This is a genomic window from Aminobacter sp. MET-1, assembly GCF_026521175.1.
Lineage (GTDB): Bacteria > Pseudomonadota > Alphaproteobacteria > Rhizobiales > Rhizobiaceae > Aminobacter.
The window spans coordinates 1-56611 of the sequence record NZ_JAMSHL010000021.1; the positions used below are offsets into that span (position 1 = coordinate 1).

Below are 56611 nucleotides of genomic sequence, written 5' to 3' on the forward strand. Positions count from 1 at the left end.
CGGGCGACGGCCCAGCATTTGTCAAAATTCGCCGGAACTCATGCGATGAAATATTCGATCTTCTCACTCGCCAAGGCGGCACTGTCAGGCCACAAGGGCTGGGACAGGGCCTGGCGCGATCCGGCACCCAAAAGCCACTACGACGTGGTCATCATCGGCGGCGGCGGCCACGGGCTGGCGACGGCCTATTTTCTCGCCAGCGAATACGGCATCCGCAATGTCGCGGTGCTGGAAAAGGGCTGGATCGGCTCCGGCAATGCCGGCCGCAACACCACCATCATCCGCTCCAATTATGGGCTTCCCGGCAATACCGGCTTCTACGAGCTGTCGATGAAGCTGTGGGAGAGCATGGAGCAGGACCTGAACTACAACGCGATGGTCAGCCAGCGCGGCATCATCAACCTCTACCATTCAGATGCCCAGCGCGACGCTTTTGCCCGCCGCGGCAACACCATGCGCATCAACGGCATTGATGCCGAGCTGCTGGATGCCGTGCAGATCCGCAAGGAACTGCCGTTCCTCAATTACGACAATGCGCGCTTCCCGATCATGGGCGGCCTGCTGCAGCGCCGCGCCGGCACTGCCCGACACGATGCCGTGGTGTGGGGCTACGCCCGCGCCGCCGACCAGCGTGGCGTCGATATCATCCAGAATTGCGAGGTCACTGGCTTCGTTCGCGACCAGAACGGCAAGGTCACCGGCGTGGAAACCACACGCGGCAGGATCGGCGCTGGCAAGGTCGGCATGGCGGTCGCCGGCAGCACTTCGAAGGTTGCGGCCATGGCCGGCATGAAGCTGCCGATCGAGAGCCACGTGCTGCAGGCCTTCGTCTCCGAGGCGATCAAGCCGCTGATCCCTGGTGTCATCACCTTCGGCGCTGGCCACTTCTACATCAGCCAGTCCGACAAGGGCGGCCTCGTCTTCGGCGGCGACCTCGACGGCTACAATTCCTACGCCCAGCGCGGCAACATGCCTGTCGTCGAAGACGTCTGCGAAGGCGGGATGGCGGTGATGCCGATGATCGGCCGCGTGCGCATGCTGCGCCAGTGGGGCGGCATCATGGACATGTCGATGGACGGCACGCCGATCATCGACAAGACACCTGTCGACGGCCTCTATCTCAATGCCGGCTGGTGTTATGGCGGCTTCAAGGCGACGCCGGCGTCCGGCCTGGTCTTTGCCCATCTGCTTGCCCGCGACGAGCCGCACCATGAGGCGGCACGCTTCCGGCTCGACCGGTTCCGCCGCGGCGCGATGATCGACGAAAAGGGCCAGGGCGCCCAGCCAAACCTGCACTGAAAGCGAGACTACAGGAAATGCGTATTGCATGTCCCTTCTGCGGCGAGCGTGAAAACGGCGAGTTCACCTATCTCGGCGACGCCTCTCCCAAGCGCCCCAACTTCGCAATCGACGGCGGCGAAGGCCCCGAACTCGTCGAGGACGCCTTCTACGATTACGTCTATCTGCGCGATAACGTTGCCGGCGTGATGCGCGAATATTGGTACCATGGCGGCGGCTGCCGCTCCTGGCTGGTCGCCGAGCGCAACACGGTCACCCACGAATTCATTTCGGTGAAGGCAGCGCCAGGTGCTGGCGCCGCCAAGCCGGCGCAGGCAGGAGAGTGACCATGTCGGGCTATTCCCAATCCGAGCCGCTCGGCAGGACAGTGGCTGCCGACGGCGCTACCAGCGCCCGCAGCCAGGCCGCTGCGGCCAGCCAGTCGCACCGCCTGCGCAGCGGTGGCCTGATCGACCGTAAGGTGCCGATGCAGTTCACCTTCGACGGTGCCACCATGACCGGCTTTGCCGGCGACACGCTGGCCTCCGCACTCGTTGCCAACGGCGTCAAGCTGGTGGCGCGTTCGTTCAAGTATCACCGCCCGCGCGGCATCATCACCGCTGGCTCGGAAGAGCCGAGCGCGCTGGTTGAAATGCGCACCGGCGCCCGCAAGGAGCCCAACACACGCGCCACCACGCAGGAGCTTTATGACGGGCTGATCGCCCAGAGCCAGAACCGCTGGCCGTCGCTGCGCCGCGACTTCATGTCGATCAACCAGCTGGCCGCGCCGATCTTCGTCGCCGGCTTCTACTACAAGACCTTCATGTGGCCGGCGAAGTTCTGGGAGAAGATCTACGAGCCGATGATCCGTCGCGCTGCCGGCCTCGGCAAGAGCGCCGAGCTGCCGGATCCCGATCACTACGACAAGGCCTGGGCGCATTGCGATGTGCTGGTTGTCGGCGCCGGTCCTGCCGGTCTTTCGGCAGCCCTTGCCGCCGGCGGTGCCGGCTCGCGTGTCATCCTGGTCGAAGAGGACAGCCAGGTCGGCGGCCGCCTGCTCAGCGATGGCGGCGAGATCGACGGCATGCATGCCGAGGAGTGGGTGCGCCGGACGAGCGCCGAGCTCGACGCTATGGCAAATGTCCGCGTCATGACCCGCACGGCGCTGTTCGGCGTCTATGACGGCGGCGTCCACGCCGCGCTCGAGCGCGTCAACGACCATGTGCCGATGCCCGGCCCACATCAGGTGCGGCAGCGCGTCTGGCGCATCGTCGCCAAGCGCTCGGTGGTCACTGCAGGCGCCATCGAGCGGCCGATCGTGTTCCCGGACAATGATCGCCCGGGCGTCATGATGGCGTCCGCCGTGCGCACCTATGTCAATCGCTTTGCGGCCATGCCTGGCCGCAAGGTGGCGCTGTTCACCAACAATGACGATGGCTGGCGCACTGTCGAGGCGATCCAGCAAGCCGGCGGCGACATTGCTGCCGTCATCGATCCGCGCGGCCGCGTGCCGTCGGAGTATCAGGCGGTGGCCGAGCTTTCCGACCTGCGCGTGCTCTCGGGCGGCGTCAGCGGCGTCAAGGGCGGCGTTGACGGCGTGCGTGGCGTCGTTGTCACCGACCGTGACGGCCGCACCCAGCAGATCGACGCCGATTGCCTCGCCGTTTCGGGCGGCTGGAATCCCAATGTCGGCCTGTCCTGCTTCCATCGCGGCAGGCCGGTCTGGCGCGACGACATCGCCGCCTTCGTGCCGGGTGACGCGCCCAAGGGCATGGTCACGGCCGGGGCCGCCAACGGTGAGTTCTCGCTCGGTGCTTGCCTGCGCGACGGCCATTCAGCGGGTGCAGCAGCTGCCGCCGAATGCGGTGCCTCGGGCAATGCCGGCGAAGCTTCGGAAGCAGGCGACGAAACCTATGCGATCTCGCCGCTGTGGCAGGTCAAGGCCAAGGGCAAGGCTTTCGTCGACTTCCAGCACGATGTGACTGCATCCGACGTGACGCTGGCGCAGCGCGAAGGCTTCGAAAGCGTCGAGCATCTCAAGCGCTACACCACGCTCGGCATGGCCACCGACCAGGGCAAGACCTCCAACATCAACGGTCTCGCCATCATGGCCGCTGCCACCGGCAGGACCATCCCGGAGACGGGCACGACGATCTATCGTCCGCCCTATGCGCCGGTTGCCATCGGCGCGCTCGCCGGCCATCACCGCGACGAGAATTTCCACGCCTGGCGGCTGACGCCGTCGCACCACTGGGCTGCCGCCCGCGGTGCCACGTTCGTCGACACCGGACTGTGGAAACGCGCGCAGTGGTATCCTGTAACGGGCGAAAAGGACTGGCTGGAGTCGGTCACCCGCGAAGTGCTCGCCGTTCGTAACGGCGTCGGCTTCTGCGACGTGTCGACGCTCGGCAAGGTCGACGTGCGCGGTGCCGACGCGGGCACCTTCCTCGACCGCGTCTACATCAATGCCTTCTCGGCGCTCGGTGTCGGCAAGGCTCGTTACGGACTGATGCTACGCGAGGACGGCATCGTGATGGACGACGGCACGACGTCGCGTCTCGCCGAGGACCACTACTTCCTGACCACGACGACGGCCAAGGCCGGCCCTGTCATGGCGCATCTCGAATTCTGCCGCCAGGTGCTGTGGCCCGAACTCGACGTGCAACTGTCCAGCGCGACCGACCAATGGGCGCAGTTCTCTATCGCCGGACCGAACACGCGCAAGCTTCTGCAGGCGCTGGTCGACCCGAGCGAAGACCTGTCCAACGAGGGCTTCCCCTTCATGGGCGCCCGTGAGGTCAAGCTGCGCGGCGGCGTGACAGCCCGCCTGTTCCGCATCTCGTTCTCGGGTGAAATGGCGTTCGAAATCTCGGTGCCGGCGCGTTATGGCGCGGCGATGGCAGAGAACCTGATGATCGCCGGCAAACCCTATGGCGTGGTGCCCTACGGTACGGAGGCGCTGGGCGTGATGCGCATCGAAAAGGGCCATGTCGCCGGTCCCGAGCTCAACGGCACGACGACCGCCGACGACCTCGGCCTCGGCAAGATGATGTCCAAGAAGAAGGACTTCATCGGCCGTGTCATGGCCGGTCGACCCGGACTGACCGCACCCGACCGTCAGGTCGTGGTCGGACTCAAGCCTGTCGACACCAAGCGCAGGCTGCGCTCGGGCGCGCATGTCATCCCCAAGGGTGCCATTCCCGGTCCTGCAACCGACCAGGGCTATGTCACTTCGGTCTGTTACTCGCCGATGATGCAGCAGTGGATCGGCCTCGGCCTGGTCGAGCGCGGACGCGAGCGTACCGGCGAGATCGTGCGCATCCACGATCCGCTGCGGAGCGAGGATTACGACGCCGAGATCTGCAGCCCTGTCTTCTACGATCCCGAGGGAGTGCGCCAGCGTGGCTGATTTTTCCTGGACCACCCAATCGCCGCTGAAAAAGGCACTCGTTCCCGGCCGCCATGGCGCGGCTGGCGCTACGGCCGGCGTGACCCTCACCGAGATGCGCGATATCGTGCTGATGCAGGTCATGGCGCGCCGCGGCAAGGCTGCCGAAACCGCCAAGGCGGCAAAGAAGCTGTTTGGCGTGGAGCCGCCGGTATCGCCCAAGGCCGTCAGCGGCAAGGGTGCGACGCTCGTCTGGTCGGGCCCCGACCAGTTCACGGTCTTTGCTCCGCGCAGCGACGAAGCAGCCCAGCTGGAAGCGATGACCAAGGCGTTTGCCGGCTCGGCGTCTCTGTCGGATCAGTGCGACGGCCGCTGCTTGATCCGCGTTTCGGGCCCGCGTGCCCGTGATGCTATTGCCAAGTTCTCGTCGCTGGACCTGCACGACAGCGTCTTTCCGGTTGGCAGCTCCGCAAACACGTCGGTCGATCACACCGCCGTCAACTTCTGGCGCGAGGCCAATGGTGCCGACGGCACCCCCGTCTACAGCATGCTGGTCTTTACCAGCTTCGCAGACAGCCTGTGGCATGTGATCCTGGACTCGTCGCTGGAATATGGCGTCGAAGCCTCGAGTGCCCGCGCGGCCTGAGCCAGCCTGACACGAAATGCAGAAAGCCCCGTCCATCTGGCGGGGCTTTTTCATTGACTTCGATTTTGGAGAAGATTGCTGTTGCCGGTCCCGTGTCGCGGGTAAGGCAAAGCCGCCGCGCAGGGCGCGGCGGTCCGCAGATTGGTCACTATGCTCAGGCGTCGACGCAGGACTTGCGCAGCTGGATCACCGAGGCGCTGGGACGCAGCAGCGACAGCGTCATGCGCTCGACGCAGATCGGCATCACCAGCTTGGCGCCGTCGGCATAAAGCGAACCGCCCGAAGCGCGGAAAGAACCCTTGTCGACGATGGTTTCGAGCACATCGCGGGTCCGCAGCGGCAGGAGATCAGTACAGGCGCTCATTCGCGCAAAGACGTGGCTGATGGGGACGTTGTAGCCGTCAACGGCTACAAGAGGCTCTTCATTGCCTTCCTTCCATTCCTCAAGCGCTTCGAGCGCATCGTGGAAGGCATTGTGGAGCGTGATGGGCGCATGGCCCTCGTAAAGTTCCGGCAGCACTTTATGCATGTTCGTTCTCCTCAACGGCCTTCGGCTCGTGCTGCGGCGTTCTGTATCGCGGTATAGGACCCCACTTTCATGTGCCTCCCGTATTTGCATAACAGGCAAGATAGTTGCACATGAGTTAAGTTGCGTCCACTGGAAAACAGACGAAATCAGCGTCCCCGCAAACAATCCCTGATGCGTCCGGCACGACAGTCCGAAATGGGCAGGGGATGTCATCATTCGGCCAAGCCGGGCACCACCCGAACGAATGGGAAATCTACCCGTCCGGGCGTTTTCAAAGACAGACAAAGCCTGTCAGCTTCATCTCGGGAAACAGCATTCCGGGATAACGCGGCTCGCCGAAGTCGCATCCGGTCAACACGAGACGAACGGGTGTCGCTGTGGAGGAAAGCAGACCGCTCAGCTTTCGCGAGGATGTCCGCAGCCTGTTGTTCAGGCTGCTGATGTCGGTCGTGAGTGCACGGGAGCCGGGCGTGGCCGACATTCTGACCGGCCGCGTCAGCCTTGATGCGCTTGCCGCGAGCCAGCGCATTCCGGCGCTGCAGGCGACGGGCATCTGGTTCCAGCTTGCGGCCATCGCCAACGAGTTGCTCGCCATGCGCTCGCGCCGCGAGATGGAGCAGATGGGCGGCGCCGACGAAGTGGTCGGTTCCTTCTCCAACGTGGTCGGCGAGATCGCCGCCGCCGGCTACCCGGCCGAGGACATCCAGGCCACCCTCGACGCCCTAAGCGTCGGTCCGACGATGACGGCACATCCGACCGAGGCCAAGCGTGTCACCGTGCTTGAAATCCATCGCCGCATCTATCGCAAGCTGACCGAGCTCGAGCAGCAGCGCTGGTCGCCGCGCGAGCGTGAGCAACTGATAGACGACTTGAAGAGCGAGATCGAGATCCTCTGGATGTCGGGCGAACTCAGACTCGAGCGTCCGTCGGTTGAACGCGAGATCGCCTGGGGCCTGCACTTCTTCCGCGAAGTTATCTTCGAAGCGACACCCAAGCTCTATGACGCAGTTGAGGACGCGCTGGCGCGCCACTATCCCGAATATGACGTCAAGGTCCCGTCCTTCATGCGCTATGCGTCATGGATCGGCGGCGACCGCGACGGCAACCCGAACGTCACCGCGAAGCTCACGGCCTACGCGCTGACCGAATGCCGCCAGGCGATCATCGGCTGGTACGTCAGCCAGGTTCGTCGGCTGCTGACCGTGCTTAGCGTCAGTGCCAATGTCGTCGACATCCCCGAGGATTTTTCAAGGGCGCTGGCGCGTGCGCTGCATCGCACCCATGCCGCTTCCGAGATCGTCGCGCGCAATCCCGACGAACCGCTGCGCCAGTTTGCTGCTGCCATGCTGGAGCGGCTGCTGGCCATGCGCGGTGAAGCTTCGGCCAAGCCCTACACCCGCGCCGAAGCGTTCAAGTCGGACCTGCGCGACCTCGAAAACGTGCTCTGCGCAATCGGCGGCAACCTGGTGTCGCGGCGTTTCGTGCGGCCGCTGCGCCAGCAGGTCGAAAGCTTCGGCTTCCGCACGGTGTCGCTCGACATCAGGCAAAATTCGACGGTCGTGAACCGGGTGCTGGCAGAGCTGTTCAAGACGACGGACGGCCAGGCCGCACCGGCGGAGGGATCGCCCGCCTGGGGCGCGCGCATCCGCGCTGCCCTTCATTCAGGCGAACAGCTTGAGGTCGATCGCCAGAAGCTGTCGGACGAAGCGCGCGAGCTGCTCGATCTTTTCGACGTCATCCGCGACGCCACGACAACCATGAACGGTGGTGCGGTCGGCGCCTTCATCCTGTCGATGACGCGGTCGAGCGACGACCTTCTCGCCGTCTACCTGCTTGCGCAATATGCGGGGCTGGCAACCGCGCTCGATGGCAGCGGCACGATCAACCTGCGCGTCGTGCCGCTCTTCGAGACCATCGCTGATCTGCGCGCCGCGCCCGACATTCTCGACCAGCTTCTGGGTGTCTCGATCGTCCGCCGCTCGGTGCGCGATTTCGGCAACCGCCAGGAGGTGATGCTCGGATACTCCGATAGCAACAAGGATGGCGGTTTCCTCGCTTCCAACTGGGAGCTCAACAAGGCCCAGCGCCGCATCACCGCGCTTGGCACCAAGCGCAAGGTCAGGATCAGTTTCTTCCACGGACGTGGCGGCTCGGTCAGCCGCGGTGGCGCACCGACGGGCAGGGCGATCGCGGCCCAGCCGGCGGGCACCATCGGCGGTGCCATGCGCGTAACCGAGCAGGGCGAGGTCGTGTCGTCCAAATTCGCCAATCGCGGCACCGGCCTCTACCAGCTGGAAATCCTTGCCGCGAGCGTCTTTGCCCATTCGGTCAAGTCGCAGAACGAGGCCGAGCTCAAGGACAATCCGGAGTTCAGCGAGGCGCTGGAAGCGCTGACCGGCATGTCGCAGGCCTCCTATTCGGGCCTCATCAACGAGCCGGGTTTCATCGACTATTTCAACCAGGCGAGCCCGGTTGAGGAGTTGTCGTTGCTCAAGATCGGGTCGCGTCCGGCCCGCCGCTTCGGTGCCCGCGACATCTCCGACCTGCGCGCCATACCCTGGGTCTTCGCCTGGAGCCAGAACCGTCACATCATGACCAACTGGTACGGCATCGGCAGCGCGCTGAATTCCTTCGTCAATGTCCGTGGCGATGCCGGCCTCGACCTTTTGCGCCAGATGTTCGAGCGCTCGCGCTTCTTCCGCCTCGTCGTCGACGAGGTCGACAAGGGGCTCTATCAGACCGACATGGACATTGGCGGGCTCTATGCTGGGCTGGTGCAGGATCGTGAGGTCGGCGAGCGCATCTACCGCAAGATCTCGGCGGAATACGCCCTGACCCGCAGGATGATCTCAGAGGTCAATGGCGGGCTCAAATTGTCCGAGCGCTTCCCGGCCTTCAAGCGCCATTTCGACCGCATCCGTCCGCAGATGGATTCGATCCACCGGCTCCAGGTCCAGCTGTTGCGCGAGGTGCGCACCCAGGACGGCGCGACCGCCAAGCCCAAGCGCGCGGTCAACGCGCTTTTGCTTTCGATCAATTGCATTTCCGCCGGCCTCGGCTGGACCGGATGACCTTCAGGAGGACCGAGATGAACATCCCCGCAAGACCCGGCATTGGCAGCGCCCGTCACTTCTTCCGCACCGGCGTGGCCCAGGCCGACCCCGCCGTCAACGACTCGATCAACCGCGAGCTCAACCGCCAGCGCGACGAGATCGAGCTGATCGCTTCCGAGAACATCGTTTCGAAAGCGGTGCTCGAAGCGCAAGGGTCGGTGCTGACCAACAAATACGCCGAGGGTTATCCCGGCCGCCGCTACTATGGCGGCTGCGCCTATGTCGACGAGATCGAGGATCTGGCGCGCGAGCGCGCCAAGACGATGTTCAACTGCACGTTCGCCAACGTGCAGCCGAATTCCGGCAGCCAGGCCAACCAGTCGGTGTTCATGGCGCTGATGCAGCCGGGCGACACGTTCCTCGGTCTCAACCTCGCGGCCGGCGGTCACCTGACCCATGGCGCCCCGGTCAACCAGTCGGGCAAGTGGTTCAACGTCGTGTCCTACGGCGTCAAGCCCGACACGCATCGCATCGACCTGGACGAGGTGCGCGACCTCGCCAAGAAGCATCAGCCAAAGGTGATCCTGGCCGGCGGCTCGGCCTATCCGCGCATCATCGACTTCAAGGCATTCCGCGAGATCGCCGACGAGGTAGGCGCCAAGCTGTTCGTCGACATGGCGCATTTCGCCGGCCTCGTTGCCGGCGGCGTACACCCCAATCCTCTCGATCATGCCCATGTCGTCACCACCACCACGCACAAGACGCTGCGTGGTCCGCGCGGCGGCATGGTGTTGTCCAACGACGAGGAGATCGGCAAGAAGATCAATTCGGCCGTGTTCCCCGGCCTGCAGGGCGGTCCGCTGATGCACGTCATCGCCGCCAAGGCGGTGGCTTTCGGCGAGGCGCTGACGCCCGAGTTCAAGGTCTATGCCGCCAACGTCGTTTCCAACGCCAAGGTGCTGGCCGAAACGCTGCAGGAGGGTGGGGTCGACATTGTCTCAGGCGGTACCGACACGCATCTGATGCTGGTCGATCTCCGTCGCAAGAACCTGACCGGCAAGGCGGTGGAGGCGGCCCTCGGCCGCGCCTACATCACCTGCAACAAGAACGGCATTCCTTTCGACCCGCAGGGACCGATGGTGACCTCGGGCGTGCGGCTCGGGACGCCGGCCTGTACGACACGCGGCTTCATGGCGGAGGAATTCCGGCAGGTCGGCCGTATGACCATGGCCGTCATCGACGGGCTGGCTGCCAATGGCGAGGCCGGAAACGCCAAGATCGAGGCCGCGGTGCGCGAAGAAACGCACGATCTGGTCGGACGATTCCGAATCTACGACTGATTCCTGTCGCTGGAGAGCGGGCATGGCGAGGTGACATCAGGTTGGATCGGCTCAACTGGAAACGCTGATTTCGGTGGCGAGCCTATGCAGCGAGACAACAAGCTCAGGGTCCTGATTGCCGAGCGCAATCCGCTTGTCATATCGGCCCTGCGCGATCTCATCGGCCGCGACGAACGTTTTGCCTTTGCCGAGGGCGTCCAGACAGGCGACGCCTTCGTGCGGGTGGTGGCCGAGGCCCAGCCTGCTTTCGACATCGCCATCGTCGGCTGGAAACTGGCCGACATGGATGCCGCCGAGGTGCTGATGGAGCTCAACCGCCGCCAGCTCGCGGCGCGGGTTGTCATCTTCTCCAACGACCACGACATCGGCATCCTCAAGCAATGCGTGCGGTTGGGCGCGCAGGGCTTCTGCTACCAGTTCGACGACCCCTGCATCCTGTTCGACACGCTGCTGGCGGTCGCCAATGGCCGAATCTGCATTCCCTATGTCGATGTCGCCAAGATCAACGAAACGCCGCTGTCGCGCCTGACCACACGCGAACTGGAGCTGCTCGGCGTGCTCGCCGACGGTTGGACGAACCTGCAGATCGCCACCCGCACCGGTATCTCCGAAAACACGGTGAAGTACCACCTCAAGAATCTCTACGACAAGCTCGGCGTCCGCAACCGCGCCATGGCTGTGGCGCTCTACGCCAGCGAAAAGAAGCGTGGGCCGCAGGTCTCCGCGAGATAGCTTACTGCCTGGCGAGCGCCGCCTTTTCGTCGGCTTCAGACAGAGGCGCGCCGGCGCCGATCGTCGTCAGGAAGGCGTCGACGGTCTCGGTGGCGCCGGCCGGTTGATAGGCGCCGGTGCTCGCTGCCGGGCCGGCGACAGCAAGGCGCAACGACCATTCCTGGCCGTCGCGGCAGGCGACCGTAACGGTCGCAGTGCCGCTGGCCTGCTTCAGCTCGAACTCGCGGCACAGTGTGCCGCCGCCGTCGCGGAAGCTCGAAACAAGCTTCATCGAACCGTCGGCGATAATTGCCTCGGTGCCCGATGCGGCTGTGTCAAGGGTTCTGACCATCGCCGGATCGGAGATGCCCGCCAGCGATGGTGCCGAGATGCCCGGCGCATTTGCCTGGCCGGCGAGATATCCGCCGACGCCAAAGGCGACGGCGGCGAGCGATGCCGCCAGCGGCATGACCCAGCTCGGGTGCGTAGACCGGCGTGCCGGACGCAGATGCACGACATTTTCCAACTGTGCGGGTTCGCTCTTGGGCTGGCGCGCGGCGGCGACCATCGCCTCTACCGAACGCGTCAGGGCTTCCGGCACCGGCTCGTCGATCAGCGGCTTGAGCTCCGATGCGACGGCGGCGCGGCTTTCGATGAAGGTTGCGAGCCGCATCACCAGTTCGTCGTCGGTCTCCATGGCCGCTTCGACGCGCGCGGTCGTCTCCGCGTCCAGTTCGCCGTCGGCGAAGGCCATCAGTGTCTCGTCGTCGAATTGCTGGCTGCTCATGGATTTCGCCCTTTTGCGGGAGAACGGTCGGCTGCGGAGTTTATTCCAGCGGCCTCCGCGAGATTCTTGCGGGCGCGGGCAAGCCGGCTCATCACGGTGCCGATGGGGATGGCGAGCACCTCCGCCGCCTCCTTGTAGGACAGATCTTCGACACAGACGAGCAGCAGCACCTCGCGATGTTCGTCGGGCAAACCGTCGATGGCGCTGGCCACGCTCTTCAATGTCAGTCGCGCTTCGGCCTCACGCTCGCCGGTGTCGCCTGATATGTCGTGGCGTTCGGCGATGTCCTCGGTCGGCCCCGCGGTCTTGGCTCGGCGAACCTGGTCGATCCACAGATTGCGCAGGATGCGGAACATCCAGGCATCGAAGCGCGTGCCCGGCTCGAAGCTGCCTTGCGCCGCCAGCGCTCGTTCGCATGCCGCCTGCACCAGATCGTCGGCGATATCGCGCGACCGGCATAGCGAGATGGCGAAGCGGCGCAGATTGGGCAGGAAGGCAACCAGCCGGTCGCTCACCTGAACATCGTCACCTTTCATGCGGTTCCTGTCGTGATCGTCGATGGAATAATCGGGACATCCGTCCGTTGGCCCCAAAATGCACAAATGCCGTCGAAATGATATGGGATGTCAGAAGTCTTATGTGGAACGCTAACAGTTGTACTGCCTGCACAGGGACGGATAAGAGGACTGCCATGCCTGTCCAGATTTCGCACCGCCTGACCGTCTTTGCCCTGGCGGCCCTGCTCGCCACCTTTGGCACGCCGCTCGCCGGGCCGTGGCAAGGCCCGGTCATGGGCACGAACCAGGCATTGGCGGATGACGATGACGACGGCGACGATGATGACGATGCCGGTGGCAGCGGCGGTGCCGGTTCGGACAGGTCGCCGTCGGCGCGCGGCGGCGGTTCAGGCGGCCGGCCTCTCGACATTTTCAGGCAGCGGCAGGCGAACCCAAGGCGCACGGCGCCGACGCGAGAACCAGCCACGCATGCACCGCGCGAGATCGTGGCGCTAGGGCTCGACGACGCCGCCCTCGCAACGTTGCTTGCGGAAGGTTATGCCGTGCGCGAGCGTGTTGCCGTCGCGCTCGACGGCGGGTCGGCGCTCGTCAAACTGGGTATCCCACGTGGGGTGACGCTCGAGGCGGCCCTCAGTCGAGCGGTCGAACTCGCCCCCAGGGCCGAGGTCGATTTCAACCACTACTATCGCCCTGATCAGGCAGGCAACGAGCGTTGCGGCGCCAATGTCTGCCTGGCGCGACAGGTCGTCGGCTGGCCGGCGGCGGATACCTTTGCCGGGCGCTGCACGAAGCCGGCGCGGATCGGCCTCATCGACACCGCGGTCAATGCCGATCATCTCGCTTTCGCCGGCGGCCGCATCGAAACCATCCGGCTGGGGCAGGGCGATCTGCCCGCCTCGGGGCGCCAGCACGGCACGGCCGTCGCCGCGCTGCTCATTGGGTCGGCCGAAAGCCGCACGCCGGGGCTCGTTCCTGGTGGAGAGCTGATTGCAGTCGATGCCTTTCATCGCGGCGATGGCAGCGACGACCGTTCTGAAGTCTATGATCTGGTGCGGGCGATCGACCTTCTGGCAGCGCGCGGCGTGCAGGTCATCAATATGAGCCTCACCGGGCCGGCAAATCCTCTGCTGGAAAAGACGGTGGGCAACGCGACCGAAACCGACATCGTTCTGGTGGCGGCCGCGGGCAATGACGGGCCGCGCGCCGCACCGCTCTACCCCGCCGCCTATGACGGCGTGATCGCCGTCACCGCCATAGACCGCGCCAAGAACCCCTATCGCCGTGCCGGATCAGGCGACCATATCGACATCGCCGCACCCGGCGTGCAGGTCTGGACCGCGGCCTCGGTGAAGGGTGCCCAGCCCAAGACCGGCACCTCCTTTGCCGCACCTTTCGTGACCGCCGCTGCGGCCATCCTGAAGGCGTCCAACCCGGCCCTTGGTGCCGGGGAAGTGGAAGCCCTCCTGCGCCAGAGCGCCGAGGATCTGGGCGCTCCCGGCAAGGATCCAGTCTATGGCTGGGGCCTGCTCAACGGCCGCGCCATCTGCCATGGCTGAGGCGCCGCCTGGCGCATTCGGGAAAGTCTTACTGTTTTGCATTTCCGTTTCCCTTGCTGAGGTCGAAAAATAGTTTGCCGGCGACGGAATAGGTTTTGCCAACGCCCGTTCTTCCTGACGTAGCCGCCCTGCGGCGCAGATCAGGAGAACCGAAATGCCAATCCCCAACCTGCCGTATCAGGCGCCACAAAGGCCCGCCGCCGTGAAGGGGAGGGGCCGATGATCGCGCAACTTCTGCAGACGCCATTCGCGGCCGAACTCGTCCGCTTCGGCATCAACCTCACCGGTATGTCGGCGCTGCTGTTCGGCATGTATTACCGCCGCTACCGCGACAAGGAGCTGGTCACCGCGGCGGCCCTGTTCAACATCTTCGTCTTTGCGGTGCTGACCGTGCTGTCGACGGTCCAGTTCGGCGTTGCCGCGGGCTTCGGCCTGTTCGCCATACTGGCGCTGTTCACGCTGCGCTCGGAACCGCTGTCGAAGACCGAGATGACCTATTTCTTCGGCAGCGTGGCGATCGCCGTCATCTGCTCGGTGCAGGGAACGACACTGCCTTTCGTGGCGGTGACCGTTGCCTTCGTGCTCGCCGGTGCCTTTGTCGTCGACCATCCCCGCATGCTGCAATCGGTCAGCGGCACCAAGGTCTCGCTCGACAAGATCAATGTCGCTCTGCTGTCCGACCCGGCAACCACGCGCGCCGAACTGTCCCAGCGTCTGGGCGTCGACGTGTTGTCCTACCAGGTGCTGCAGCTCGACTACATCACGGAAATGGCGAAACTCAATGTCCATTATCGCAAGCACTGATGCGCTCATTTCAAGCGGTTTCGCGCCGATCAGCCTGAAGGCCCTGAACGGTAAGGCCGCCATGTTGGAGCGGCTGGACAACAAATACGTCGTCGACGGCACGGTGTTGATGCAGGCCGCCGGCGATTTCGCAGACGTCTTCGATATGCTGGAAATCGATGGTCGGCGCGCCTTCACCTACGAGACCTGCTATTTCGACGATGTCGAGCGCCGGAGCTACTTCGACCACCATCAAGGCAGGCGGCAGCGGGCCAAGATACGCATCCGCCGCTATGTCGAGGCCGGGCTCTGCTTTCTCGAAGTGAAGCTCAAGGACAAGCGCGGGGTCACGATCAAGAAGCGCCTCGACCGCGATCCCGAGGGCTTCGGCGTGCTTGACGATGTGGCCTTGGCCTTCATCGACAAGGTCTACCGTGCCCAGTACGGCCAGGCCTTTCCGCATCTGTTGTCACGCGTTCTCGACATGCGATACCGCCGCATGACGCTGGTGGCGCGGCAGGGTGGCGAGCGCATGACCATCGACAGCGGGCTCGAGTTCTTCGCTGGTGGCGTGCGACACGCTGTCGATCCCAGCCGGTTCATCCTCGAGACCAAGTCGGCCAATGGCAACGGCGTTGCCGATGGCATCCTGAGGGCACTACACCAGCATCCGACCAAGCGCTGCTCGAAATACTGCGTCGCCACAGCGCTGCTCAACCCCGGAACCAAGCACAACCGCTTCCTGCCGGCGCTGCGCAAGCTCGGCGGAGCTCCCTCACGTCCCGTCCTTCTCCAGCCAAGTTTCCAATAGGAGCGAAAGAGATGATGAAGTACCTCACGGCGGCGCTGCTCGGCGCTTCGACATTCGCGCTCGACGCGCCCGCCATGACACAGCCGCTCGACCTTGCCGTCCTGGACAGCAAACCCGTGCCGGCGATAGGCCCCGGCGGGCAGTCGATCAACGAACTGTCTGGCCTTGCCTGGGACGCCGACGAAAAGCTGCTTTATGCCGTGTCCGACGACGGCGTCCTGCACCATTTCAGCATTGAGGTCGGCGATGGCAAGATCGTCGCGCTTGAGCCCGTCCTTTCGGTGTCGCTCAACACCGGCGCAACGCCGGCAACCGTGAATGCCGAGGGTCTTGCCGCTGTTAACGGCGACAACCGCAAGGCAGGCGACACCGAACTTCTGGTCGCTTTCGAGGACGGACCGGCCATCCACCGCTTGCGGTCTGACGGCGCCTCGCTCGGAGCCGTGCAACTGCCCGAGGCGCTGGCCGATCCGGCCAGATACAACGAGCCGAACAGCAGGTTGGAAGCAGTTGCCGTGACAGCCGGGCAAGGCATCGTCACCGCGCCCGAAGAAGCGATGATGGGTGAACCCGGCGACACCCATACTATCCATGGCCTCGACGGCAAAAGCTGGAGCTTCGCCACCTTCCAGCCCAAGCGCAGCAACCTCAAGGCCATAGAGCCCATGCCCGACGGTCGGCTACTGCTGCTTGAACGCACACGCGAGCAGAAGGGCGGGCCGAGTGTTGGCCGGCTAAGGGTGCTTGATCCCAAGACGTGCGGCGGCGACGCGCCATGCGCCGTTGAAAATCTCGATCCCGGATCGAGCCCGCTGCTGAACGACAATTTCGAGGGCATGGCCAGCCTGGGCGGAGGCCTCTATCTGCTGGTCACCGACAAGACCAGGAAGGAGGCGCCGGGCATGTTCGTCCTCGTGTCGGTCAAGCCTCGGCCCTGAGTTCTGCGCAAATCCCTGCGAGGCTTGACGGTGACCGGCCAATTTGCCGGTCGCCGTCCGGTGTTTTGTCCGATTGGGCAGTCCGCACGACTCTGGTTGGGCGTGCTCCGAAAAAACCATCGCACGGCGCTGATCCTGCCCGTTTGGGCAGTGCCGGTCGCTCGTTTGCGACCTGCTGCGTAAAATTTCCGACAGTCGGCAAACTGGCAAAAGACGAGCCATTTCAACGGCATTGCGCCTCTCGCAGTCTGCCCTGTGCGACATGTGCGCACATAGGTCGCTTGACAGGAAATTAACTTTGCCGGACATTCCTCAGGGGAAATTAATTTCCCGCACAATGAAGCCGAAAACGGCCATCCGGAGGAGGAAATGGAAGCAACTCTCGTTCATCAAAACGCGGAGCCGGGCTACGACCAGCGCATCGAAAAGATGCATAGCCGCGACCGCGCCGGCCTTGTAGCCTTTATCGTGGTGCTTTGGTGCACCATGCTGTTCGCGCTCTTCAGCGTCTGGTCATACATCTCCGTCCCGGCCATCGGCATCATCCTGGCAGTTGCCTGCGGCCTCGTGCTTGCCTTCAACACGGCTGCGATCTTCGCCATGCTGCGTCACTACCACGAAGACAAGCACTTCATTTACGGCCTCGACCTCAAGCATCTCGACGAGATGCGCCAGCGTAAGCGCTAAGGGGCAGCAACATGGCTTACCAACCTCCAAAACAGAGCCTCGCAGGCCAGGTCTTCGACGTCATCACGCTTCTGGTGCTTACAGTCGGCGCGCTCTACATCCCCCTCTATATGGGGCTCGCCGGCGCCGCCAAGGTGCCAAACCCGATCGCCAACCCGACGTGGGAAGCGCTCGGCCAGAACGCCACCGAACAACAGCAATGGGCAGCCCTCGGCATCACCGACCCGGCTGCCGCCAATGACATCATCACCGCCCGCTTCGACTACAGTTTCAGCTGGGGCGCGCTGATCGTCATGGCAGTGCTGGTCATCGGCTACTTCGTCATGGTGGTCCGCCTTTCCGACCGCGAATACCGCGAAGTCATCGAAGAACGCTTCGGCAAGAAGCGGTAGGAGGCGACAATGGATTTCTGGAACGTTCTTGAATACGCCGCCTGGGCCCTGTCGGCGGTGTTCGGCCTGCTGATGCTCGCCGACCTGGTCCGCATCGATACCACCTACGACAACGAGCTTCTGACCTCCTCGCGCGAAGGCGAGATCGAGGCCACGGCCGAACGCCATTCGATCTGAAGGGGAACGGCAATGGCAAACGTGACTTCAACCGCGCCGGAGGGCGAACGCCTCCAGCTGCTGCGCGTGCTGGGCCCCGCCCATGTGTGGGCGCTCGGCGTCGGCATCGTGCTTGTCGGCGAATATATGGGCTGGAACTTCTCCGTTGGCAAAGGCGGCATGATCGCCGGCCTCGTCGCCTGCTGGGTCGCCGGCCTGCTCTACACCTGCGTCGCCATGATCGACTCCGAGGTGACCTCTACTGTCGCCGCGGCCGGCGGCCAGTACGCCCAGGCCAAGCACATCGTCGGCCCGCTCATGGCCTTCAATGTCGGCCTCTTCCTCGTCATGGCCTACACCATGCTGGAAGCGGCCAACGCCATCACCGTCGGCTTCCTGCTCGACACGGTGGCCGGCATGCAGGGCCATTCGGGCCTCAACCAGCAGCCCTTCATCATCCTCGCCATTATGTTCCTGGCGTGGCTCAACTATCGCGGCGTTCTGGCGACGCTGACCTTCAACCTGGTCATTACGGCAATCGCCTTCGTCGCCATCATCACGCTGTTCGTATCGGTGCAGTTCGGCGCCTCGGCCGTGCCGCTCGATTTCTCGGCCATCACGTCCGATCCGCTGCCTTACGGCTGGGTCGGCATCGTGGCGGCGCTGCATTTCGGCCTGTGGTATTACCTTGGCATCGAAGGCACCTGCCAGGCGGCCGAGGAAGTGCGCTCGCCCGCCCGCTCGCTGCCCTACGGCACCATGGCCGGCATCATGACGCTGCTGATTGCGGCGACCATGACCTGGTATGTCTGCTCGGGCCTCGTGCCGTGGGAGTATCTCGGCCAGGCCGGCACGCCGCTGTTCGACGCGGCGCGTGTCACCGGCAGCACCGGGCTGATGGTCCTGCTCTTCGTCGGCACGACCTTTGCCACGCTGGCCTCGGCCAATGGCTGCATCAACGACGCGTCGCGCGCCTGGTTCTCGATGGGTCGCGACCGTTATCTGCCGAGCTGGTTCGGTGCCGTGCATCCGGTCTACCGCACGCCCTATCGTGCCATCGTCTTCCTGGTGCCGATCGCGCTGATTTTCGCGCTCGGTGCACCGCTCGACCAGGTCGTGACCTTCTCGATCCTGTCGGGCCTGCTCGGCTACACCTTCATGACCTTCAACATGGTGATGTTCCGGAACAAGTGGCCGCTCGACACGATCAAGCGCGGCTATGTGCATCCGCTGCATCCGCTGCCGACGATCGTGCTGCTCGTTCTGTGCTCGACCGCCTATTTCGCCGTGTTCCTTGGCTATGGCACGCAGCTCAGCGCCATGATGTGCTTCTACATCGTCGCCTCGCTCTGGTTCCACTTCCGGCGCTATCAGTTCGTGCGCCGCGGTGACCAGTTCACCATGCCCTGGCCCAAGCCGCTGGGTTACTGACAACAACAAAGACGGCGGCGCATCCTGCGCCGCCGTTGTGCTTTTGGGCGCCCTGATGATCACCACGCTCGCCTTCTCAGCTTTTGTCACCGCATCGCTCGCCTGGATGGGCGTTCGCGCCATCGGCGACCATCGTGCCGCCCTTGCGCAGCGCGAGGGGTTGCTCAACGAAGCGGCGACGCTTCTTCAAGGTGCCCGCATCGGCCTGTCGTCGGACCGGTTTCCGGTGCTGACCGGACGGCTCCAAGACGGCAGGCAGGCGAAGGTCGAACTCATCGCCGACACCATGGTGACGCGGCGGCTGCCGCAGCTGTGGCTGCGGGTGACGATCAGCGAAAAGACCGAATGCGCGCGTCCGACCATCGGCGCGCTGGCCCGCCCGACAGGCGCCGAATATTACTCGCTCGTCCATGACATGCCGGTGTGGATGACGCCGCCTGACACCAATGCTTCACTGCTGATGCGCGGCGATGGCAGTGCCACATCCGGGCAGGCGGCACAGGTCGCAACGCTTTTCCGTTCGCTGTTTACCGACCCCGAGGTCAAGGAGGCGGTGATCACGCCACGCGGCACGCGTCTCATCCGCCAGGCCGCACAGGGCGACCGTGGCTCGCATATGCTGCTGCGCCAGGCGCGTTTCCCGCTGACGGCGATCCCTTCTGGACTGGTGCGCCAGGCGCTGAAGGAGGCGGAGGCCCTGAGCATGGTACTGGCCGAAGACGAGCTGGTCAGTCCGGTCTACGAGGCCGCGTGAGGACAATAATGGCCAAGCCGATCAATCCCTATCTGGTGCTGGCGCTGGCGATCGTGCTGCCGGGCGCTGGACATGTGGCGGTGCGCGACCCCAAGCGCGGACTCGCCTTCGCCTTCTTCGTTCTGTTCTTCGCCATGGTCACCTACATGACGACGACGCCCGAGACCTCGTTCATTGGGCGTCATGCCGGCGGGCTGTTCGTCTGGGCGCTGTCGATACCCGATGCCTATCGCCGGGCACGAATGCAGTCGGTCGTCGCCAGGCGGGCCTGATCTCCCTGTCGGCAATAAAAGAGGGCGGGCTGCCCTGCGTGCAACCCGCCCCAACAGAGGCCTGTTTGAGTTCGCTGGTCAGGCGGCGGTCTGGGAAATCACGCCGCGGCGGATCTGGTCTTCCTCGATGGACTCGAAGAGTGCGCGGAAGTTGCCTTCGCCGAAGCCCTCGTCGCCCTTGCGCTGGATGAACTCGAAGAAGATCGGGCCGATGACGGTCTTGGAGAAGATCTGCAGCAGGATCTTGGTCATGCCGCCGTCGACCACGCCTTCGCCGTCGATCAGGATGCCGTGCTTCTTCATCTTGTCGAGCGGTTCGTCATGGCCGTGCACGCGGCTGCGCGACATCTCGTAATAGGTGTCGGGCGGGCCGGGCATGAACTTCAGGCCCTTTTCGGCGATCCTGTCGGTGGCGGCATAGATGTCATCGCTACCGACGGCGATGTGCTGGATGCCTTCGCCCTTGTACTTCCTGAGATATTCCTCGATCTGACTGGTGTCGTCCTTGGACTCGTTCAGCGGGATGCGAATCTTGCCGCAGGGCGAGGTGATGGCGCGGCTGACGAGGCCGGTGATGCGGCCGTCGATGTTGAAGAAGTGAATCTGCTTGAAGCCGAACAGCTCGCGGTAGAAATCCCACCACTTGTCCATGTTGCCGCGATAGACATTGTGGGTCAGGTGGTCGAGGAAATAGAAGCCGACGCCCTGGGGCTTGGGGTCGCGCGCGCCGATCCATTCGAAATCGGCATCATAGGCCGAGCCCTTGGTGCCGTACTTGTCGACGAAGTAGAGCAGCGAGCCGCCGATGCCGACGATGGCCGGCACGTCGAGCGCCTTGTCGGCGCCGGTGTAGGGCACGGCGCCCTTCGACACCGCGTGGTCGAATGCGTGCTTGGCGTCGACCACCCGCCACGCCATCGAGGCAGCGCAAGGGCCATGCTCGTCGACGAAGCGCATGGCGTGACTGCCCGGCTCGGCGTTGACGATGTAGTTGATGTCGCCCTGGCGCCAGACGGTGATCTTCTTAGTCTTGTGGCGCGCGACCGGCTGGTAGCCCATGCGCGTGAAAAGCTCTTCCAGCTTCTCGGGCTCGGGATGCGCGAACTCGACGAACTCGAAGCCGTCGGTGCCGGCGGGGTTGTCGGCGCTGATCCTGGCCGGCGGCGCATCGTGCGGGAACGGACCCATGGAAATTCCTCCTCTGAAAACTGGTAGCGCATATTGTGCTCCCGATTTCATGCAATGTGCTTGCATTTTGGGCTCTCATGGGTCGATCTATGCGTGAAACGTGCATGGATGAGGAGTATGGTGCAATGAATGCGGCGCTCGACCAATTCGACCTCAAGATCCTGCGCGAGCTTCAGCGCGACGGACGGCTGACAAACAACGAACTGTCGGAAAAGATCGCGCTGTCGGCGTCGCAATGCTCGCGCCGCCGCGCCCGGCTGGAGGCCGAGGGCTTCATCCGCGGCTATCAGGCCATGCTCGACCGCGAACGGCTCGGGCTCGATCTTCTGGTGGTGATTTCGGTGACGCTCGCCACCCACAACCGCGACAACGCCCAGCGTTTCGCTCGGCTGGTCAACGATCTGCCCGAGGTGCTCGAGGCCTATTCGCTGACCGGCGAGATGGATTACTACATCAAGGTCGTGGTGCGCGGGCTGTCGGATCTGTCGCGCTTCGTCAACGAGGTTCTGTTGCCGCACGATTCCGTGCAGCACGTGAAGACCGCGATCGTGCTGACGACGTTGAAGCAGTTCGGGCCGCTGCCGATCGGGTAGGGGCGTAGATGTTTTAGCCGGCGTCTGGGTCAGTCCTGTGCCGGTCCGAGCGCGAGTTCTGGACGGTTTTGGTGTTCGCAGTCGCCATGCCGTGACACCAAAGAGACCAGAGGCGGGGTGGAGATGGTTGTACCCCTGTCCTGATTGTAAGGGTGACAGCCTACCCGGCCTATCGCTGCAGCTTTGGCCTTGCCAACAGCGCCCGCTCGACATCCGCCAGCCCCGCCTCGATGCGCTCGATGGCGCCCGCGCCGAGCGCCTTTTCAAGGGTCGCTTGGTAACTGTGGGCCAGGTCGGCGATCTCGCGATAGGCCTTGAGACCAGCAGCCGTCAGTTCCAGATGCTCGACACGGCGGTCGGTTTCGTTCTCGCTGCGCTTCAGCCAGCGGCGTTCCTCCAGCGCTGCCACCGCACGGCTGACCTTGGTCTTGTGCATGTTGGAATGGGCGCCGATCTCGGTCGCGGTCATGCGGCCGACGCTGCCGAGCGCCGCGAGCGCGCGCCATTCGGGTCGCGTCATCTGGAAACGCTGCTTGTATTCCCTGGAAAAGCTCAGGCTGATCAACTCGGCCGCCCGGTTCAGCCGGTAGGGCAGAAAACTTTCCAGGTCGAACGCGTCCGCCATCTCAAGCCTTTGATAGTTACAAAATCAATGGTTACACTTGCAACCATCTCGACGTTCTCACGTCCGCCAGGGAGGTGCAAGACATGCTGGACAAAGCCGCCAAACAAGCGTCGCTCGCGACTGCCGCCGGATACATGCCAGGCTTCGGCAACGACTTCGAGACCGAGGCACTGCCAGGTGCGCTGCCGCAGGGCCAGAACAGCCCGCAGAAGTGCAATTACGGCCTTTATGCCGAGCAGCTGTCGGGCTCTCCCTTCACCGCGCCGCGCGGCACCAACGAGCGCTCCTGGCTTTACCGCATCCGCCCGAGCGTGCGCCACACCAAGCGCTTCTCCAATGCCAGCTACCCGCACTGGAAGACCGCGCCTTGCCTCGACGATCATTCGCTGCCGCTCGGCCAGCTGCGCTGGAACCCACTGCCGGAGCCCGCGGGGAAAAACAGTTTCATCGAGGGCATCCGCACCATGACGACGGCGGGCGATGCGATGACCCAGGTCGGTATGGCGGCGCATGCCTACATCTTCAACGATGACATGGTCGACGACTATTTCTTCAACGCCGACGGCGAGCTGATGATCGTGCCGCAAGTGGGCACGATCCGCATCTTCACCGAAATGGGTGTCATCGACGTCGAGCCGTCGGAGATCTGCCTGGTGCCGCGCGGCATGATGTTCAAGGTTTCGCGCTTGGGCGATGCTGCCTTCCATCGCGGCTATATCTGCGAAAACTACGGCGCCAAGTTCACGCTGCCGGATCGCGGGCCGATTGGTGCGAATTGCCTGGCCAACCCGCGCGATTTCAAGACACCGGTTGCCGCCTACGAAGACAAGGAGACGCCGTGCCGCGTGCACGTCAAATGGTGCGGCAAGTTTTATGTCACCGAGATCGGCCATTCGCCGCTCGACGTCGTTGCCTGGCACGGCAACTATGCCCCGTTCAAATATGACCTCAGGACCTTCTCGCCTGTCGGCGCAATCCTGTTCGATCATCCGGATCCGTCGATCTTCACGGTGCTGACGGCGCCGACCGAAGAAGCTGGCACGGCCAATGTCGACTTCGTCATCTTCCCACCGCGCTGGCTGGTGGCTGAACACAGCTTCCGGCCGCCCTGGTATCATCGCAACATCATGAGTGAGTTCATGGGCCTGATCCACGGCCAGTATGACGCCAAGGAAGAGGGGTTCGTGCCGGGCGGCATGAGCCTGCACAACATGATGCTGCCGCATGGACCTGATGCGATGGGCTTCGAGAAGGCCTCGAACGGCGAGCTCAAGCCGGTCAAGCTCGATCACACCATGGCCTTCATGTTCGAGACGCGTTTCCCCCAGCAACTGACGAAGTTCGCCGCTGAACTGGAGACGCTTCAGGACAACTACATCGATTGCTGGGACGGGCTCGAGCGCAAGTTCGACGGCACGCCCGGTATCAAGTGAAGCATCAAGTGAGGACGTAAATGAAGCTCGCTACGCTGAAGGACTCCACCCGCGATGGCCGCCTGGTCGTTGTCTCTAGGGATCTGACCCGGTGCTCTGAGGTCGGCCATATTGCTCGGACGCTGCAGGCAGCGCTTGACGACTGGACCCATGTCGGCCCGCGCCTCGCCAATGTCGCCGAGGGCATCGAAACCGGTTCACAGCCGACCATGCGTTTCCATGAGCACGATGCAGCCTCGCCCTTGCCGCGCGCCTATCAGTGGGCCGACGGCTCAGCCTATGTGAACCATGTCGAGTTGGTTCGGAAGGCGCGGGGCGCGGAGATGCCCGAGAGCTTCTGGACCGATCCCTTGATGTATCAGGGCGGCTCGGATTCGTTCCTAGGCCCGCGCGACCCTGTCGTCATGGCCGACGAGGCCTGGGGCATCGACCTCGAAGGCGAGGTGGCGGTCATCGTCGATGACGTGCCGATGGGCGCCAGCCGCGACGAGGCTCATGCCGCCATCCGCCTGATCCTGCTGGTCAACGACGTGTCGCTGCGCGGCCTGATTCCGGCCGAACTCGCCAAGGGTTTCGGCTTCTTCCAGTCCAAACCCTCGACTGCATTCTCGCCCGTTGCGGTGTCGCCCGACGAGCTTGGCGAGGCCTGGTACGGGGGCAAGCTGCATCTGCCGCTGCTGGTTTCGCTCAACGGCCAGCCGTTCGGACGGGCCGACGCCGGCGTCGACATGACTTTCGATTTCGCAACGCTCGTCGCGCATGCGGCGAAGACCCGACCGCTGGTCGCCGGCACGATCATTGGCTCGGGCACGGTGTCCAACAAGCTTGACGGTGGCCCCGGCAAGGCGATTTCCGAGGGTGGGGCGGGCTATTCCTGCATCGCCGAAATCCGGACCATCGAGACCATCCAGCACGGTCAGCCGACGACGCCGTTCCTGAAGTTCGGCGACCAGGTCCGTATCGAGATGCACGACCGCTCGGGGCACTCGATCTTCGGGGCCATCGAGCAGACCGTCGAGAAATACGAGAAGGCGTGAGCCATCATGAGCGAGACCGTCCTGTTCGATTATTGGCGTTCGTCGGCGAGTTATCGCGTGCGCATCGCCCTCAACATGCTGGGGCAGGATTTTCGGCCCGTGTCGGTCGACCTGCTGGCGAAGAGCCAGAAATCATCGGAGCATCTGGCACGCAATCCGCAAGGGCTGGTGCCGGTGCTCGACATCGACGGCCACGCCTTCACCCAGTCGCTGGCGATCATCGAATATCTCGACGAAACCCGTCATGCCGGCTTCCTGCCGTCCGATCCGCTCGGCCGCCAGCGCGTGCGCCAGCTCGCCTATGCGATCGCCATGGAAATCCACCCAGTCTGCAACACCGGTGTGATCGCCGAACTGATGCGGCTCGCGCCTGACCCCGAGGCGGCGCGCGATGCCTGGATGCAGAAGTTCATCGGCGACGGCATGGCCGCCTTCGAAAGGCTGCTCGACAACCCGACGACTGGCACGTTCTGCCACGGCGATGTGCCAGGCATGGCAGACTTCTGCCTTGTGCCGCAGGTCTACAACGCCCGGCGCTGGAACGTCGACATTTCGGGCCTGAGGCGGGTGCTGGAGATATCGGCGCGATGCGAGGCGCTCGAGGCGTTTGCAAAGGCGCATCCGGATAGGGTCAAGGGCTGAGGGCGGCTGGTTGCGAGACTACCCCCACCCCTAATCCCTCCCCATCAGCGAGAGGGGGATTTTGGGACCGTGCCGCGCTCAGTCTCCCAAAAACAGATTGAAGCCATCCAGAAAGGGCAGTTCGCTGCCGAGTTGTTTGCGCATCCAGTATGGCGCAGACCGGATTCCCTCCCCTTTGTGGGGAGGGGCTAGAGGTGGGGTGTTGTCGAGCTGCAGCTACCTCGCCCGCCAGGCCTGCGTTCGCTTGATCAGTACCTTTGACAGGAACAGGTGGATCAGTCGGGCTGCGATGTTGGTGTAGAAGATCATCATCGCCATGGCTGCGGCCGGGGCCACGTCACCGGCGTCGTCCATGTTGAGCACCGCCACCGAGGCCAGCATCGTGTCTTTCGAATAGAGGAACACCACCGCCGACACCGTCGTCATGGCGTTGACGAACAGGTAGATCGAGATGTCGAGGATGGCAGGCAGGCAGACCGGCACGGTGACGCGAGCAAACAGCTTGTAGAAGGGCTGCTTGAGCGAGGCCGCAACCGGCTCGAACTCCTGGTCGATCTGCTTGAGTGCTGTCAGAGCGGTCAGGTGCCCCACCGTGTAGAAGTGGGTGATCGTGCACACGACCAGGATGGTCATGGTGCCGTAGAGCGCGTGCAGCGGGTTGGCGGGGTCGTTGAAGAAGAAGATGTAGGCAAGGCCCAGCACCATGCCCGGCACGGCCATTGGCAGCATGGCTAGGAACTGGAACGCCGTGCGGCCGCTGCTGAATCCGTCGGTTTTTTCGACCATGTAGGCGCCGACGAAGATGATGACCGTGCCGATGATTGCCGTCAGCGCCGCCAACCGGATCGAGTTGTAATAGGAACCCCAGCCGCCGCCGTCCATGCGATCGAAGGCGAAGTGCTTGAAGCCGAGGCTGAGATCGTAGGGCCAGAGCTTGACCAGTGCGGCGAACTGGCTGGTGGCCATGATGCCGAGGATGAAGACGGCGATCAGCGAGCACCAGGCGAGACACAGCGCGTCGAAGCCACTGTTAGCCTTGGGTTGATAGGGCACCGAACGCGCCGACAGCAGCGCCACCTGCTTCTTCGTCACCATGCGGTCGACGATGAAGGCGGCGATTGCCGGCACGAGCAGGATGACCGAGACGACCGCACCCATCTCGAAATTCTGCTGGCCGATGACCTGCTTGTAGATGTCGACGGCCAGCACATTGTATTGGCCGCCGATGACCTTGGGCAGGCCGAAATCGGTGATGACGAGGGTGAAGACGACGAAGGCTGCCGAGATCAGGCCGTAGCGCGCGCCGGGAATGGTGACCGTCCAGAAGGTGCGCCAACGGCTGGCGCGTAGCGACGCGGCGGCCTCGTAATGGCGCTGGTCGGAGATGGCCAAAGCCGTCGAGATGATGATCATCGCATGCGGGAAGGCAAAGAAGATCGAGCCGACGACGATGCCGAGCGGGCCGTAGATCGAGGCCCCCATCAACAGGTCCTTGAGCATGCCCTGATTGCCGAACAGATAGATCAGCGCGATGCCGGGCAAGAGCGACGGCACCAGGATAGGCACCATGGCGACGAGCTTAAACGCATCCTTGAAGCGCATGCAGCTGCGGTTCAGCGCATAGGCGAAGCCGAAAGCAAGGCCAACGGTGATGATCGTGCTGACGAGCGCGATGAAGACCGAGTTTTCGATCGAGCGGAACAGCGTCGGCGTCGAGAAGTAGGCGGCATAGTTTTCGAGCCCCAGCGCCCGCGACGGTCGCAGCATCACGCGGCGGAAATCGTTGGAGGTGAGCTCCTGCCATTCCGTGCCGGACTGCGGCTTGAGGCCGACCAGATAGGTTGCATCCGATGTGGTGCCGCGGATCTTGTACTTCACCGGGCTGCGGAAGCTGAAGTCGGGAAAGAAGCTCGTCGCCTGCAAGCGCCCGTCCGAGTTGGTGGCGAGCTTGGCCAGTGGCACCGCGTTGAGCTTCTCATTCAGCGCAGCAGCCGTGATGGGTTCGCCCCAATTGCCGTCCTTGTCGCTGACCTGGAACTCGAACCTGGCGAGGTCGAAGCTGTAGGTCGAGAATGACTTCGACAGCATGATGGCGAGCGGGGCTGCCAGCGCAACCACCAGATAGAGCGCGATCACGACCATCAGGCCGCGCTTGATCAGCTGGTCGCTGTCGAGCCTCAGCTTGAGCGTGCGGCCGACCGGCAGGGCGGTGTCGATTGCCATCGCCATGTCAGGCGCCCCTGGGATAGATCAGCAGCCGCTCGGCCGGCAGCTCGACGGTCAGCACCCCACCCTGCGCCAGCGACAGGCGCCGCGCGGCGTTGATGGAGAAGTCGGCGATCAGCGTTTCGTTGCCGAGCGCATGACCGTGCAGCCGCGTGCGCCAGAACGAACCCAGGAACTCCATCTCGCTGATGGTGACGTCGATCGCGTTGGCGGCGGCACCGTTGGCGAGAGAGCCGGCGGCATGGGGAATGACGTCCTCGGGCCGGATCGCCGCGATGACGGGCGCGCCGTCGTCGAAGCCGTTCTGCGCGCAGCTGAAAGTGGCAGCGCCGAAGCCGACGGCGCCCCTGGCTGCCTTGGCCTCGAATTTGTTGGCCTCGCCGATGAAGTCGGCGACGAACAGCGTCGCCGGATGGCGATAGATTTCGGTCGGAGTGCCGATCTGCTCGATGACGCCGTGGTTCATCACCACGATGCGGTCGGCCATCGACAGCGCCTCTTCCTGGTCGTGAGTAACCATGACGGTGGTGACGCCGAGCTTGCGCTGCAGCTCCTTGATCTCATGGCGCAGATGCGTGCGCACCTTGGCGTCGAGCGCCGACAGCGGCTCGTCGAGCAAAAGCAGGCCGGGCGAAATGGCAATGGCGCGGGCAAGCGCGATGCGCTGCTGCTGACCGCCGGAAAGCTGGGCCGGGTATTTATTGCCCTGGTGGGGAAGGCCGACAAGCTTGAGCAGTTCGGCCACCCGCTGTTCGATCTCGGCACGCGGGCGCTTGGTGTTTTCGAGACCGAAGGCGATATTCTTGGCGATCGTCAGGTTGGGGAACAGCGCATAGGACTGGAAGACGATGCCATAGTCGCGCTGCGACGGCGGCAGGGTGGAGACGTCGCGTCCGCCCTGATGGATCGAGCCGCGCGTCTGCAGGTCCAGGCCGGCGATGGCACGCAAAAGAGTTGTCTTGCCGCAGCCCGACGGGCCAAGGAAGCAGATGAACTCGCCCTCGCTGATGTCGAGCGAAATGTCCTTCAGCGCATGGAATTCGCCGAAGGCTTTCCAGACGTTTGCGATCTTGAGATAGGCTGGCTGCTTCAGGCTGGCGGCGGTCATGGCGCTCACTTCAGTCGGAATTCGCGGCTGCCCGGCGAGGGTTTCGTGTCTCATCGTAACCATCCGGCTTGGGGGCAAGGATACGGGCGCGGCACAAGGCGGCGCCCGTCTGTCGAGGTGGCGAAAGATCAGCTCTTCGGCTCGGACTTCGAGTCGTAGCGCTTGGTCCATTCCTCAAGGATGGCGTTGCGGTGGTTGGCCGCCCATTCGAAGTCGTTCTTGATCATCCTGGCTTCGATGTCGGCGGGCAGGTGCGGCACCGGCTTGGCGACACCGGGCATGGCGACAACCGCATAGCCGACATTGTACATCTCGTTGGCCTTCTTGGAGACCGACCAGTCGAGCAGCGTCTTTGCGGCTTCTTCCTTGGACGTGCCGGCGACGATCGCGGACGCTTCCATGTCCCAGCCGATGCCTTCCTCGGGGATGATGATGTCGATGGGCGCGCCTTCGGCCTTCGACTTGGCGGCGCGGAACTCGAAGGAGATGCCGATCACCGTCTCGCCGGCGGCCGCCATCTTGCAGGGCTTGGAGCCGGAATGGGTGTAGGCGGCGACGTTCTGGTGCAGGCCGTCCATATAGGCCCAGCCATCCTTCTCGCCGAACAGCTGCAGCCAGCTCGACACGTCGAGATATCCGGTGCCCGACGACGCCGGGTTCGGCATCACCACATGGCCCTTGTATTCAGGCTTGGCGAGGTCCTTCCAGCTTTTCGGCGCGGTCAGGCCGAGCTTCTGGCCTTCGACGGTGTTGAAGCAGATCGAGGCGGCCCAGGCATCCATGCCGACCCAGCTCGGCGGGCTGTCGCTGTCGACGAAATTGGGCTTCAGCTGGTCGGCGCCCTTGGGCGCATAGGCCTCCAGCATGCCCTCGGACTTGAGAACCAGAAGCGAGGTCGCGGCAAGACCCCAGACCACGTCGGCCTGCGGATTGTCCTTCTCGGCGAGCAGCTTGGCGGTGATGACGCCGGTGGAGTCGCGGATGAAGTTCAGCTTGATGTCGGGGTGGTCCTGGTTGAACGTCTCGGCATAACGCTTGAGGTCTTCAGCCTCGATCGCCGTGTAGACCGTAAGCTCCGTCTCCGCCCAGGCCGCCGATGACATTAGCATCGTAGCGAGGGCGGCAAGCGCGAAGGATTTCTTCTGGTTCATTGAAATGAGCTCCCATTTGAATCGCTTAGGCACGTTCTGATTGGGAGAGGTCTTGCCGGGTCGCGTGTTGCGCTTGTACCCGTTTGTGCCTCGTCCATGGTCGATAGTGGGAACGAGGGGTCAATAAGTAAAATCTATTCTTTTTATGATCTGGTAGGCTGAGCTTATGCGATGCACAGGGTTGCGACAGGCATGTGACAAGGCTGCCGCTTGTTTGTGCAGCAGCGCAAAATCCACGACAAAGATGAGATAGCAGATCTGGAACTCAGCCGGAGAAGGCGAGCGCGATGACCCCGCAGGCGACGATGACAGCCGAGACGATTCGGGCTCGCCAGGGTCTTTCGCCGAAAATGAACAGGCCGATGAGGGCGGCGATGATGACGCTCGATTCACGCACGGCGGAGACCGCGCCCAGAGGCGCGATGGTCTTGGCGTAGATGACGAGACCATAGGCCGAGACGGCACCCAGGCCGCCGATGAGGCCGAGCCCGACCGTGCGCAGATCGATGGTGTGGGTCTTCCCGCGCCGGCGGAACAGCACGAACAGCGTCACCGGGAATTCGAGCAGGAACAACCAACCCATATAGCCGAACGGGCTGTCGGAGAGGCGCACGCCGATGCCGTCGATAACCGAATAGGAAGCGATCAGCACGCCGTTGAGCGCGGCGGCACCGACTGCCCTTGGATCGGCATGCGCCGCACCGCGCTGGAAGGCAAGGAAGGCGATGCCGAAAGTGATCGCACCGAGCCCGGCCCAGCCGAGCGGCGGCAGTGTTTCGCCGATCATCACATAGGCGCCGAAGGCCACCAGCGCCGGAGCCAGTCCACGCGCGATGGGATAGACCTGGCTAAGATCGCCCAGCCGGTAGGATTGGAACAGGAAGACGTAATAGCCGTAGTGAATGACGGTCGACAGGAAGATGTAGATCCAACTCGCATGCGATGGCGGCGTGGCGAAGAATACCAGCACAAGCCCAAGCGTGGCATGGGTGGCGGACACCGCCGCCAGGACGACGGCGCGGTCAGTTGCCGCCTTGACGACCGCATTCCAGCTCGCATGCAGGAAGGCTGCCACCAGCACGATGGTAAGGGCGAAGCCGGACATGGTTCAGGCTTTCGGCGACGTCAGGGGAAGCGGCGGGATGGGCAGCGTTCCGGTCGAATGCGACCGGGCAATAGGCAACAGCATTTCCCCTCCAAGCAAATGAGGGAGCGCATGCGCTCCCTCATCCACACTCATCTGATTTGCCGGCTCAAGACAAGGCTCAGGCCCGCAGCAAAGAGAAGGTCTTGACGTTGGTGAAGCTTTTCATCGCTTCGATGACACCTTCCTTGTAGCCATTGCCCGAGTCCTTGATCCCGCCAAATGGCGACATCTCGATGCGATATCCCGGGACTTCTCAGATATTCACCGTGCCGACCTGCAGGTCGGCGATGCATGTCTGCATGCGGCGGAAATCGTTGGTGCAGACAGCTGAGGAGAGGCCGAAGGCGGTGGAGTTGGACGGCGAGATCAGCTCGTCGTCATTGTCCGGGGCGCGCATGATCGGGCCATCGCGAGATCGGGTGCCTTGGCGAGGTCGTCGTCGGACAGGTGGATGGGGATGATCAGCGGATCATTGCCGCCGAGGTCCAGCACATGGCGCTTCTAGCCGGCGGTGCGGGTGTGCTGGCGGCGTCGATAAGCGGCGGGCGACCCGTGCCCTACCGCAGTTTGCGATCCCTGGCTCGCGCTGCCAGCAGCACGAACGACACAGCCAATATCGAGGCCAGGAAGATCGAGCCCGACAGGGCATAGATCGTCGGCGAGGCGCCTGAGTTCATCTTGCCGAACATCGCCAATGGCAGCGTGTTCTGCCGCCCGACCAGATAGAAGGCCCGGCCGAATTCGTTCAGCGACAGGAGGAATGAAAAGATGAAGGCGGCCACCAGGCCCGGCTTGATCAGTGGCAATGTCACGTCGACCAACTGGCGCCACCAGGAGGCGCCGAGGTCGGACGCGGCAAGCAGGTAAGAACGCCTGACGGCTGCCATACTTGTGAGGATGACGGTGAAGGCGAATGGCAGCGCCCATAACAGGTGGCTCGCCGCAACCGTGCCCCAGAACGGCTTCAGTCCGATGCGTCCGAATATGACTGAAAGCGACAGGCCCTGGATGATCCCTGGAACGAACATCGGCAACAGCACGAACATGAACCAGCGCGAGCGCCATTTGCCGAGGTCCATGTAGGCAAGGGCCGACAACAGCGCGAGACCGGTTGCCACCAGCGCGGTGATGGTCGCGACCAGGAGGGATTCCTGCAATGCACTGATGAGGGTGCGTTCCTTGGCGAGCGCGAAATACCAGGTCAGGCTGATGTCGGACAGCGGCGGCAGGGCGGGCTGCAGCGCCGGATTGAACGACACCGCCACCAGATAGAGCGGCGGCAGATAGATGATCGCCAGCCCTATCGCTGTCATCAGCCAGATGGCCGCCTTCAGCGGGCGGCTTTCGAAACCGGCTACCATGTGAACCCCTCGAACAGGCTGGTCAGCTTGAACAGTCGGTTGCCGATGAAAATCAGTCCGAACAGGATGATCAGCACCAGGGTCGAGATCGCGAAGGCCAGCGGGAAGTTCACAACCCGCATGACGTCGTTGATCATCACCGAGATCATCGATGCGGCAGCGCCGCCGAGCATCTGCACTTCCGTGGCCGACCCTGCCGCCATGACGAAGACGAAGAGGAATCCGGCAAATATGCCGGCTTGGGTGAGTGGCAGCAGGACAGAGCGGAAGGTTCGCCAGAAGCCGGCGCCGAGATCCTGGCTGGCGGCGAGCAGCGATGGCTCGACGCGTTGCATCGACAGGATCAGCGGAAAGATGACGAATGGCAGGTATGAGGCGACGAGGCCGACATTGACGGCAAAATTGGAGAACAGGAGCCAGTCGAGCGGCTGGTCGACAATCCCGAGATCCAACAGCCAGCCATTGATCAGGCCGTTGCGGCCGAGCACCAGCCGCCAGGAAAAGGCGCGGATCATGTATGAGGTGAAGAATGGGATGGTGAACAGCGCCATGAGCAGCAGTGCCATGCGCCTGCTTGCCAGAAAATGCACTGCCATCGCGGCGGGATAGCCGATGATGACGCATATCGCGGCGGTCAGGAACGCCTTGCCCAGCGATCCGACGATGACGCTCCAGCGCCCGGCCTCGAGTATCGCTTCATAACCAGCCAGACTGAACTCCGGCCTGATCCAGTAGGTTGCGGGGTCCCAGGTCCAGAAACTCCAGACGAGGATGACGATCAGAGGCACGAAACCCAGCAGCAGCACGACGAGTGCGGTGGGGAGTGCGAGTAGCAGGCCGGGCGATTTCATCTGGGTTCCAGAAAAAAGGCGGGGGAGCGCGAACCGCTCCGCCGCTGTTGGTCGCAATCAGGCGTTACGCAGCTTCTGCCACCATTCTTCGTAGAGCTGGAAATTGTCCGGGCGCGTGTTCTGCCAGGCGACCTTGCCGCTGAACTTGGCCTTGACGTGCTCGGCCAGTGCCTTGACCTTTGTCGGGTCGAACTGGCTCGCATTTGCCTCGGCGTAAGCAACATTGCGATCGCTCGGCACGACGTAGCCCCGCTGTTCGCCAAGCGTGCAGCCATAGAAGCCGTCGAGCAGCCAATTGGCGAACTTGTGGGCGTCGTCGCCAAGGCCGCGGTCGACCGCACCCTTGAGCAGAACCAAGTTGTTGCCCCAGCCTTCGTAGCCTTCGACGGGCGCTGCGTACTCGACCTGCAGACCGCGCTTGCGACCTTCGTAGACGATGGGCTCCCACCCCGTCATGGCCAGCACCTCGCCATCGCCGACAAGCTGCACGCCTTGCTCCCAGCCGCTCCAGAAGGTGCGGAACTGGCCATCCTTCTTGTGCTTGATGAGGAACTCCATCACCAGGCCAAGCTCGTCCGCGGTCAAGTTGCCCGGATTGCCGATCTTCTGGTTCTCCGTCTCTTTCAGGTACATGGCTGCAAAGACGGCGCTGTTGATCCAGGCGTCTTCCATTGCCACCTGGCCCTTCAGCTTCGGATCGAAGATGACGCCGTAGCTGTCGACCTTGCCGAGCTTGTCGGGGCGATAGATGATCGAGTCGGCGTTGATGACGGCCGGCAGGCCGTACTGCTTTCCGTCATGATGCAGGTAGGGGATGTCTTTCGCCCACTGCCAGACGTTTTCGTAGTTGGGGATCTTCGACAGGTCCCAAGGAACGATCGCGCCCTGGACTGCGAGTTCCTTCTCGGCGCCGCCCTGCAGGCCACCGATATCGAAGAGGTCGTTTGCGTTGCCGGCGACCAGTCGCGCAACGGCTGGGCCGGGGTCGTTGCCATTGTCGGTGAAGGCAACGTTCAGGCCCGCGTCGTCGGCTGCCCGCGACCAGGCGTCGCCGACGTCGAGCGTGCCGGTCGCCCAGAATGCCAGATCGCCCGCGGCCAGCGCCGACATCGGCCGAAACACGGATCCGGCAGCCAATGCCGCGCCTCCGGCCCCGAGCGTCTTGAGCAATTGACGACGGCTGATGTTGCTCGACATCGCGTCGCTCAGAGAATTTATGTTATTTGTCATCGCGTTACCCCTTCTTTTTATGAAAATTTTCTCAGGATGATCAGGTGTCACGGTTCGCCGCAGTTCAGGATGCGGGCACGGGCACCAAGGCGCCTCCGGCGAATTCGAGTCGTACCGGATTGCCTGGTTCGGGCCAGGCCTCGGCGAACTCGACCGGGATCTCGGCGTCGAGCTTCTGGCCATCGCCAAGCTCCAGATAGAAGTCGAAGAACCGGCCGCGAAACTGGCGTCCAGCCACGGTCGCAGCAAGTGAGCTACCGGGCGCTGCATGCACGTTCGCGAGCGAAATGCGGTCGGGACGAACCGCCAGGAGTCCCATTTCCCCGACGTCGCGAGCGCCTGGCAGAACCAGCCGCTCACCGGCTATGACGGCGACAGTGTCGCCGCCGCTGCGTTCGAGCCTTTCGGGCTTGAGGACGCGTTCCATGCCAACGAAGCGTGCGACGAAATCATTGGCGGGAGTGGCAAAGAAGTCGGCCGGCCGTCCCACCTGTTCGAGCCTGCCCTTGTGCATGATCGCCATGCGGTCGCTGAGGCTCAGCGCTTCGTCCTGATTGTGGGTGACCAGCACGAAGGTCGAACCGGTTCGCTGGTGCAGCCTGCCGAATTCATCGCGCATCTGCTGGCGCAGTCTTTCGTCGAGCCCGGTCAAGGGTTCGTCGAGAAGCAGGATGCCCGGCTCCATGACGAGCGCGCGTGCCAGAGCGACCCGCTGCCGTTGCCCGCCAGAGAGCAGATTGACGTTGCGCTGGGCAAATCCTGCCAGATCGACCAGCGCAAGCGTGCTGTCTACGCGCTTCTTGCGTTCAGCGGCGGCCACACCCTTCACCTTCAACCCATAGGCGACGTTGTCGCCCACGGTCATGTGGGGGAACAAAGCGAGGTCCTGGAAGACGGTGTTTGAAGGGCGGCGGTTGGCCGGCAGGTCGGTGACGTCCTGCCCATCAAACAAGACACGGCCGGTGGTGGGGCGATCAAAACCCCCGATCAGTTTCAGCAGCGTGCTTTTTCCCGAACCCGACGAGCCGAGTAAGGTGAAGAATTCGCCGGCCTCGATCTTGAGACCCACGCGCTCCAGGGCTTTGACCGTGCCAAAGGTCCTGGTTACGTCGTCAATTCCAATCGAGATGGCCATGGGCTAGCGGACCTCTTCGGTGATGACCATGATGCCCCGGTCGGTGACCTCCAGGACTTGCCCTGCATGCACGAGCGTTGTCGTGGTGGGCTCCTCGACAAGCAGCGGGCCACTCAGGCGCTCACCGCAGGGCAGGCCGTTACGATCATAGACAGCGCACAATTTCCAGCCGCCATCGTTGCCGAAATAGACTTTGCGTTCGCCTTTTCGTGCCTTGGCGACAGTGCGGCCGTCATTGTCGATCGGCGGGCAGTCGATGACGTTGCCGGCGATCTCGGCCTGAAGATGCAGGTTCGTCACCTCGATGCGTGCATCGGGCAGGCGGAACGAATAGGCGGTCTCGTGAGCAGTGTGAAAAGCCTCGGCGAAATCGACGAGTTGCATCGACGGTGTGAACCGGGTCGATACGCTGTGCTCCTGTCCGTGATAGCGCATTTCCACGGTGTAGCTGAAGGTGACACCGTCCGTGCTGTCGCGGTCGAAATAGGACAGCGCTTCGCCTTCCATGTCGGCGAAGAGTTTGGCCAGTTCGTCGAGTGACGAGGCGACGAGCGGCGAAAACCACGTCTTGCGAATGTCCGCGCGGGGATGCGCGGCCAGCATGCCCCAGGCCGAGAAGATGCCTGAATGCGGTGGGATGATGATCGATTTGGCGTTGAGTTCGCGACCGAGGCGAGCCGCCAACATCGGCCCGGCGCCCCCACTGACGACCAGAGCAAGATCGCGTGGGTCGTGACCGCGCTGGACGGTAACCAGCTTCAGTGCGTTGATCATGTTGGACTCGGCAACGTCGATGATAGCCTGGGCGACGTCGTCCACCGATAGGCCGAGTGGTCCGGCCAGCCTGGCGATTGCCTGCTGCGCGAGTTCGACGTCGAGGGTCATGGCGCCTTCGGCGAATGCGGCAGGGTCGAGTAGCCCGATGGCCACTTTGGCATCAGTGACAGTCGGCTCGGTTCCACCTAATCCGTAGCAGGCGGGTCCGGGCGCAGAGCCGGCACTTTTCGGGCCGACCCGCAGACCGCCGGCGGCGTCGATCCAGGCGATCGAGCCTCCGCCCGAGCCTATCTCGACGATGTCGACCACCGGCACCTGGACCGGGTAGCCGGGGAAGGTACGGGCCCATTCGAGCTTGTATTCGGCATCGAGATTGGGCTTGCCGTCGCGGATGAGCGTGCATTTTGCCGTGGTGCCGCCAACGTCGAGATAAAGCACATCCCTTTCGCCGAGGATCGCACCGATCCTTGCTGCGCCAGCCGCGCCGCCCGAAGGGCCGGATTCGACGAGGGTCAGCGGACTGGCGACGGCTTGCGAGAACGTTGCGACCCCGCCATTCGACAGCATGGCATAATAGGCCGAATACACGCCCTTGGCGGCAAGCGCCTTTTCCAGATTGGCGAAGTAGCGCTGGATAATCGGCTGCACATAAGCGTTGAGGGCAACCGTGTTGGTGCGCTCATACTCGCGCCATTGCCGCGAGATCTCGTAGCTGGCACAGACGGTGACATCAGGCAGCAGGTCGCGCAACAGCTCGGCGCAGCGCTTCTCATGATCCGGATGAGCGTAGCTGTGCAGAAAGATGACCGCTACGGCCTCAACTCCCTCGTCAAGGAACAGGCGTGCAGCCTCGCGCACGTCGTCTTCATTGAGCGGTTCGATGACCCGTCCGTCCGCGCCAACCCGTTCGCGGACCTCGGTCCGCAGCTTCCTGGGGATGAACGGTTCGGGGCTGTGGAACTGGAGATTGTAGAGATCCGGGCGGTTGCCTCGGCCGATCTCGAGCACGTCGCGGAACCCGGCTGTGGTGACGAGCGCGGTCCTGACGCCCTTGCGTTCGGTGATCGCGTTGATCACCGTCGTTCCGCCATGGGCGAAGAACCGGACCTTGTCCGTGTCCAGGCCGCTGGCACTCTCTGCGCGGTCGATCACGTCGAGCACGCCGATCGACTGGTCCTGCGGAGTGGTCAGGCTCTTTGAGGTGAAGACCTTGCCCGTCTTCTCGTCATATCCGACGAGATCGGTGAAGGTGCCGCCGACATCGGTTGCAAGTCTGATCATTTCGTCGCCGTGCCCCGGTGGTTGTATTCCGATGCCGCACGCTCTGCGCTGATGTAGCCTGAGCGGATGTCCTCGGCGATCGCGTCCCTGCTTCGCATCGCTGGATCGCCCCAGCCGCCGCCACCGCCGGTGGCGATGCGCAGCAGATCGCCCTTGACGACGCGGCGGTGAGACAGGCGGCCATAGGTGACGGTGTTCGCTGCCTTCTTGTCGACGACATCGAGCCGGTTGAGACTGCCGTCACCGCCGCCGTCCATGCCCCAGGGTGGCGTCCGCGAGCGGCCGAAGCCGCTGTGGACGTCGGCCTCTCCGGACAGAATCTCGTATTCACGCACGACCCCGAAGCCGCCACGCCACTGGCCTGCGCCGGCCCCGCCTTCGACATTGAGCGCGTAGCGCCGGACGTGGAGCGGAAACTTGGCTTCGATCAACTCGACCGAGTAGTTGTAGGTATCTCCGTCGGTCAGGGCGATGACCGCGCTTGCGCCGTCGCGACCGGGCGCGCCGCCCCAGCCGCCATGCTGTGGCTCGATGTGGATGAATTCCTCGCCGTCGGCAGTCCGGCCATTGATGTAGGTGACGCAGAGGCTGGAGTAGGAGCCGGCGGAGAAACGTTCAGGCATCAACGGTGCGAGGGCCTTCCACACGAGTTCGGAGGCATGGACCGAGCCTTCGTAGTACCAACCTGTCGGCGAGGGCTTCTGTGCCGTGAACACCGTTCCGTCGGGAGCGATCACCGAGAGTGGCCGGAACCATCCTTCGTTGGATGGCTCCTGCGGTGCCACCAGCGCCTTGAAAATGGTCTTCACGGCTGAACTGAGCGCCCCACGCGCGCAGTTGATAGGCCCTGCCGCGGCAGGTGGGCAGCCGGTGAAATCCACTTCCATGCGGCCACCCGCGATCCGGATGGCGACCTTCACTTCGATGGGATCGGTGGAAATGCCATCGCCGTCGATGATGTCGGTCGCCTCGTAAATGCCATCCGGCAGTGCCGCAATGACGTTTTGACTGCGCCGCTCGCTGACGTCGAGGAGATGATCAAATGCGTCCTGAACGGTAGCCGCGCCGTATTTCTCGACCATCTCCAGGATGCGGCGCTCGGCAATGCGCACCGTGGCAAGCTGCGCATTGAGGTCGCCCAGCGCGACTTCCGGCAGACGGACATTCTCGCTGATGATGCGGACAATATCAGGCAACAGCTTGTCGTCGCGCGCAATGCGGACGCAAGGCAGGCGAAGGCCTTCCTGGAACACCGAATTGGCGTCCGGAGGCAGGCTGCCGGGCACCGCGCCGCCGACGTCCAGCCAGTGAGCGACATTGATGGCAAATGCGATGATGCGGCCTTCGGCAAAGATCGGGCGCATGATGGCCAGATCGCAGGAATGCGTGCCTCCGGCATAGGGATCGTTTGTGACCAGTACGTCGCCTGGCGCCATGTCGTCGGCGAACCTCTCGACGAGGCTGCGAACCTGGGTGGCGAATGTACCGGTGAACAATGTGATGCCATTGGTCTGGGCAATCAGGTCGCAGTCGCGGGTGCAGATGCCGCAAGCGAAATCCAGAACCTCGTAGATGACGGGGCTCATGCTGGTCCGCGCCATCACGATGCCCATCTCGTCGACCATCGACAGTAGCTTGCCCTGGATGATCTCCTGGGTCACGGGATCGACGGCTCGCACTTGCTGCTCCATTCCGCACCTTTATGACTGCAGCGCCTATCTGCTGCCCAGACGGAAAGGTTGCATCGTGGAAGAAACTTGCCTACCCGACCAATCGGGTGGGCTGCCTGGTTAAGGCCCCACCCGAAATGATGGTTAGGCTAATAGTCCTAGCTCCCGCGCGACAGAGATGGCCGAGGTGCGCGAATGGACATTGAGCTTAGAGAAGACATTTCGGACGTGAAACTTCACCGTGTTTTCGCTGACGTCCATGTGCCGGGCTATCTCCTTGTTGGAGAAGCCGCCGCATATCAATGAGACGACCTTCAGTTCCTGCTGGGTCAGCGTATGCGGGGCGCTTGCGGGATCGGGCGCCGTTTCGGATGTGCCTTGTCCCGGAGCGGACGCATCTGCCGGTGCAAATATCTGGCCGACGCGCCGGGCGATCAGGCTGTCAGGGCCGGCCTCCTGCGCGCGGTGGCGCAGCAGGGCGAGCATTTCGGGACCCTCTTCGAAAAACGCCGCGCGGTAGGTTGCGCTGGGCAGGGTCAGCAGGATTTCGTCAAGCACGGAGGCGGTTCGCTCTGCCTTACCTGCCTTTATGCCAGCCAGCAGCGCCAGCAGGCGCATCCGGAGCATTCGAGGCACGCTGAAGGGACGCTCCTGCGCCACCTCCAGGCGTTGCAACATGTCCAGTGCGCGTTCCGTCTGTCCTTCCTGTATCCAGACCCGTACCCACAGCGTGGCCGGTACCTCGCCGCGCAGCCGGAATGAAAGCCGGTTGCGCTCGACGTCGAACGCCGTTTCCGGGCCGAGATCGAAACGGTCGGCAAAACGCTTGGCGCCCTGAATGTCGCCAAAGTGGATGATCGCACGCATTTGTTCGCGTGCGACCAGCCTTTGCAGGCGAGGAAAACCACGGCGCTGTGCGGTGCGCCTTGCCTGTTCGAGCACGGCGTCGACGCCGTCGAAATCGTTGCGGACTGTCCGTGCGCGAATGCGGGACAGATAGGCTGCCGCCAAAAGGTCGAACCAACAGTCGTTCTTTTCCAGATGCGGTAGCGACCATTCCAGGATGCGCTCAGCGCCATCATGTAGGCCACGCTCCGACAGGGTCTCGGCCAGCAGGACCTGGGCGATCGCGTCGAGGTCGCAACCCTTGCCGATGGCGTTCTGCGCGTCGCTAGCCAGGCGCTCGTAGGCCGCACTCGCGCCTTCCATGTCGCCGCGAAAGAACTGTGCCTGTCCAACATGGGCGTAGAGGTGCATCGCCCCGAAAAGCGCTCCTGCCTGGGTAAAGGACTGGATCGCCAGGTTACCGTGGCGCTCGGCGCGATCGAATTCGCTGCGTTCCAGGTATTGGAAGCACAGCAGGTTGTAGGTCAGCGCGCGCTGTACCGGCTCCGTCAGCTCGAGCAGCGTCAGGTCGCGCTCGAGTAGCGACAGGTCGAGGGCTTCGATGCGGTCGTCCCGGTACAGCGCCATGAGTGCGCCGATCAGGCGAATTTCGTTGACCAGGACACTGTCGGAGCGGTCAATTTTTCGATTTACGAGCTCGAAGTAATGACTTGCCAGCGTCAGGTTGCCACCTTTGGCAGCCGCGACGGCCAGTCCGAGAAAACTGCGTGGGAACTTAGCGGCTTCCGCCTCCGGCAAAACCGCTGCAAGTGCATGAAACTGCTGGAGCAGTCCGCGAGCACCGGCATAGACCTGCCGCCACCCTCCGGCATTTTCGGAAAGTTCTCCGGCAAGGCGGAAGTCTTCCGCATGCAAAGCGTGGCGAATGGCACTGGCCCAGTCACGGCGCGCCGCATACCAGTGTGCGGCACTGCGCCTGATCTGGTTGATATCCAGCCCGCGCAGGCGGGCTTCATGCATCAGGTATTCCTGGAACACCGCATGCAGCTTGAATTGCTTGTGTCCATCGTCCAACGCTTCGATCGGCAGGCCGCCGACGGCGATATCGGACGTCAGTTCTGCGGCCGCCGATGGATTGACAACTGCGCTCGCCAACTCGGCGCTGAAATAGGGCAGGGCCGCAACGCCGACCAGTGCCGATTGCATGGGGGCTGAGAGCGACGAAAACACCTGTTCGGACAGATAGCGCGCCATGTCGAGCTGGGTACCGCTGAACTCCAACAGGTCCCTATCGGTCACGGCCCCGTCACGCAGCAGCACGCGAGCCAGCTGCAGCGCCACGGCCCAGCCCTCTGTCTTGCGGACCAGTGCCTCGATCTGTGCTTTGTCGAGCTTGACCCCGGCCATGGCCAGCAGGTTCTGGGCTTCCCCGGCCGTGAAGCGCAAGTCGGCGGCCTTCAGATAGGTAAGCTGGCCATTCAGCTGCATAGCCGAAATCGCCAATCTCGGCTCCGACCTCGAGATGATCAGCAGCCTCAGGTTTCGTGCCTGTGGCGAAAACAACAGCCGCGCCAGCGTCGCGTCGTTTTCCTCGCTCTGGGCGAAATGATAGTCGTCGAGGAACAGGTATAGCGGACGGCGCAGCCGTTGCAGCTGGGTCAGGATGACCCCCAGAACATGCTGCTGCGACAGGTTGGAAAAATCCTGAGCAGCCGCTGGGACAATGTGGGCCGCCGTGAGAACGCCGAGCAGTCCGAGCAGGAAATGGGTGCCGTCGCGATCGTCGCCATCGAGCGCAGCCCAAGCGGTCTGATGGCCTTGTTTGCGCAGGTCCTTGTAACGCTGGTTCATCAAGGAGGACTTGCCGAAACCGGCCGGCGCAACGACCAGTGTAAGGCGACGGTCGCCGGCATCATCGAGCAGCCTCAGCGCGCGGACGCGCCTGACCTGCGCCATGCGCGCATCGGCGCCACCTTCAGAGATGTGTTCGGGCGACAACGCCACCATTCCTGCCAGGATCCAGCATCAACCAACGTTGCCGTTATGATGCGTGGTGGCGAAAATGTACACCTTGCGGCGTCAAGGCCGTGAAGTGCCGATTTGCGTTGGCGCCCCTGCAGCCAAAGCTCATTGCGGCGCTGATATGTCTGAAACCTCCGTCGGCCCAATGCAGGCGAAAGGTCAGAACTGGCGAAGAGGTTTCAACTCAGCGAAGGATGATCAAGAACCAGATGACGATATCAATGCAGCCGCCGAAAATCCGCAGTCGCGCCGGACACTGTCTGCGGCGGGAGCTGTCAATCAGCACCGGGCATCTAGTCCAAACAGCGAATATCTTGTAGGGCGGCCGCCTGTGGCTGCACCGACGGCCGCGTTCTAAGCTACCACGGCAAAGAGAAGGTCTTGACGTTGGTGAAGCTTTTCATCGCTTCGATGACGCCTTCCTTGTAGCCGTTGCCCGAGTCCTTGATCCCGCCAAATGGCGACATCTCGATGCGATATCCCGGGACTTCCCAGATATTCACCGTGCCGACCTGCAGGCCGGCGATGTATTTCTGCATGCGGCGGAAATCGTTGGTGCAGACGCCCGAGGAAAGGCCAAAGGCGGTGGAATTGGACAGCGCGATCAGCTCGTCGTCATTGTCGGGCGCGCGCACGATCGGGATAACAGGGCCGAAGGTCTCTTCCATGACCAGTTCCGACTTGTGCGGCACGCGGTCGACGACGATCGGTGGCAACAGAGCGCCCCTGCGGCCGGGATCGTAGAGCACCTCCGCTCCTTGCTCGGCCGCCATGTAGACCCTGCTTTCGAACAAAACGGCGGCCTTTTCGTGCACAACGGTGCCAAGATCCATCGATCTGTCCATCGGGTCGCCGAATTTGAGCTTCTTCGCCCGTTCGAGCACCATCGGCACGAAGCGGTCGGCGACACTTTCCTGGCACAGGATGCGCTTCACCGCCGTGCAGCGCTGGCCGGAGTTCTTGGTGGCACCAGCCACCGCAAGGTCGGCCGCCTTGGCGAGGTCGGCGTCGGACAGGTCGTTGAGGATGATCAGCGGGTCGTTGCCGCCGAGCTCCAGCACCTGACGCTTGTAGCCGGCGGTGCGGGCGATCAGCTTGCCGACCGGCACGCCGCCGGTAAAGGTGATCAGCTCGATGTTGTCGTTGGTGATCATCTCGGCGCCGATGTCGGCGGGCATGCCGGTCACGACCGACAGCATCTCCGGCGGCAGACCGGCTTCGTAAAGGATATCGGCGAGGATAAGCGCCGTCATCGGCGTCAGTTCCGTCGGCTTCACCACCACGCAATTGTTGGTGGCAATCGCCGGCGCCACCTTGTGCGCCACCATGTTGAGCGGGTGGTTGAACGGCGTGATCGCCGAGATCGCCCTGAGCGGCTCGCGGGTGGTGAAGATTTTCCGTGCCTTTCCATGGGGGGTCAGGTCGCAGGAAAAGATCTGGCCGTCGTCCTGGATGCACATCTGCGCCGACAGCGTGAACACATCATAGGCGCGGCCGACCTCATAGAGGGAGTCGGCCTTGGAGATGCCGAGTTCCAGCGTGATGACATCGGAAATCTCTTCCTTGCGCGCGGCAAGTGCCTCCGCCGTACGGAACAGGATCTGCTGGCGCTCGTAGCGTGTCAGCTTCGGCTTGTAGTTGGCCGCGATCTCGAAGGCCTGGCGGGCGTGCTCGGCCCGCCCCGCCGGCACCGTGCCGATCACCGCATTGGTGTAGGGGTAGTGGACGTTGACGACGCCATCGGCATCGACTTTGCGTCCGGCGATGCGCATCGGCTCGTGGCGCACCTTGAACGTTGTTTCAGCCTTGACCATCCTTGGTCCTCCCTCAGGCCTGCGCTGCGGCAAGCGCGGCATAATAGAACGCATCGAAGTTGCGCAGAACCGGCTCGTTGGGCAGCGTCTCAAGCTTGCGATTGACGATGAACGGCACCGCCTGCTCGGTCAGGCCGCCATGCGAACGGAGCGGCTCGTTCAATGCGGCGAGGTCGTGGCGGTGCTCGCTGGTGCCGATGGTCTTGTTCTCCGATGACACCAGCACGATGTCGCCGATGCGGTCGGACGGCAGCTCGAAGCGCTCGCAGGCGGTGGCGTTGTCGATGACGACGTCGATGCCCTCGATGGCGGCCAGGCGCTTCATGATATCGACATGGTCGGCACCCTCCGGCAGGTAGGCCGTGGCGAACGAGCCGAGCGCGCCGTGATGAACGACATATGGATCGGTGATCGGCAGGATGACGCGGGCTGTATCCTTGCCAAGCCATTCGTCGAGCAGGTCCTGGACGTAGACGACGTCAGGGGTGCCGTCGGCCTTGTGCTTGGGCTTCATGCCATGGTCGGCGGTGATCACGATGGCCGCACCCAAGGCATCGAGTTCGCCGAGATACTTGTCGAACATCTCGTAGAAGGCGTTGGCCTGCGGCACACCCGGAGCATATTTGTGCTGCACATAGTCGGTCGTGGTCAGGTACATCACATCGGGCTTGAATTCCTTGAGCAGCTTGACGCCGGCGGCAAACACGAACTCCGACAACTCGGCCGAATAGACCTCAGGCACTGGCTTGCCGAGCCAGGCGGACGCGTTGTCCATGCCGTGCTCTGCCTTGGTCGAGACATCGGACTTCTCCGAAGAGAAGCAGATGGCGCGGCCTTCGTCGAACTTCAGGCCACTGCCGAGCAGGGCGCGCAGCTTGTCCTTGGCGGTGACCACGGCGACGCGGGCGCCGGCGTTGTAGAAGGCCTGGAAGACGGTCGGCGCGCGCAGGAAGCGCGGATCGTTCATCATCACTTCCTTGCCGGTCTCACGCTCGTAGAGATAGTTGCCGCAGATGCCGTGCACGGCGGGCGGACGGCCGGTGGCGATCGACAGATTGTTGGGGTTGGTGAAGCTCGGGATGACCGAGTGAGCGGTGCGCTCGGTGCCCTTGGCGCGGATCTTCACCAAATTCGGCATCAGGCCTGCCTTGATCGCCTCGTCGAGATAAGCCGGCTCGCAGCCGTCGAGGCAAATCGCAATCGCCGGCACGCGCGGCCACGCATAAGTACGGCCGTTGGCGCTGACGTTGATCGTGGTCATCTTGTTCATGGGAGAAAGGTCCTTTGTAATCTTCTTGTCGTCAGGCGGCGAGCTTGGCGCGCTCGGCGATGGCGGCGGCGGGGGGAGCAGCGGTGTCGACGCCCATTTCGCGCAGCGACTGGCCGGCGGCCTCGACCACCTTGCGCATGACGTGTTCGTCCATCCGCCCGATGCAGCCGACGCGGAAACTCTCCACCACGGTCAGCTTGCCCGGATAGATGATGAAACCTTTTTCCTTCATCAGTTCGTAGAAGCGGTCGAAGGCGAAGTCCGGGTGGGCTGGGCAGAAGAAGGTGACGATGATCGGGGACAGCCAGCGGTCCTTGAGCAGCGTTTCGAAGCCGAGTTCGCGCATGCCCGCCACCATCACGTCGCGGTTGCGGGTGTAACGCGCCCCTCGGCCGGCGACGCCGCCCTCGGCCTCGTGCTGGCGCAGCGCCTCGAGGAAGGCCGCGACGACATGCGTCGGCGGCGTGTAGCGCCACTGGCCGGTCTTGTTCATGTGCGCCCACTGGGCATGCACGTCGAGGCTGAGCGAATGGCTGCGGCCTTTGGCGGCTTCGAGTTCGCTCTTGCGGGCGATGATGAAGCCGAAGCCGGGCACACCCTCGATGCATTTGTTGGCCGACGAGACCATCGCTTCGTAGCGGATTTCGCTGACGTTGAGCGGGATGGCGCCGAAGGCGCTCATCGAGTCGACCAGGAACTTGCGGCCCTTGGCATAGACGGTCTCGGAGATCTCGGCGACCGGGTTGAGGATGCCGGAGCTGGTCTCGCAGTGAACCAGGATGACGTGGGTGATGGTGGGGTCGGCGTCGAGGGCGGCAGCAACCTCGTCGCCGCGCGGCGGCATGTAGTCGCCCTTGTCGATGGCGACATGGTCGCGGCCGAGATAGCCGAGCGTCTGGACGATGCGCTGGCCATAAGCGCCGTTTACCAGCACCAGCACCTTGCCGTCACGCGGTACGAACGAGCCGAGCATCGCCTCGACGGCAAAGCTGCCCGAGCCCTGCATCGGCACGCAGTCGAATTCATCGTTGGCGTCGCCAAGCATGGCGAGCAACCGCTGGCGCATCTCCGCCGTCATCGCCCGGAAGTCGCCGTCCCACGAGCCCCAGTCACGCAGCATCGCCTGCTTGACGGCATAGGAGGTGGTCAGCGGCCCGGGAGTGAGCAGGTAGGGCTCGCCCAATGCAGGAGCAGGGAAGGGGGCTTGAGCCGCAAGCTTATGTTCGGACAGCATTTTCGTCTCCTCGCCGTCATCCTGATATTGCCTATGGTTCACCTTGGAATCCCCTAATCCATATGTACAATCGTTATTTCGTATCCAATGATAAGTTTGAATGATGATGCGTTGATGACGTCACGAAATCCGCTCAGGCTGTCTTCGCAAGCCGGCTTTCAAGCAGATCGCCGCTCTGGGTCAGGATCGGGTAGGCGACCGAGACCAGCAGCGAGTTGAACTCCTTCAGCGCGCGCACCACTTCGAGATGGATGTCACTGGTCTCGATGCTTTGCACGGTACCCGACTGCAGGCGCTTGAGGTGACGTTCGTGGCTGTTGCGCTCGAGCTTGCGCATGCGCTCCTTCTCGACCACGAGCTGGCGCGCCGCTTCGAGATCGCTCGACACCAGCACGTTCATGGCGATCTGCATGTTGGCCAGTACCCGGTCGTGCAGCGCTGTCAGCTCCGACCAGCCTTCTCTTGAGAAGCTCAGCCTCTTGTCGCTCTTCTCCTCCGCCAGAACCAGCAGGTTCTTGGCGATGATGTCGCCGGCATGTTCGAGATTGATGGCAAGGTCGGTCAGTTCGATGCCGCGCCGCGCCTCATCCTGGCTCATCGTGCCGCGATTGACCTCGGCGATGTAGAGCTTGATGTCGGTGTGGGCGCGGTTGACCTCCTCGTCGAGCTGGCGCAACTGCGCCACGCGCGCCTTGTCGCCGCTGTCGAACAGCTCCATGACCGGCCGCAACATGATTTCCACCGTCTCGGCCATGCGCAGAACCTCGCGCGTGGCGCTGGCAAGTGCCACGCTGGGCATCTTGATGACTGTCCGGTCGAGCGCGCTAGCTCGACGCGACATCAGGTCGAACGCCTGCTCGCCCGCCGGTGCATCCGGCAGGATCAGCCGCGCCAGCCGCTCCATTGCCGTCGTGAAGGGCAGGCAGGCGACCAGCAAGGCGAGGTTGAAGGCGAGGTGCATGTTGACGACCTGGCGTGCGGCCGTCGTGCCGAACCAGGAGATGGGCAGGGTGGCTGCCTGCAGGCCAATCAGGATGACCACCGCTGCAGTCGCGCGGAAGATCAGGTTGCCCAGAGGAATGCGCCTTGCCTCGATTGCCTGGCCGCGTGTCAGCCCGACGGCGACCAGTCCGGCGCCGAGATTGACGCCAAGGATCATCGGCAGCGCCACCTCCGCCGGCAGCACGCCCTGGGCTGCCATCGACATGAACAGTAGCACTGAGGCGACGCTGGAGTGGATCAGCCATGTGAACAGGGCTGCAGCGCCGAAAGCCGTCACCGGATCGCCGCGCAGATAATCGATCGCCATCGGCAGCAGCGGGCTGTGACGCATCGGCGCGGTCGCTTCGCCGACCATGCGCAGCGAGATCAGGATGAAGGCGATGCCGAGCAGGGTGCGTCCGGTCTGCTTGACGATACGGGCCTCGACCTTGAGGAACATCGTTGCACCGGCAAAGAGCAGCAGCGGCACCAGCCAGCTGAGATCGAAGGACAGCGCCTGCACCACCAGTGCGGAGCCGACATCGGCGCCCAGCATGACGGCGAGCCCGCCCGAAACGCTCATCACGCCTGTGGCAGCGAAACCCGCTGCGAGCACGGCGACGGCGGTGGCGCTCTGCAACATGATGGCGAGCACGGTGCCGGCGGCCGCCGCGCGCACCCGGCCCCTGGTCGCGCCACGCAGCGCCTCGCGCAGCAATGCGCCATGCGCGCGCTCGACGCCGGTGCGCACCATTCGCACGGCCCACAGCAGAAGCATGATGGCGCCCGCCAGCTGCAGCAGGATGTACAGAAGATGCATGGCCATCGCCTCCCAGCGCGCGGCGCGCAAGGGTGGCGCCTGCCTTATCCTCGGCATGACAAGCCATAAATCAAATCGTTAGTTTCGATATTTCTATCGCTTGAATTTATTGCTACTCTGACCTGTCGTCAGGAAGCAGGCATGCGGTACGTACAGCTCAGGGCTTTTCATTATGTCGCGGTGTGTGGCGGCTTTTCGCGCGCCGCCGAGATGCTGTTCCTGACCCAGCCGGCAATTTCCGATCAGGTGCGCAAACTCGAGGAAGAGTACGACGTGCTCCTGTTCAACCGCCACAAGAAGCAGGTGACGCCGACGGCTGCGGGCCAGCAGCTGCTCGAAATCACCCACCGCATGTTCGACACCGAGCAGCAAGCGCTGGAGCTTCTGTCGGAATCGCGCGCGCTGCGCTCGGGCACGCTGCGCATCGTCGCCGACGCCGCCCACCACCTGCTGCACATTCTCGGCCAGTTCCGCCAGAAGTATCCGGGCATCCAGGTGTCGGTACGCGCCGGTAACACAGAGACGGTCATCTCCAGCCTCTACAGTTACGAAGCCGACATTGGCGTGCTCGGCGAAATTCCGACAGGCCGAGACTTCGAGATCGTCAAGCTCAACTCGACGCCAATCGTCGCCTTCGTCTCGACCGGCCATCCTCTGGCCTCTGCCAAGTCGCTGTCGCTGCACGAGCTGTCGCTGCTGCCGCTGGTCATGCGCGAGCGCGGGTCGAAGACCCGTGCCAAGCTGGAAGACCTCGCCACCAAGGAGGGATTCGAGTTCAAGCCGGCGATCGAGGCGGAGGGGCGTGAGGCGGTGCGCGAGATCGTGGCGTCGGGTGCGGGTGTAGGCTTCGTCTCGGCTGCCGAATTCGGCCAGGACGCCCGGCTGGTGCAGATCCCGATCGCCGCACCTGAAATGCTGATGGACGAGGCGCTGATCTGCCTGCGCGAGCGCAGCGGCGGCAAGCTTGTCCGGGTCTTCCTCGACATCGCCAGGTCGATGGCTGCGGGGTGAGGCCAGGCCTACCTGCTCATGTCGGCCAGGGCATCGCGCATTGCCGAACTGGTGATACCGAACATGCCGCCATAGGGGATGTTTAGGTCGATGATGACGAACATGACGCTGGCGACGGCGACGACGCCGACGGCCAGCACGATGGCGCCAAGCGCGCGACGGGGTATCTGAAGCCCGAAGCTGAAGAACACCAGCGCCAGCCAGAAGCTGACGATGCTGCTGAACGAGCCGCGGGACACCCCGGCCGAATCTTCGATTACCGCCCAACGGCTTTCCTGGACCAGGGTAAAGTCGGTACGGCATCTCGCGGCCATGTTGATGTGCAGGGCATCTGTCGGCGCCAGCCCGTCGACCATCAGGCCAACCTCGTTCATGAGCGCCTTCAATCCCTGATCCTCGCCTGTCGCGGCAATCCTGCGGATATCGGGCATTCCGTCGACGACGGGCGCCGGCTCGTTCGTCCAGGTGCTGCCGACGACGGCTGCGGTGTACTGGCGAAGCATCAGTCGTGCCGGATCCATCTCGGTGCCGAAATTGCGCAGGCACTGGTCGAGCCGCGCCAGCCTGGCGGCATAGAGCGACCGATCCTTGTTGGCTGCGTCGAAGGCCTGCTTCGCGGTCGACAGTTGCAGGCTCAGAACCAGCGCAGTGAAAGTGACGAGCAGGCCCGTCACCAGGCGCAGCGCATCCATGTTGCCTTGCGACAGGTGATCCTCATGCAACCGCACGCGCAGCAGCACGCCGCCAAGGGCAGCGACGATGAACAGTATCAGGAACCCGAACCCGTAGAAGATGTCCATGGGCTTTGATGCCGTGGGATCGACCGTCAGTTGCGGCGAAGGCTAGCGCAGGCTTCCGGATGGTACAATGCTGATGCCGTCCCTGCCGGGCGGGACATTTTGGCTTGCGAGGCGCCTATGCTATATCTGCGCTCCTGGGAATGGGGGATCCCGTGTCCGGCCAGTTGTTGAGCAAGCTTGCCGCCGCAAGATGCGACGGTCCAACGATCGCTCCAGGCCATCAAGATTACGAGCGCGCCCGCAGGGTCTGGAATGGCATTGTCGACCGCAAGCCGTCGGCGATCCTGCACGCAGCCACTGTCGACGATATCAGAAAGGCCGTCGACATCGCCGCCGGTTGCGGTTCGCTCCTTGCCGTGCGCTGCGGCGGCCACAGCTTTCCCGGCCTGTCGACCTGCGACAACGGGCTCTTGCTCGATCTGTCACGGCTCAATTCGGTGTCCTTGAACGAAGAAGCCGGGACCGTCGATGTCGGCGGCGGCGCGCTGCTCGGCGATCTCGACCGGGCCATTGTGCCGAGCGGCTACGCGGTTCCGGCCGGCGTCGTGTCGCATACCGGCGTCGGCGGCCTGACGCTGGGCGGCGGCATGGGCTGGCTCGGACGAACCCTGGGGCTCACCATCGACAAGCTGGTCGGCGCCGAGATCGTGACCGCTTCAGGCGACCTGCTGTGGACCGATGCGGCAAGCGATCCGGAACTGTTCTGGGGCATTCGCGGGGGCGGCGGCAATTTTGGCGTCGTTACCCGGTTCAGGTTCAAGCTGTCCCGGCTCGGCCCTTTGACTGCAGGGCAGTGGGACTATCCCGTCGGACAGGCAAGGCGGGCGATTGCGAGCCTTCGCGGCTTGGCAGAACAGCAGCCCCGGGAACTCTCCTTTGCCTTCACGCTTACCGCGTCGGATATGGGTGTCACGGCGATCAGGGCGGGCGAAGGTGGCCATGCCGGCTCCATGCTCGAACCTTTCGGCCAGCTCGCTGGCCCAGGTCGCGGAACGCTTGGCGCGATGTCGTTCCTCGATCTGCAAAGCCGCAACGACGAGCATTTTGCCTGGTCGCGCCGCTATTATGCGAAGGGCGGCTTCTGGCGCGACATCGACGACCATGCGGTGGATTGCATGCTCAGGCAGGTTGCCGACGCGCCCACGCCGCATTCGGAAATCTACGTGCTTCAGCTTGGCGGTGCCGTAGCCGACGTGGCGGAGGATACGACGGCATATTCGGGCCGGCAGGCCGCCTATTACTGGATCGTCGAACCGGTCTGGGACGATCCCGCCGACGACGAGCGCTGTATCGCTTGGTGCCGGGCCGCCGCCGACCAGATGGCGGATCGCAGCATCCAGGCCAACTACGTTAACGAACAGGCCGACACGGCGATTGCGCCGGGTGCCTATGGAGCAGGCAAATACGAGCGGCTCCGTCGCCTCAAGGCGCGCCTCGATCCTGAGAACCTGTTTCGTCTCAATCAGAACATCATTCCGGCGACGATATCGACCTGAAGTGTCCCCGTTTGCCAGCCCCGTACGAGCGCAGATTAATCTCCGCTTTGACCCGCTATCGTGGTGCCGGGGACATAAAGCGAGATCGGCCGGATCTCGTAAACCGCCGTCGGGTTGGCGGAGCGCAGTTCGCGGGCTGCCGCGATAGCCAGATCCATCGTTTGATAGTCGACGACGTAGAAACCAAGCAACTGCTCCTTGGTTTCGGCAAATGGACCGTCGGTGATGAGGCCGAGCCCCGTTCCCCTCAGCGTTACCGCATGCTCGGTCGGCCCCAATCGCGCCGCCGGGCCGAGATGTTTTTCACGGACGAGGCGGTCGTTGACCTCGAGCAGGTCCTTCATCAGGGCCGCGTCCTCCTCCTCGGTCCAGGATTCGACCACGCCTTCGGCATGATACGCCAGGATTGCATACAACATGGCTGCCTCTCCGTTGCCTCGTGCATTTCGCTTTCCGCCAGCGACACTATTGGTTTCGGCCGCCAGCGGGCAAGCCGTCGGCACGACATCGAATCTCGTGCGCTGCTTTGCCCGCTCGCATTACGCGCGCCCGCGTGCCATAAGCCGCGCAAAATCCCCTCCCAGGCCCTGGTTTCCATGATCCGCATCGAAAACATCAGCAAGCAGAACAGCCATCGGCTGCTCTTCGTCGAGGCTTCGGCCACCCTGCAGAAACAGGAGAAGATCGGTCTCATCGGACCCAACGGCGCCGGCAAGACGACGCTGTTCCGCATGATCACCGGCGAGGAACTGCCCGACGAGGGCCAGGTTTCGACCGAGCGCGGCATCACCATCGGTTACTTCAACCAGGATGTGGGCGAGATGTCGGGTCGCAGTGCGGTCGCCGAGGTCATGGAAGGCGCTGGCCCCGTCAGCGAGGTTGCCGCCGAAATGCGCGAGCTGGAAGCCGCGATGGTCGACCCCGACCGTGCCGACGAGATGGACGCCATCATCGAGCGTTACGGCGAGGTGCAGGCGCGCTACGAGGAACTGGATGGCTACTCGCTCGACGGCCGCGCCCGCGAGGTGCTCGACGGCCTGAGCTTCACCCAGGAAATGATGGATGGCGACGTCGGCAAGCTGTCGGGCGGCTGGAAGATGCGCGTGGCGCTCGCTCGCATCCTGTTGATGCGGCCCGACGTGATGCTGCTCGACGAACCGTCCAACCATCTCGACCTCGAAAGCCTGATCTGGCTCGAAGCCTTCCTCAAGGGCTACGACGGCGCGCTGCTGATGACTTCGCACGATCGCGCCTTCATGAACCGCATCGTCAACAAGATCATCGAGATCGACGGCGGCTCGCTGACCACCTATTCCGGAGACTACGAATTCTACGAACAGCAGCGACTGCTTGCCGACAAACAGCAGCAGGCGCAGTTCGAGCGCCAGCAGGCGATGCTGGCGAAGGAAATCAAGTTCATCGAGCGCTTCAAGGCGCGTGCCTCGCACGCGGCCCAGGTGCAGAGCCGCGTCAAGAAGCTCGACAAGATCGACCGCGTCGAGCCGCCCAAGCGCCGCCAGACCGTCGCTTTCGAGTTCCAGCAGGCGCCTCGCTCGGGCGAGGACGTGGTCACGATCAAGAACGTGCACAAGAGCTATGGCTCAAAGACCATCTATGAGGGTCTCGACTTCCAGGTTCGCCGGCGCGAGCGCTGGTGCATCATGGGCGTCAACGGCGCCGGCAAGTCGACGCTGCTCAAGCTCGTTGCCGGTGCTTCCGAACCCGACCAGGGCACCGTGGCGCGCGGCCCGAGCGTCAAGATGGGTTATTTCGCCCAGCACGCCATGGATCTGCTCGACGGCGACATGACCGTGTTCGAGCAGCTCGAGCATTCCTTTCCGCAGGCAGGACAGGCGCCGCTGCGCGCCTTGGCTGGCTGCTTCGGCTTCTCCGGCGACGAGATCGAGAAGAAGTGCCGGGTGCTGTCGGGCGGCGAAAAGGCGCGTCTGGTGATGGCGATCATGCTGTTTGATCCACCCAACCTTCTGGTGCTCGACGAGCCGACCAACCATCTGGATATCGCCACCAAGGAAATGCTGATCGCGGCCCTTGCCCAGTATGAGGGCACGATGCTGTTCGTCTCGCACGACCGCCATTTCCTCGCGGCCCTCTCCAACCGCGTGCTGGAGCTGACGCCCGAAGGCATCCACACCTATGGCGGCGGCTATGTCGAATATGTCGAGCGCACCGGCCAGGAAGCGCCGGGCCTGAGGCACTGATCACAGGCTGAGCTAGCCGGCGCGGCCTTCAAACAGGTCGCGCTCGCGCGCCAACCCTTCGCCGACGACGTCGAAGAAGGCGCGGACGCGGGCCGTGCCCTTGAGATCCTGATGGGTGACGATCCAGAGTTCACCGGCGAGCTCCTGGATGGGCTCGGCCAGCGCACGCACCAGCCCCGCTTCGCCATCGCCGAGATAGCAGGGCAGCAGCGCCAGCCCGATGCCGGCCTTCGCCGCCACCGACTGGTTGACCAGGCTGTTGGTGCGGTAGACGACGCTGTCGGCCGGGACATTCCGGTCCAGCCAATCGGCGGCCATAATGCCGCCCGCTGTCTCCTCCCAGCCGATCAGGGCATGCAGGTTGAGCGCCGTCGTTCCCAGGATCGGGCCGCCATGCGCATCGAGATAGGCTTGCGAGGCAAAAAATGTCCAGGCGACGCCTGCCAGCTTGCGGCCCCAGAGATCGCCTTCCCTGGGCCGGATCGGCCTGAGTGCCACGTCGGCCTCGCGCCGCGACAGGCTGAGCACGCGGTTTTCGATGGCGAGCTCGACGCAGATGCCAGTATGGACGATCCGGAACTCGGCCAGGTGCTTCGTCAGCCTGGAATAGGCGAGCGTTTCCGACGAGGTGACGCGCAGCCGCCCCGACAGCCGGCCATCGGCGCCGGCGATATCGCGGGCCAGCGCCAGCGCCTCGTCTTCCATACGTTCGGCCGCCGCCGCCATGCGTTCCCCGGCTGAGGTCAACTGGTAGACGCCGCCGGGAAGGCGCTCGAACAGGCGCACCGCCAGCCGCTGTTCAAGCGCGTTGAGCCGGCGAAACACCGTCGAGTGATCGATGCCGAGCAGGCCAGCTGCCGATGTAAGGCTGCCGGCGCGGGCGACCGCAAGCACCAGCCTGAGTTCGTTCCAGTCTTCCATGCGTGCCGTTCTAGCACGATGTAGGCTTGCAAGTATGCAAGCGCTGTTGGCAAATAGCCAATGAGCATTGCGATTGCGCAACGGCTAGATTGTCCCTGAAGCAACGACCGTCAGGTCAGAACCCCATGAGGACACATCATGAAGCTCTACTATGCCACCGGCACCTGCTCGCTGTCGCCCCACATCGTGGCGCTTGAAGCCGGCATCCCGCTCGACATCGAACGCGTCGATATCTTCAAGAAGCCGCATGTCACCAGCACCGACCGCGACTTCACCAAGGTCAATCTGAACGGCTATGTGCCGGCGCTCGAGCTCGATGATGGCTCGCTGCTGACCGAAGGAGCTGCGATCGTCCAATATCTCGCGGACCTGCGGCCGGCGTCGAAGCTGGCGCCGGCAGCCGGCACGCGCGAGCGTTATCTGTTGCAGTCCTGGCTGAACTTCGTCGCCTCCGAACTGCACAAGATGTACAGTCCCTGGCTGTTCCATCCCGAATATGGCGTGCAGGCCCAGGAGGTGGCGCGCGGCAAGATCGCTGAGCGGCTCGCTTATGTCGAAAACCATCTGGGCAATGGTCCTTATCTGATGGGCGACACCTTCACCGTGGCCGACGCCTACCTCTTCACCATCGTCGGCTGGTCCGCCTTTGCCAAGGTCGACCTCTCCGCCTTCCCGCGCTTGCGCGCCTACATGGACCATGTCGGCGCAAGACCAAAGGTGCAGGAGGCGATGCTGGCCGAAGGCATGAAGCTCGCGGCCTGACCATGAACCAGGGACTTGCCTGGACCCTGCTCGTGGTAGCCGGGGTGCTCGACGTCGCTTGGGCCGTGTCGATGAAATATGCCGAGGGCTACACCCGCCTAGGCTGGTCCGTCGTCTCGGTGCTGCTGCTGGCAACCTTCGTCTACCTGCTCGGCAAGGTGCTGGAGGCGTTGCCTGTCGGCACTGCCTATGCGGTGTGGACGGGTATCGGTGCTGCCGGCACTGTCATCATGGGGGCCGTGCTGTTCGGCGAGCAGCTGTCTCCGCTCAGGCTCGGCGGCATCGCCGCCGTGCTGGCCGGCATCGCCATGCTGAAATTCGCGCAGGCCTGATTGTCACCAACGCCCCTCCTGATCCCTAGGATCGAGAGGGGCTTTTTTCTGCGGCCTTGGAGCCTTGGGAAACCCGCAAATGTGGCCTTTACGCCCCGGGGGCCATTGCTTCGGCATTCAAACAGCGATTGCTCAATTACATAAACTTACTTGAGTTATTTTATTCTGAGGTCATAGTCTGCTCTTGCCGGCCCTTCGGGGCAGGCTGCGGCGTCCACGGGAGAGGACGCCGTGACATGACGAGAGGAGACATTGATGACCAAGATGACCCGGCGCCTGTTCATTGCGTCGCTGCCACCCGCGCTGCTGGCCATGCGCACTGCCGCGCATGCTGCGCCTGCCACCGATCTCGAACTGATCGCCAGCCAGAAACTCGAACCGGCGATCGTGACCCTGCACCGCAGGCTCGAGCGCCTGACCTCCACACTGACCTTCATGACCACCGGGGCACATCCCGACGACGAGCCGAGCGGCCTGCTGGCAGCGCTTCGCCACGTCTATGGCATCCGGCCGGTGCTCTACTGCATCACCCGCGGCGAAGGCGGCCAGAACAGCATCGGCGCCGAACGCGGTTCGGTGCTCGGCGTGCTGCGCACCC

The 56611-nt window shown here is 63.5% G+C and carries 50 protein-coding genes and 1 pseudogene (1 of these 51 cut by a window edge); 27 read left to right on the forward strand and 24 right to left on the reverse strand.

The genetic code is table 11. The annotated features are described in order from the left end of the window. Positions 1-45 precede the first annotated feature (45 nt). The 4 genes from NDO48_RS23385 (at position 46) to NDO48_RS23400 (ending at position 5312) form a co-directional block, all read left to right on the forward strand. The gene (locus NDO48_RS23385) at positions 46-1299 is read left to right on the forward strand and encodes a sarcosine oxidase subunit beta family protein (protein ID WP_018430930.1); all 1254 of its coding nucleotides are present in this window, start codon (positions 46-48) and stop codon (positions 1297-1299) included. A 17-nt stretch (positions 1300-1316) separates the two neighbouring features. Further along, on the forward strand, positions 1317-1625 hold the full coding sequence (locus NDO48_RS23390; protein ID WP_267322445.1) for a sarcosine oxidase subunit delta: 309 nt from the start codon (positions 1317-1319) through the stop codon (positions 1623-1625). A gap of 140 nt (positions 1626-1765) precedes the next feature. Then, a complete protein-coding gene (locus NDO48_RS23395) occupies positions 1766-4687 on the forward strand; it encodes a sarcosine oxidase subunit alpha family protein (protein WP_267322470.1) in 2922 nt (973 codons plus the stop codon). Further along, positions 4680-5312: a sarcosine oxidase subunit gamma gene (locus tag NDO48_RS23400; protein ID WP_267322446.1), complete on the forward strand. Its 633-nt coding sequence runs from the start codon at positions 4680-4682 to the stop codon at positions 5310-5312. The genes NDO48_RS23395 and NDO48_RS23400 overlap by 8 nt, the downstream gene beginning before the upstream one ends. A gap of 154 nt (positions 5313-5466) precedes the next feature. Here the strand turns inward: NDO48_RS23400 and NDO48_RS23405 are convergent, their stop codons facing one another. Further along, on the reverse strand, positions 5467-5841 hold the full coding sequence (locus tag NDO48_RS23405; RefSeq protein WP_157632934.1) for a hypothetical protein: 375 nt from the start codon (positions 5839-5841) through the stop codon (positions 5467-5469). A gap of 470 nt (positions 5842-6311) precedes the next feature. Between NDO48_RS23405 and NDO48_RS23410 the strand changes: the two genes are divergently transcribed. From NDO48_RS23410 to NDO48_RS23420, 3 genes are all read left to right on the forward strand, one after another. Next, the gene (locus NDO48_RS23410; RefSeq protein WP_245262424.1) at positions 6312-8912 is read left to right on the forward strand and encodes a phosphoenolpyruvate carboxylase; all 2601 of its coding nucleotides are present in this window, start codon (positions 6312-6314) and stop codon (positions 8910-8912) included. 17 nt (positions 8913-8929) lie between these two features. After that, positions 8930-10234: a serine hydroxymethyltransferase gene (gene glyA, locus NDO48_RS23415; protein ID WP_040457384.1), complete on the forward strand. Its 1305-nt coding sequence runs from the start codon at positions 8930-8932 to the stop codon at positions 10232-10234. Between the two features lie 84 nt (positions 10235-10318). Continuing rightward, positions 10319-10966: a LuxR C-terminal-related transcriptional regulator gene (locus NDO48_RS23420; RefSeq protein ID WP_018430937.1), complete on the forward strand. Its 648-nt coding sequence runs from the start codon at positions 10319-10321 to the stop codon at positions 10964-10966. Between the two features lies 1 nt (position 10967). On the opposite strand, the gene NDO48_RS23425 is transcribed toward NDO48_RS23420, so the two are convergent. Further along, the gene (locus NDO48_RS23425; RefSeq protein WP_018430938.1) at positions 10968-11732 is read right to left on the reverse strand and encodes an anti-sigma factor family protein; all 765 of its coding nucleotides are present in this window, start codon (positions 11730-11732) and stop codon (positions 10968-10970) included. After that, on the reverse strand, positions 11729-12268 hold the full coding sequence (locus NDO48_RS23430) for an RNA polymerase sigma factor (RefSeq protein WP_018430939.1): 540 nt from the start codon (positions 12266-12268) through the stop codon (positions 11729-11731). The genes NDO48_RS23425 and NDO48_RS23430 overlap by 4 nt, the downstream gene beginning before the upstream one ends. Positions 12269-12423: 155 nt before the next feature. On the opposite strand from NDO48_RS23430, the gene NDO48_RS23435 reads away from it, so the two are divergent. From NDO48_RS23435 to NDO48_RS23480, 10 genes are all read left to right on the forward strand, one after another. Next, a complete protein-coding gene (locus NDO48_RS23435) occupies positions 12424-13806 on the forward strand; it encodes a S8 family serine peptidase (RefSeq protein ID WP_267322447.1) in 1383 nt (460 codons plus the stop codon). Between the two features lie 219 nt (positions 13807-14025). Next, entirely contained in the window at positions 14026-14610 is a 585-nt protein-coding gene (locus NDO48_RS23440) for a DUF4956 domain-containing protein (RefSeq protein WP_267322448.1), read from the forward strand. After that, the gene (locus NDO48_RS23445) at positions 14588-15400 is read left to right on the forward strand and encodes a polyphosphate polymerase domain-containing protein (protein ID WP_267322449.1); all 813 of its coding nucleotides are present in this window, start codon (positions 14588-14590) and stop codon (positions 15398-15400) included. Before NDO48_RS23440 ends, NDO48_RS23445 begins: the two co-directional genes overlap by 23 nt. An 11-nt stretch (positions 15401-15411) precedes the next feature. After that, entirely contained in the window at positions 15412-16338 is a 927-nt protein-coding gene (locus NDO48_RS23450; protein ID WP_018430943.1) for an esterase-like activity of phytase family protein, read from the forward strand. A 369-nt stretch (positions 16339-16707) separates the two neighbouring features. Further along, positions 16708-17025, forward strand: coding sequence for a hypothetical protein (locus NDO48_RS23455; RefSeq protein ID WP_267322450.1), 318 nt, complete (start codon positions 16708-16710; stop codon positions 17023-17025). Positions 17026-17036: 11 nt separating this feature from the next. Next, a complete protein-coding gene (locus tag NDO48_RS23460) occupies positions 17037-17417 on the forward strand; it encodes a hypothetical protein (RefSeq protein ID WP_018430945.1) in 381 nt (126 codons plus the stop codon). 9 nt (positions 17418-17426) lie between these two features. Next, the gene (locus NDO48_RS23465) at positions 17427-17594 is read left to right on the forward strand and encodes a hypothetical protein (protein ID WP_018430946.1); all 168 of its coding nucleotides are present in this window, start codon (positions 17427-17429) and stop codon (positions 17592-17594) included. 12 nt (positions 17595-17606) lie between these two features. Next, positions 17607-19004 carry an APC family permease gene (locus NDO48_RS23470; RefSeq protein WP_018430947.1) on the forward strand — a complete coding sequence of 466 codons (1398 nt, stop codon included), beginning with the start codon at positions 17607-17609 and terminating at the stop codon, positions 19002-19004. A gap of 55 nt (positions 19005-19059) precedes the next feature. Beyond that, a complete protein-coding gene (locus tag NDO48_RS23475) occupies positions 19060-19758 on the forward strand; it encodes a hypothetical protein (RefSeq protein WP_267322451.1) in 699 nt (232 codons plus the stop codon). 8 nt (positions 19759-19766) lie between these two features. Next, the gene (locus NDO48_RS23480) at positions 19767-20030 is read left to right on the forward strand and encodes a hypothetical protein (protein ID WP_018430949.1); all 264 of its coding nucleotides are present in this window, start codon (positions 19767-19769) and stop codon (positions 20028-20030) included. Positions 20031-20108: 78 nt separating this feature from the next. Here the strand turns inward: NDO48_RS23480 and hppD are convergent, their stop codons facing one another. After that, positions 20109-21218, reverse strand: coding sequence for a 4-hydroxyphenylpyruvate dioxygenase (hppD, locus tag NDO48_RS23485; RefSeq protein WP_267322452.1), 1110 nt, complete (start codon positions 21216-21218; stop codon positions 20109-20111). Between the two features lie 125 nt (positions 21219-21343). Here hppD and NDO48_RS23490 point away from each other — a divergent pair, with 125 nt between their 5' ends. Then, entirely contained in the window at positions 21344-21811 is a 468-nt protein-coding gene (locus tag NDO48_RS23490; RefSeq protein WP_267322471.1) for an Lrp/AsnC family transcriptional regulator, read from the forward strand. 169 nt (positions 21812-21980) lie between these two features. Here NDO48_RS23490 and NDO48_RS23495 read toward each other — a convergent pair whose 3' ends face one another. Beyond that, positions 21981-22436: a MarR family winged helix-turn-helix transcriptional regulator gene (locus NDO48_RS23495; RefSeq protein ID WP_267322453.1), complete on the reverse strand. Its 456-nt coding sequence runs from the start codon at positions 22434-22436 to the stop codon at positions 21981-21983. 83 nt (positions 22437-22519) lie between these two features. On the opposite strand from NDO48_RS23495, the gene hmgA reads away from it, so the two are divergent. The 3 genes from hmgA to maiA are packed head-to-tail and all read left to right on the forward strand — an operon-like array spanning position 22520 to position 25548. After that, entirely contained in the window at positions 22520-23869 is a 1350-nt protein-coding gene (gene hmgA / locus NDO48_RS23500; RefSeq protein WP_267322454.1) for a homogentisate 1,2-dioxygenase, read from the forward strand. Between the two features lie 20 nt (positions 23870-23889). Continuing rightward, a complete protein-coding gene (locus NDO48_RS23505; RefSeq protein WP_267322455.1) occupies positions 23890-24906 on the forward strand; it encodes a fumarylacetoacetate hydrolase family protein in 1017 nt (338 codons plus the stop codon). A 6-nt stretch (positions 24907-24912) separates the two neighbouring features. After that, positions 24913-25548, forward strand: coding sequence for a maleylacetoacetate isomerase (maiA, locus tag NDO48_RS23510; protein ID WP_267322456.1), 636 nt, complete (start codon positions 24913-24915; stop codon positions 25546-25548). 216 nt (positions 25549-25764) lie between these two features. Here the strand turns inward: maiA and NDO48_RS23515 are convergent, their stop codons facing one another. The 16 genes and pseudogenes from NDO48_RS23515 to NDO48_RS23590 all read right to left on the reverse strand — a co-directional run bounded on the left by NDO48_RS23515 (position 25765) and on the right by NDO48_RS23590 (position 48472). Next, positions 25765-27777, reverse strand: coding sequence for a putative 2-aminoethylphosphonate ABC transporter permease subunit (locus NDO48_RS23515; RefSeq protein ID WP_267322457.1), 2013 nt, complete (start codon positions 27775-27777; stop codon positions 25765-25767). 1 nt (position 27778) lies between these two features. Further along, positions 27779-28936 carry a putative 2-aminoethylphosphonate ABC transporter ATP-binding protein gene (locus NDO48_RS23520; RefSeq protein WP_267322458.1) on the reverse strand — a complete coding sequence of 386 codons (1158 nt, stop codon included), beginning with the start codon at positions 28934-28936 and terminating at the stop codon, positions 27779-27781. A gap of 74 nt (positions 28937-29010) precedes the next feature. Next, entirely contained in the window at positions 29011-30033 is a 1023-nt protein-coding gene (locus tag NDO48_RS23525) for a putative 2-aminoethylphosphonate ABC transporter substrate-binding protein (RefSeq protein ID WP_267322459.1), read from the reverse strand. Between the two features lie 265 nt (positions 30034-30298). After that, positions 30299-31138, reverse strand: a complete 840-nt coding sequence (locus NDO48_RS23530) for a DMT family transporter (RefSeq protein ID WP_267322460.1) — start codon at positions 31136-31138, stop codon at positions 30299-30301. A gap of 160 nt (positions 31139-31298) precedes the next feature. Then, positions 31299-31583 (reverse strand): annotated as a pseudogene (locus NDO48_RS23535) (aldehyde dehydrogenase family protein); the annotation flags it as partial. Between the two features lie 154 nt (positions 31584-31737). Then, positions 31738-32541: an ABC transporter permease gene (locus NDO48_RS23540; protein ID WP_018430962.1), complete on the reverse strand. Its 804-nt coding sequence runs from the start codon at positions 32539-32541 to the stop codon at positions 31738-31740. Then, complete coding sequence (locus tag NDO48_RS23545) at positions 32535-33392, reverse strand: ABC transporter permease (RefSeq protein ID WP_018430963.1); 858 nt, start codon at positions 33390-33392, stop codon at positions 32535-32537. Before NDO48_RS23545 ends, NDO48_RS23540 begins: the two co-directional genes overlap by 7 nt. Before the next feature lie 57 nt (positions 33393-33449). Continuing rightward, a complete protein-coding gene (locus NDO48_RS23550; RefSeq protein ID WP_026227804.1) occupies positions 33450-34622 on the reverse strand; it encodes an ABC transporter substrate-binding protein in 1173 nt (390 codons plus the stop codon). A gap of 64 nt (positions 34623-34686) precedes the next feature. Further along, entirely contained in the window at positions 34687-35757 is a 1071-nt protein-coding gene (locus NDO48_RS23555) for an ABC transporter ATP-binding protein (RefSeq protein ID WP_018430965.1), read from the reverse strand. A gap of 3 nt (positions 35758-35760) precedes the next feature. Continuing rightward, on the reverse strand, positions 35761-37815 hold the full coding sequence (locus tag NDO48_RS23560) for a hydantoinase/oxoprolinase family protein (protein WP_018430966.1): 2055 nt from the start codon (positions 37813-37815) through the stop codon (positions 35761-35763). Beyond that, positions 37812-39494, reverse strand: a complete 1683-nt coding sequence (locus tag NDO48_RS23565) for a hydantoinase B/oxoprolinase family protein (RefSeq protein ID WP_245262425.1) — start codon at positions 39492-39494, stop codon at positions 37812-37814. The genes NDO48_RS23560 and NDO48_RS23565 overlap by 4 nt, the downstream gene beginning before the upstream one ends. A 135-nt stretch (positions 39495-39629) precedes the next feature. After that, the gene (locus tag NDO48_RS23570; protein ID WP_157632935.1) at positions 39630-42182 is read right to left on the reverse strand and encodes a LuxR C-terminal-related transcriptional regulator; all 2553 of its coding nucleotides are present in this window, start codon (positions 42180-42182) and stop codon (positions 39630-39632) included. 530 nt (positions 42183-42712) lie between these two features. Beyond that, the gene (gene phnY, locus NDO48_RS23575) at positions 42713-44167 is read right to left on the reverse strand and encodes a phosphonoacetaldehyde dehydrogenase (RefSeq protein WP_018430969.1); all 1455 of its coding nucleotides are present in this window, start codon (positions 44165-44167) and stop codon (positions 42713-42715) included. A gap of 13 nt (positions 44168-44180) precedes the next feature. Further along, positions 44181-45437 (reverse strand): phosphonoacetate hydrolase, encoded by a 1257-nt coding sequence (phnA, locus tag NDO48_RS23580; protein ID WP_018430970.1) that lies wholly within the window; start codon positions 45435-45437, stop codon positions 44181-44183. A 31-nt stretch (positions 45438-45468) separates the two neighbouring features. Beyond that, positions 45469-46671 (reverse strand): 2-aminoethylphosphonate--pyruvate transaminase, encoded by a 1203-nt coding sequence (locus tag NDO48_RS23585; RefSeq protein ID WP_026227805.1) that lies wholly within the window; start codon positions 46669-46671, stop codon positions 45469-45471. Between the two features lie 133 nt (positions 46672-46804). Further along, on the reverse strand, positions 46805-48472 hold the full coding sequence (locus NDO48_RS23590) for a Na/Pi cotransporter family protein (RefSeq protein WP_267322461.1): 1668 nt from the start codon (positions 48470-48472) through the stop codon (positions 46805-46807). Positions 48473-48613: 141 nt separating this feature from the next. Between NDO48_RS23590 and NDO48_RS23595 the strand changes: the two genes are divergently transcribed. After that, positions 48614-49483, forward strand: a complete 870-nt coding sequence (locus NDO48_RS23595; RefSeq protein ID WP_018430973.1) for a LysR substrate-binding domain-containing protein — start codon at positions 48614-48616, stop codon at positions 49481-49483. Positions 49484-49491: 8 nt separating this feature from the next. Here the strand turns inward: NDO48_RS23595 and NDO48_RS23600 are convergent, their stop codons facing one another. Then, on the reverse strand, positions 49492-50283 hold the full coding sequence (locus tag NDO48_RS23600) for a DUF4239 domain-containing protein (RefSeq protein WP_018430974.1): 792 nt from the start codon (positions 50281-50283) through the stop codon (positions 49492-49494). Positions 50284-50435: 152 nt separating this feature from the next. Here NDO48_RS23600 and NDO48_RS23605 point away from each other — a divergent pair, with 152 nt between their 5' ends. After that, positions 50436-51779 carry an FAD-binding oxidoreductase gene (locus tag NDO48_RS23605; protein ID WP_026227807.1) on the forward strand — a complete coding sequence of 448 codons (1344 nt, stop codon included), beginning with the start codon at positions 50436-50438 and terminating at the stop codon, positions 51777-51779. A 35-nt stretch (positions 51780-51814) separates the two neighbouring features. On the opposite strand, the gene NDO48_RS23610 is transcribed toward NDO48_RS23605, so the two are convergent. Further along, positions 51815-52198, reverse strand: a complete 384-nt coding sequence (locus NDO48_RS23610; protein ID WP_018430976.1) for a YciI family protein — start codon at positions 52196-52198, stop codon at positions 51815-51817. 177 nt (positions 52199-52375) lie between these two features. On the opposite strand from NDO48_RS23610, the gene NDO48_RS23615 reads away from it, so the two are divergent. Further along, the gene (locus NDO48_RS23615; RefSeq protein ID WP_018430977.1) at positions 52376-53998 is read left to right on the forward strand and encodes an ABC-F family ATP-binding cassette domain-containing protein; all 1623 of its coding nucleotides are present in this window, start codon (positions 52376-52378) and stop codon (positions 53996-53998) included. A 12-nt stretch (positions 53999-54010) separates the two neighbouring features. Here NDO48_RS23615 and NDO48_RS23620 read toward each other — a convergent pair whose 3' ends face one another. Next, positions 54011-54919: a LysR family transcriptional regulator gene (locus NDO48_RS23620; RefSeq protein ID WP_018430978.1), complete on the reverse strand. Its 909-nt coding sequence runs from the start codon at positions 54917-54919 to the stop codon at positions 54011-54013. A gap of 138 nt (positions 54920-55057) precedes the next feature. Between NDO48_RS23620 and gstA the strand changes: the two genes are divergently transcribed. The 3 genes from gstA to NDO48_RS23635 all read left to right on the forward strand — a co-directional run. Next, on the forward strand, positions 55058-55681 hold the full coding sequence (gene gstA / locus NDO48_RS23625; RefSeq protein ID WP_018430979.1) for a glutathione transferase GstA: 624 nt from the start codon (positions 55058-55060) through the stop codon (positions 55679-55681). A gap of 2 nt (positions 55682-55683) precedes the next feature. Beyond that, positions 55684-56013, forward strand: coding sequence for a DMT family transporter (locus NDO48_RS23630; protein WP_018430980.1), 330 nt, complete (start codon positions 55684-55686; stop codon positions 56011-56013). Between the two features lie 255 nt (positions 56014-56268). Next, positions 56269-56611: the 5' portion of a PIG-L family deacetylase gene (locus NDO48_RS23635; protein ID WP_018430981.1), read on the forward strand. The gene runs 2144 nt beyond the window's last position; only the first 343 of its 2487 coding nucleotides appear in the window; the start codon lies at positions 56269-56271; its stop codon lies off the right edge, out of view.

What these genes read in the sequence shown, in the direction of transcription:
- NDO48_RS23545 (WP_018430963.1), bottom strand. Translation starts at nt 33,392, where the DNA reads ATGAAATCGCCCGGCCTGCTACTCGCACTCCCCACCGCACTCGTCGTG.
- NDO48_RS23450 (WP_018430943.1), top strand. Translation starts at nt 15,412, where the DNA reads ATGATGAAGTACCTCACGGCGGCGCTGCTCGGCGCTTCGACATTCGCG.
- NDO48_RS23445 (WP_267322449.1), top strand. Translation starts at nt 14,588, where the DNA reads ATGTCCATTATCGCAAGCACTGATGCGCTCATTTCAAGCGGTTTCGCG.
- NDO48_RS23585 (WP_026227805.1), bottom strand. Translation starts at nt 46,671, where the DNA reads ATGCTGTCCGAACATAAGCTTGCGGCTCAAGCCCCCTTCCCTGCTCCT.
- NDO48_RS23595 (WP_018430973.1), top strand. Translation starts at nt 48,614, where the DNA reads ATGCGGTACGTACAGCTCAGGGCTTTTCATTATGTCGCGGTGTGTGGC.
- NDO48_RS23590 (WP_267322461.1), bottom strand. Translation starts at nt 48,472, where the DNA reads ATGCATCTTCTGTACATCCTGCTGCAGCTGGCGGGCGCCATCATGCTT.
- gstA (WP_018430979.1), top strand. Translation starts at nt 55,058, where the DNA reads ATGAAGCTCTACTATGCCACCGGCACCTGCTCGCTGTCGCCCCACATC.
- phnY (WP_018430969.1), bottom strand. Translation starts at nt 44,167, where the DNA reads ATGGTCAAGGCTGAAACAACGTTCAAGGTGCGCCACGAGCCGATGCGC.
- NDO48_RS23435 (WP_267322447.1), top strand. Translation starts at nt 12,424, where the DNA reads ATGCCTGTCCAGATTTCGCACCGCCTGACCGTCTTTGCCCTGGCGGCC.
- NDO48_RS23395 (WP_267322470.1), top strand. Translation starts at nt 1,766, where the DNA reads ATGCAGTTCACCTTCGACGGTGCCACCATGACCGGCTTTGCCGGCGAC.
- NDO48_RS23630 (WP_018430980.1), top strand. Translation starts at nt 55,684, where the DNA reads ATGAACCAGGGACTTGCCTGGACCCTGCTCGTGGTAGCCGGGGTGCTC.
- hmgA (WP_267322454.1), top strand. Translation starts at nt 22,520, where the DNA reads ATGCTGGACAAAGCCGCCAAACAAGCGTCGCTCGCGACTGCCGCCGGA.
- NDO48_RS23390 (WP_267322445.1), top strand. Translation starts at nt 1,317, where the DNA reads ATGCGTATTGCATGTCCCTTCTGCGGCGAGCGTGAAAACGGCGAGTTC.
- NDO48_RS23465 (WP_018430946.1), top strand. Translation starts at nt 17,427, where the DNA reads ATGGATTTCTGGAACGTTCTTGAATACGCCGCCTGGGCCCTGTCGGCG.
- NDO48_RS23530 (WP_267322460.1), bottom strand. Translation starts at nt 31,138, where the DNA reads ATGTCCGGCTTCGCCCTTACCATCGTGCTGGTGGCAGCCTTCCTGCAT.
- hppD (WP_267322452.1), bottom strand. Translation starts at nt 21,218, where the DNA reads ATGGGTCCGTTCCCGCACGATGCGCCGCCGGCCAGGATCAGCGCCGAC.
- NDO48_RS23425 (WP_018430938.1), bottom strand. Translation starts at nt 11,732, where the DNA reads ATGAGCAGCCAGCAATTCGACGACGAGACACTGATGGCCTTCGCCGAC.
- NDO48_RS23480 (WP_018430949.1), top strand. Translation starts at nt 19,767, where the DNA reads ATGGCCAAGCCGATCAATCCCTATCTGGTGCTGGCGCTGGCGATCGTG.
- NDO48_RS23600 (WP_018430974.1), bottom strand. Translation starts at nt 50,283, where the DNA reads ATGGACATCTTCTACGGGTTCGGGTTCCTGATACTGTTCATCGTCGCT.
- NDO48_RS23475 (WP_267322451.1), top strand. Translation starts at nt 19,060, where the DNA reads ATGATCACCACGCTCGCCTTCTCAGCTTTTGTCACCGCATCGCTCGCC.
- NDO48_RS23505 (WP_267322455.1), top strand. Translation starts at nt 23,890, where the DNA reads ATGAAGCTCGCTACGCTGAAGGACTCCACCCGCGATGGCCGCCTGGTC.
- NDO48_RS23610 (WP_018430976.1), bottom strand. Translation starts at nt 52,198, where the DNA reads ATGTTGTATGCAATCCTGGCGTATCATGCCGAAGGCGTGGTCGAATCC.
- NDO48_RS23555 (WP_018430965.1), bottom strand. Translation starts at nt 35,757, where the DNA reads ATGGCCATCTCGATTGGAATTGACGACGTAACCAGGACCTTTGGCACG.
- NDO48_RS23440 (WP_267322448.1), top strand. Translation starts at nt 14,026, where the DNA reads ATGATCGCGCAACTTCTGCAGACGCCATTCGCGGCCGAACTCGTCCGC.
- NDO48_RS23490 (WP_267322471.1), top strand. Translation starts at nt 21,344, where the DNA reads ATGAATGCGGCGCTCGACCAATTCGACCTCAAGATCCTGCGCGAGCTT.
- NDO48_RS23405 (WP_157632934.1), bottom strand. Translation starts at nt 5,841, where the DNA reads ATGCATAAAGTGCTGCCGGAACTTTACGAGGGCCATGCGCCCATCACG.
- NDO48_RS23420 (WP_018430937.1), top strand. Translation starts at nt 10,319, where the DNA reads ATGCAGCGAGACAACAAGCTCAGGGTCCTGATTGCCGAGCGCAATCCG.
- NDO48_RS23570 (WP_157632935.1), bottom strand. Translation starts at nt 42,182, where the DNA reads ATGAACCAGCGTTACAAGGACCTGCGCAAACAAGGCCATCAGACCGCT.
- maiA (WP_267322456.1), top strand. Translation starts at nt 24,913, where the DNA reads ATGAGCGAGACCGTCCTGTTCGATTATTGGCGTTCGTCGGCGAGTTAT.
- NDO48_RS23385 (WP_018430930.1), top strand. Translation starts at nt 46, where the DNA reads ATGAAATATTCGATCTTCTCACTCGCCAAGGCGGCACTGTCAGGCCAC.
- NDO48_RS23525 (WP_267322459.1), bottom strand. Translation starts at nt 30,033, where the DNA reads ATGAACCAGAAGAAATCCTTCGCGCTTGCCGCCCTCGCTACGATGCTA.
- NDO48_RS23560 (WP_018430966.1), bottom strand. Translation starts at nt 37,815, where the DNA reads ATGATCAGACTTGCAACCGATGTCGGCGGCACCTTCACCGATCTCGTC.
- NDO48_RS23615 (WP_018430977.1), top strand. Translation starts at nt 52,376, where the DNA reads ATGATCCGCATCGAAAACATCAGCAAGCAGAACAGCCATCGGCTGCTC.
- NDO48_RS23515 (WP_267322457.1), bottom strand. Translation starts at nt 27,777, where the DNA reads ATGGCGATGGCAATCGACACCGCCCTGCCGGTCGGCCGCACGCTCAAG.
- NDO48_RS23430 (WP_018430939.1), bottom strand. Translation starts at nt 12,268, where the DNA reads ATGAAAGGTGACGATGTTCAGGTGAGCGACCGGCTGGTTGCCTTCCTG.
- NDO48_RS23460 (WP_018430945.1), top strand. Translation starts at nt 17,037, where the DNA reads ATGGCTTACCAACCTCCAAAACAGAGCCTCGCAGGCCAGGTCTTCGAC.
- NDO48_RS23495 (WP_267322453.1), bottom strand. Translation starts at nt 22,436, where the DNA reads ATGGCGGACGCGTTCGACCTGGAAAGTTTTCTGCCCTACCGGCTGAAC.
- NDO48_RS23540 (WP_018430962.1), bottom strand. Translation starts at nt 32,541, where the DNA reads ATGGTAGCCGGTTTCGAAAGCCGCCCGCTGAAGGCGGCCATCTGGCTG.
- NDO48_RS23455 (WP_267322450.1), top strand. Translation starts at nt 16,708, where the DNA reads ATGGAAGCAACTCTCGTTCATCAAAACGCGGAGCCGGGCTACGACCAG.
- phnA (WP_018430970.1), bottom strand. Translation starts at nt 45,437, where the DNA reads ATGAACAAGATGACCACGATCAACGTCAGCGCCAACGGCCGTACTTAT.
- NDO48_RS23520 (WP_267322458.1), bottom strand. Translation starts at nt 28,936, where the DNA reads ATGAGACACGAAACCCTCGCCGGGCAGCCGCGAATTCCGACTGAAGTG.
- NDO48_RS23550 (WP_026227804.1), bottom strand. Translation starts at nt 34,622, where the DNA reads ATGACAAATAACATAAATTCTCTGAGCGACGCGATGTCGAGCAACATC.
- NDO48_RS23470 (WP_018430947.1), top strand. Translation starts at nt 17,607, where the DNA reads ATGGCAAACGTGACTTCAACCGCGCCGGAGGGCGAACGCCTCCAGCTG.
- NDO48_RS23620 (WP_018430978.1), bottom strand. Translation starts at nt 54,919, where the DNA reads ATGGAAGACTGGAACGAACTCAGGCTGGTGCTTGCGGTCGCCCGCGCC.
- glyA (WP_040457384.1), top strand. Translation starts at nt 8,930, where the DNA reads ATGAACATCCCCGCAAGACCCGGCATTGGCAGCGCCCGTCACTTCTTC.